At 62.0% G+C, this 56652-nt stretch carries 57 protein-coding genes and 1 tRNA gene (2 of these 58 only partly in view); 14 read left to right on the top strand and 44 right to left on the bottom strand.

The features are described 5' to 3' along the window. Both parS and WOB96_RS01115 read right to left on the bottom strand, forming a co-directional pair. Window positions 1-179, bottom strand: partial view of a type II RES/Xre toxin-antitoxin system antitoxin gene (parS, locus tag WOB96_RS01120; RefSeq protein ID WP_341369420.1) — the beginning only. 256 nt of this gene lie to the left of the window's left edge; only the first 179 of its 435 coding nucleotides appear in the window; it begins with the start codon at window positions 177-179; the stop codon falls past the left edge of the window. Between the two features lie 71 nt (window positions 180-250). Further along, on the bottom strand, window positions 251-1243 hold the full coding sequence (locus WOB96_RS01115; protein ID WP_341369419.1) for a zinc-dependent alcohol dehydrogenase family protein: 993 nt from the start codon (window positions 1241-1243) through the stop codon (window positions 251-253). Between the two features lie 98 nt (window positions 1244-1341). Here WOB96_RS01115 and WOB96_RS01110 point away from each other — a divergent pair, with 98 nt between their 5' ends. Continuing rightward, the gene (locus tag WOB96_RS01110) at window positions 1342-2193 is read left to right on the top strand and encodes a LysR family transcriptional regulator (RefSeq protein WP_341369418.1); all 852 of its coding nucleotides are present in this window, start codon (window positions 1342-1344) and stop codon (window positions 2191-2193) included. Between the two features lie 61 nt (window positions 2194-2254). Here the strand turns inward: WOB96_RS01110 and WOB96_RS01105 are convergent, their stop codons facing one another. Beyond that, window positions 2255-2488, bottom strand: coding sequence for a BrnA antitoxin family protein (locus tag WOB96_RS01105; RefSeq protein ID WP_341369417.1), 234 nt, complete (start codon window positions 2486-2488; stop codon window positions 2255-2257). Here WOB96_RS01105 and WOB96_RS01100 point away from each other — a divergent pair. Next, window positions 2487-3573 (top strand): IS3 family transposase gene (locus WOB96_RS01100; protein ID WP_341369416.1). Its coding sequence is split into 2 segments (ribosomal slippage): window positions 2487-2743 and window positions 2742-3573, totalling 1089 coding nucleotides; the frame shifts between segments, so codons are not numbered across the junction. The two genes, WOB96_RS01105 and WOB96_RS01100, sit on opposite strands and share 2 nt — an antisense overlap. 57 nt (window positions 3574-3630) lie before the next feature. Here WOB96_RS01100 and WOB96_RS01095 read toward each other — a convergent pair. From WOB96_RS01095 to mtnA, 18 genes are all read right to left on the bottom strand, one after another. After that, complete coding sequence (locus WOB96_RS01095) at window positions 3631-4635, bottom strand: tyrosine-type recombinase/integrase (protein WP_341369415.1); 1005 nt, start codon at window positions 4633-4635, stop codon at window positions 3631-3633. Between the two features lie 152 nt (window positions 4636-4787). Next, a tRNA-Asn gene (locus tag WOB96_RS01090) sits at window positions 4788-4863 on the bottom strand. Window positions 4864-4917: 54 nt separating this feature from the next. Continuing rightward, window positions 4918-5505: an orotate phosphoribosyltransferase gene (gene pyrE, locus WOB96_RS01085; protein ID WP_341369414.1), complete on the bottom strand. Its 588-nt coding sequence runs from the start codon at window positions 5503-5505 to the stop codon at window positions 4918-4920. Window positions 5506-5526: 21 nt separating this feature from the next. Beyond that, window positions 5527-6222 carry an orotidine-5'-phosphate decarboxylase gene (gene pyrF / locus WOB96_RS01080; RefSeq protein WP_341369413.1) on the bottom strand — a complete coding sequence of 232 codons (696 nt, stop codon included), beginning with the start codon at window positions 6220-6222 and terminating at the stop codon, window positions 5527-5529. After that, window positions 6215-7324, bottom strand: a complete 1110-nt coding sequence (locus WOB96_RS01075; RefSeq protein ID WP_341369412.1) for a tetratricopeptide repeat protein — start codon at window positions 7322-7324, stop codon at window positions 6215-6217. The genes pyrF and WOB96_RS01075 overlap by 8 nt, the downstream gene beginning before the upstream one ends. Window positions 7325-7411: 87 nt before the next feature. Next, window positions 7412-7759, bottom strand: a complete 348-nt coding sequence (locus WOB96_RS01070) for an integration host factor subunit beta (RefSeq protein WP_341369411.1) — start codon at window positions 7757-7759, stop codon at window positions 7412-7414. 24 nt (window positions 7760-7783) lie between these two features. After that, window positions 7784-8653 (bottom strand): signal peptide peptidase SppA, encoded by an 870-nt coding sequence (gene sppA, locus WOB96_RS01065; protein ID WP_341369410.1) that lies wholly within the window; start codon window positions 8651-8653, stop codon window positions 7784-7786. An 87-nt stretch (window positions 8654-8740) separates the two neighbouring features. After that, window positions 8741-10450 (bottom strand): 30S ribosomal protein S1, encoded by a 1710-nt coding sequence (gene rpsA / locus WOB96_RS01060; RefSeq protein WP_341369409.1) that lies wholly within the window; start codon window positions 10448-10450, stop codon window positions 8741-8743. Between the two features lie 64 nt (window positions 10451-10514). Then, on the bottom strand, window positions 10515-11210 hold the full coding sequence (cmk, locus tag WOB96_RS01055; RefSeq protein WP_341369408.1) for a (d)CMP kinase: 696 nt from the start codon (window positions 11208-11210) through the stop codon (window positions 10515-10517). Between the two features lie 28 nt (window positions 11211-11238). Beyond that, complete coding sequence (gene aroA / locus WOB96_RS01050; protein WP_341369407.1) at window positions 11239-12561, bottom strand: 3-phosphoshikimate 1-carboxyvinyltransferase; 1323 nt, start codon at window positions 12559-12561, stop codon at window positions 11239-11241. Then, the gene (locus WOB96_RS01045; RefSeq protein WP_341369406.1) at window positions 12554-13471 is read right to left on the bottom strand and encodes a prephenate dehydrogenase; all 918 of its coding nucleotides are present in this window, start codon (window positions 13469-13471) and stop codon (window positions 12554-12556) included. The genes aroA and WOB96_RS01045 overlap by 8 nt, the downstream gene beginning before the upstream one ends. Further along, complete coding sequence (aroF, locus tag WOB96_RS01040) at window positions 13472-14488, bottom strand: 3-deoxy-7-phosphoheptulonate synthase (RefSeq protein ID WP_341369405.1); 1017 nt, start codon at window positions 14486-14488, stop codon at window positions 13472-13474. It abuts the gene before it with no gap. Further along, window positions 14485-15633, bottom strand: coding sequence for a histidinol-phosphate transaminase (gene hisC, locus WOB96_RS01035; RefSeq protein WP_341369404.1), 1149 nt, complete (start codon window positions 15631-15633; stop codon window positions 14485-14487). Before hisC ends, aroF begins: the two co-directional genes overlap by 4 nt. Further along, complete coding sequence (pheA, locus tag WOB96_RS01030; protein WP_341369403.1) at window positions 15634-16725, bottom strand: prephenate dehydratase; 1092 nt, start codon at window positions 16723-16725, stop codon at window positions 15634-15636. 78 nt (window positions 16726-16803) lie between these two features. Next, window positions 16804-18384: a phosphoglycerate dehydrogenase gene (serA, locus tag WOB96_RS01025; protein WP_341369402.1), complete on the bottom strand. Its 1581-nt coding sequence runs from the start codon at window positions 18382-18384 to the stop codon at window positions 16804-16806. A gap of 72 nt (window positions 18385-18456) precedes the next feature. Continuing rightward, window positions 18457-19539, bottom strand: a complete 1083-nt coding sequence (gene serC, locus WOB96_RS01020; protein WP_341369401.1) for a 3-phosphoserine/phosphohydroxythreonine transaminase — start codon at window positions 19537-19539, stop codon at window positions 18457-18459. Between the two features lie 18 nt (window positions 19540-19557). Then, the gene (gyrA, locus tag WOB96_RS01015) at window positions 19558-22122 is read right to left on the bottom strand and encodes a DNA gyrase subunit A (RefSeq protein WP_341369400.1); all 2565 of its coding nucleotides are present in this window, start codon (window positions 22120-22122) and stop codon (window positions 19558-19560) included. A 63-nt stretch (window positions 22123-22185) separates the two neighbouring features. Beyond that, a complete protein-coding gene (mtnA, locus tag WOB96_RS01010) occupies window positions 22186-23226 on the bottom strand; it encodes an S-methyl-5-thioribose-1-phosphate isomerase (protein ID WP_341369399.1) in 1041 nt (346 codons plus the stop codon). Window positions 23227-23320: 94 nt separating this feature from the next. Between mtnA and WOB96_RS01005 the strand changes: the two genes are divergently transcribed. From WOB96_RS01005 to WOB96_RS00990, 4 genes are all read left to right on the top strand, one after another. Beyond that, a complete protein-coding gene (locus WOB96_RS01005) occupies window positions 23321-24640 on the top strand; it encodes a TRZ/ATZ family hydrolase (protein WP_341369398.1) in 1320 nt (439 codons plus the stop codon). Between the two features lie 40 nt (window positions 24641-24680). Next, window positions 24681-25382 (top strand): bifunctional 2-polyprenyl-6-hydroxyphenol methylase/3-demethylubiquinol 3-O-methyltransferase UbiG, encoded by a 702-nt coding sequence (gene ubiG / locus WOB96_RS01000; RefSeq protein ID WP_341369397.1) that lies wholly within the window; start codon window positions 24681-24683, stop codon window positions 25380-25382. Between the two features lie 24 nt (window positions 25383-25406). Further along, window positions 25407-26084, top strand: coding sequence for an HAD-IA family hydrolase (locus WOB96_RS00995; protein WP_341369396.1), 678 nt, complete (start codon window positions 25407-25409; stop codon window positions 26082-26084). Window positions 26085-26155: 71 nt separating this feature from the next. Next, window positions 26156-27541 carry an amino acid permease gene (locus tag WOB96_RS00990; RefSeq protein ID WP_341369395.1) on the top strand — a complete coding sequence of 462 codons (1386 nt, stop codon included), beginning with the start codon at window positions 26156-26158 and terminating at the stop codon, window positions 27539-27541. Window positions 27542-27550: 9 nt separating this feature from the next. On the opposite strand, the gene WOB96_RS00985 is transcribed toward WOB96_RS00990, so the two are convergent. Beyond that, window positions 27551-28450, bottom strand: coding sequence for a DMT family transporter (locus tag WOB96_RS00985; protein WP_341369394.1), 900 nt, complete (start codon window positions 28448-28450; stop codon window positions 27551-27553). Window positions 28451-28570: 120 nt separating this feature from the next. Between WOB96_RS00985 and dapC the strand changes: the two genes are divergently transcribed. The 7 genes from dapC (at window position 28571) to WOB96_RS00950 (ending at window position 34763) form a co-directional block, all read left to right on the top strand. Beyond that, window positions 28571-29770 carry a succinyldiaminopimelate transaminase gene (gene dapC, locus WOB96_RS00980; RefSeq protein WP_341369393.1) on the top strand — a complete coding sequence of 400 codons (1200 nt, stop codon included), beginning with the start codon at window positions 28571-28573 and terminating at the stop codon, window positions 29768-29770. 4 nt (window positions 29771-29774) lie between these two features. Continuing rightward, complete coding sequence (gene dapD, locus WOB96_RS00975; protein ID WP_341369392.1) at window positions 29775-30596, top strand: 2,3,4,5-tetrahydropyridine-2,6-dicarboxylate N-succinyltransferase; 822 nt, start codon at window positions 29775-29777, stop codon at window positions 30594-30596. A 14-nt stretch (window positions 30597-30610) separates the two neighbouring features. Next, window positions 30611-30994 carry an arsenate reductase gene (locus tag WOB96_RS00970; RefSeq protein WP_341369391.1) on the top strand — a complete coding sequence of 128 codons (384 nt, stop codon included), beginning with the start codon at window positions 30611-30613 and terminating at the stop codon, window positions 30992-30994. Window positions 30995-31048: 54 nt separating this feature from the next. Then, entirely contained in the window at window positions 31049-32194 is a 1146-nt protein-coding gene (gene dapE, locus WOB96_RS00965) for a succinyl-diaminopimelate desuccinylase (protein ID WP_341369390.1), read from the top strand. Between the two features lie 59 nt (window positions 32195-32253). Beyond that, window positions 32254-33015: a septal ring lytic transglycosylase RlpA family protein gene (locus tag WOB96_RS00960; RefSeq protein ID WP_341369389.1), complete on the top strand. Its 762-nt coding sequence runs from the start codon at window positions 32254-32256 to the stop codon at window positions 33013-33015. A 288-nt stretch (window positions 33016-33303) separates the two neighbouring features. Then, window positions 33304-33906, top strand: a complete 603-nt coding sequence (locus WOB96_RS00955) for a hypothetical protein (protein ID WP_341369388.1) — start codon at window positions 33304-33306, stop codon at window positions 33904-33906. Next, complete coding sequence (locus WOB96_RS00950) at window positions 33903-34763, top strand: YqaJ viral recombinase family nuclease (protein WP_341369387.1); 861 nt, start codon at window positions 33903-33905, stop codon at window positions 34761-34763. Before WOB96_RS00955 ends, WOB96_RS00950 begins: the two co-directional genes overlap by 4 nt. A gap of 71 nt (window positions 34764-34834) precedes the next feature. Here WOB96_RS00950 and WOB96_RS00945 read toward each other — a convergent pair whose 3' ends face one another. The 13 genes from WOB96_RS00945 to WOB96_RS00885 all read right to left on the bottom strand — a co-directional run bounded on the left by WOB96_RS00945 (window position 34835) and on the right by WOB96_RS00885 (window position 46927). After that, window positions 34835-35224, bottom strand: a complete 390-nt coding sequence (locus WOB96_RS00945) for a DUF1622 domain-containing protein (RefSeq protein WP_341369386.1) — start codon at window positions 35222-35224, stop codon at window positions 34835-34837. Continuing rightward, window positions 35214-35759, bottom strand: coding sequence for an HPP family protein (locus WOB96_RS00940; RefSeq protein WP_341369385.1), 546 nt, complete (start codon window positions 35757-35759; stop codon window positions 35214-35216). The genes WOB96_RS00945 and WOB96_RS00940 overlap by 11 nt, the downstream gene beginning before the upstream one ends. 108 nt (window positions 35760-35867) lie before the next feature. Beyond that, complete coding sequence (locus WOB96_RS00935; protein WP_341369384.1) at window positions 35868-37712, bottom strand: M61 family metallopeptidase; 1845 nt, start codon at window positions 37710-37712, stop codon at window positions 35868-35870. Between the two features lie 17 nt (window positions 37713-37729). Then, window positions 37730-39502 carry a gamma-glutamyltransferase gene (gene ggt / locus WOB96_RS00930; RefSeq protein ID WP_341369383.1) on the bottom strand — a complete coding sequence of 591 codons (1773 nt, stop codon included), beginning with the start codon at window positions 39500-39502 and terminating at the stop codon, window positions 37730-37732. A 25-nt stretch (window positions 39503-39527) separates the two neighbouring features. Next, window positions 39528-40229, bottom strand: a complete 702-nt coding sequence (nfi, locus tag WOB96_RS00925) for a deoxyribonuclease V (RefSeq protein WP_341369382.1) — start codon at window positions 40227-40229, stop codon at window positions 39528-39530. Continuing rightward, window positions 40207-40881, bottom strand: coding sequence for an endonuclease III domain-containing protein (locus WOB96_RS00920; RefSeq protein WP_341369381.1), 675 nt, complete (start codon window positions 40879-40881; stop codon window positions 40207-40209). The genes nfi and WOB96_RS00920 overlap by 23 nt, the downstream gene beginning before the upstream one ends. Next, a complete protein-coding gene (gene rluB, locus WOB96_RS00915) occupies window positions 40878-41924 on the bottom strand; it encodes a 23S rRNA pseudouridine(2605) synthase RluB (RefSeq protein ID WP_341369380.1) in 1047 nt (348 codons plus the stop codon). Before rluB ends, WOB96_RS00920 begins: the two co-directional genes overlap by 4 nt. A 35-nt stretch (window positions 41925-41959) precedes the next feature. After that, complete coding sequence (gene scpB / locus WOB96_RS00910) at window positions 41960-42511, bottom strand: SMC-Scp complex subunit ScpB (protein WP_341369379.1); 552 nt, start codon at window positions 42509-42511, stop codon at window positions 41960-41962. Next, window positions 42508-43347, bottom strand: coding sequence for a segregation and condensation protein A (locus WOB96_RS00905; protein WP_341369378.1), 840 nt, complete (start codon window positions 43345-43347; stop codon window positions 42508-42510). The genes scpB and WOB96_RS00905 overlap by 4 nt, the downstream gene beginning before the upstream one ends. Before the next feature lie 2 nt (window positions 43348-43349). Further along, window positions 43350-44570, bottom strand: a complete 1221-nt coding sequence (locus WOB96_RS00900; protein ID WP_341369377.1) for a tryptophan--tRNA ligase — start codon at window positions 44568-44570, stop codon at window positions 43350-43352. Next, entirely contained in the window at window positions 44567-45235 is a 669-nt protein-coding gene (locus WOB96_RS00895; RefSeq protein ID WP_341369376.1) for a site-2 protease family protein, read from the bottom strand. The genes WOB96_RS00900 and WOB96_RS00895 overlap by 4 nt, the downstream gene beginning before the upstream one ends. Before the next feature lie 133 nt (window positions 45236-45368). Further along, window positions 45369-46004 carry an L-threonylcarbamoyladenylate synthase gene (locus tag WOB96_RS00890; protein ID WP_341369375.1) on the bottom strand — a complete coding sequence of 212 codons (636 nt, stop codon included), beginning with the start codon at window positions 46002-46004 and terminating at the stop codon, window positions 45369-45371. Between the two features lie 41 nt (window positions 46005-46045). Beyond that, window positions 46046-46927 carry a PHP domain-containing protein gene (locus tag WOB96_RS00885; RefSeq protein ID WP_341369374.1) on the bottom strand — a complete coding sequence of 294 codons (882 nt, stop codon included), beginning with the start codon at window positions 46925-46927 and terminating at the stop codon, window positions 46046-46048. Between the two features lie 93 nt (window positions 46928-47020). On the opposite strand from WOB96_RS00885, the gene WOB96_RS00880 reads away from it, so the two are divergent. Then, a complete protein-coding gene (locus WOB96_RS00880; RefSeq protein ID WP_341369373.1) occupies window positions 47021-47761 on the top strand; it encodes a hypothetical protein in 741 nt (246 codons plus the stop codon). A gap of 61 nt (window positions 47762-47822) precedes the next feature. Here the strand turns inward: WOB96_RS00880 and WOB96_RS00875 are convergent, their stop codons facing one another. From WOB96_RS00875 to trpB, 9 genes are all read right to left on the bottom strand, one after another. Continuing rightward, complete coding sequence (locus WOB96_RS00875) at window positions 47823-48419, bottom strand: CBS domain-containing protein (RefSeq protein WP_341369372.1); 597 nt, start codon at window positions 48417-48419, stop codon at window positions 47823-47825. A gap of 92 nt (window positions 48420-48511) precedes the next feature. Then, on the bottom strand, window positions 48512-49711 hold the full coding sequence (locus tag WOB96_RS00870; RefSeq protein WP_341369371.1) for an O-succinylhomoserine sulfhydrylase: 1200 nt from the start codon (window positions 49709-49711) through the stop codon (window positions 48512-48514). Beyond that, window positions 49712-51169, bottom strand: a complete 1458-nt coding sequence (gene purF / locus WOB96_RS00865) for an amidophosphoribosyltransferase (protein WP_341369370.1) — start codon at window positions 51167-51169, stop codon at window positions 49712-49714. Next, window positions 51166-51675, bottom strand: coding sequence for a CvpA family protein (locus WOB96_RS00860; protein WP_341369369.1), 510 nt, complete (start codon window positions 51673-51675; stop codon window positions 51166-51168). The genes purF and WOB96_RS00860 overlap by 4 nt, the downstream gene beginning before the upstream one ends. Before the next feature lie 26 nt (window positions 51676-51701). Further along, window positions 51702-52667 (bottom strand): SPOR domain-containing protein, encoded by a 966-nt coding sequence (locus WOB96_RS00855; protein ID WP_341369368.1) that lies wholly within the window; start codon window positions 52665-52667, stop codon window positions 51702-51704. Further along, entirely contained in the window at window positions 52657-53937 is a 1281-nt protein-coding gene (gene folC / locus WOB96_RS00850; RefSeq protein WP_341369367.1) for a bifunctional tetrahydrofolate synthase/dihydrofolate synthase, read from the bottom strand. The genes WOB96_RS00855 and folC overlap by 11 nt, the downstream gene beginning before the upstream one ends. Before the next feature lie 28 nt (window positions 53938-53965). Then, a complete protein-coding gene (gene accD / locus WOB96_RS00845; protein WP_341369366.1) occupies window positions 53966-54847 on the bottom strand; it encodes an acetyl-CoA carboxylase, carboxyltransferase subunit beta in 882 nt (293 codons plus the stop codon). Beyond that, complete coding sequence (gene trpA, locus WOB96_RS00840; RefSeq protein ID WP_341369365.1) at window positions 54844-55671, bottom strand: tryptophan synthase subunit alpha; 828 nt, start codon at window positions 55669-55671, stop codon at window positions 54844-54846. Before trpA ends, accD begins: the two co-directional genes overlap by 4 nt. Further along, window positions 55668-56652 carry the 3' portion of a tryptophan synthase subunit beta gene (gene trpB / locus WOB96_RS00835; protein ID WP_341369364.1) on the bottom strand. The gene runs 218 nt beyond the window's last position, so 985 of the gene's 1203 nt are visible here — the last part of the coding sequence; the start codon falls outside the window, past its right edge; the stop codon is at window positions 55668-55670. Before trpB ends, trpA begins: the two co-directional genes overlap by 4 nt.

Raw genomic sequence — 56652 nt, 5'->3', positions numbered from 1 at the left:
ATCCCTACGTGCCGGGATATTTCTTCCTTGCTCATGTCCAGGCGCAGGCGTACCGCCTCGACAGCTTCGACCGGCAACCCCAAACGCAACATTTCGATCGCATCCGCTGAAGCTTTGGGACTGTCATGCAGCACCTTGTAACCTCCCAGAATCTCGTGAATGGCCTGAAGCTCAGACATGGGGACCTCCTTGTCTCATCCGATGACCATGTTTCCACATGGCACATCATGCAGTGCCAGATGGCACCCCGTCAATCCCAGGCCAGCACGATCTTCCCGAGCGCCCCGCCCGACTCCAGCAGTGCATGGGCGGCGGCCACCTCGCTCATGTGGAATGCATGCGAATCGAGCACGGGCCGGAGCTTGCCCGTGTCCACCAGTTCAGCGAGCTGTCGCAGAATAACGCCATAGCGCGCCCGGTTCACCCCATGCAGCAGGGGAATGAGCATAAAGATCACTTCCAGCGAAAGGCCCTTGAGATGCACCGGCGAGAGATCAAAGCTCCCCAGAGCCAGCGTGGTCACCACCCTGCCATTGAGCCGCGCCGCCGCGAAGCTCCGAACCAGATTGCCGCCACCAACGGTATCAAACACCACGTCGAAACCCTGCCCGCCGGTCAAGCGCGCCACATAGCTTTCAACTGCTTCATCGCGATAAGCGATCACGCCATCCGCGCCGAGTTCCCGCACAAGCGCCTGCTTTTGCGGTGTGGATGCCGTGGCGTACACCCTCGCCCCCGCCACCCTGGCCAATTGCACGGCCATAAGCCCTACCCCACCTGCCCCGCCCTGCACCAGAATGCTGTCTCCGTCACCGACCCGTGCCCGCTCGAAGATGCCTTCCCAGGCGGTGATGCCCACCAGCGGCAGGGCCGCAGCCTCGCGCATGGACAAGGTCTTGGGCTTGGGCGCGAGTAGCGCGGCATCGGCCAGCATGTATTCCGCCAGTGCCCCGCCCGGTGTGCCCCGCACCCCGCCGGCGCAGCCATAGACCGCATCACCCACGGAAAACTCGCGCACATCCGGCGCCACGGCTTTGACGATCCCGGCCACATCTCCATGCAACACGGCCGGCAGCTCGGGTGCGAATTCAGGCCCCATGCCCCGGAGCAGGCAGTCCACCGGATTGACGCTGGTGGCCTTTACTTCGATCAGCACATGGCCGGGCTGCAGCACCGGCATGGGCAGTTCGGAGAGCTGGAACAAATCTGGATCGCCAAACGCATTGATGGTCATGGCCTGCATACATCCTCCAGGGTGAAGTGTGATCGATACCGGAGGATAGCGAGCCGTCCATTTATATGTAAAATATGGAATGCATATACAGTCTATAGGATCATGATATGGATACGCGCGCACTGCGCTATTTCGTTGCCATCCATGAGGCCGGGAGCATCTCGGCGGCATCCAGGCGTCTTTTCGTGGCGCAGCCCGCCCTCTCCAGTATGCTGGCGCAACTGGAGGACCAGCTTGGCACAATCCTCTTCGTACGGCACCGCAAGGGTGTCACTGTCACCGAAGACGGCCAGAAACTCTATGCACACGCACGCCGGATTCTAGGAGAACTCGGAGCGCTCGAGAACCTGTTCCAGACACCAGCCGAGACCGCGCCCTTGCACCTGGCCCTCATGCCGGCACTGAGCGCGGCGCGTGTGGGAGAATTCCTGAAGCAGCTTCTGGTGAACCAGCCGCAGCTCAAACTTCGGCTGGCGGAACTGGGGGAAGAGGCCGAGGCGCGGCTTGTGGCCGAGCGGTTGCGGCGCACGGACGAGAACTTCGTGCCGCTATGGGAGGAGCGCTATGTGCTGGCTCTGCCCCATGGTCATGCGCTGACGCTGAAACCGGCTATCAGACTGCAGGACCTGCATGGTCTGCCGCTGATCGAGCGTTGCCAATGTGAGCTGCACGACGAGGTTGCCAGCGCCCTAGCCCGTTATCGGGTAGAGCCCGAGATCGTCGCCCGCGCCCAGCATGAGGAATGGGCCCTGGCCCTGGTGGCGGCCGGGGTTGGCGTGGCCTTGCTGCCCGAGGGCAGTGTGCAGCATCACCCGGACATCACGACACGGCCGCTCGAAGGCTTGCGCCTGAGCCGCCGGGTAGGACTGGCCTATGATCCGGGCACGCCACCATCCTTTGGGTTACAGGCGGCGCTGGATACGTGCCGTAATCACGCCAAGATGCAGGCTGCAGGCTAGGACGCCTTGCAATCGTGGATCAGAACGCGACTCACCAATCCCGAGAGCATAGCAGTGGGTCTCATCCCTGGCTCTGGGGTGGATGCGTCCGCATCCACTCGCGCAAGGCTTCATCCATCCGGGTCTGCCAGCCAGGACCACTGGCGCGGAAATAACTCAATACTTCCGGAGACAGACGGATGGTAATCCGCTCCTTGGTCACTTCAGCCCGTGGCCTGCGGTAATCCCCCCGGAGATAGGCGGTTTTCGTAAGTAGAATTTTCTCATAGACTGAAGACCTGAGGAGATTCTGCATGAAGAAGTCCCGCTACACCGACAGCCAGATACTGGCCATTTTGAAGCAGGCGGAGGCTGGCACCCCGGTTCCGACCCTATGCCGTGAGCACGGCATGAGCAGTGCCACCTTTTACAAGTGGCGCGCCCGGTACGGCGGCATGGATGCATCGCTGATGGCGCGGCTCAAGGAACTGGAGGACGAGAACCGACGACTGAAGAAGATGTATGCCGAAGAACGATTGAAGGCCGAGATCGTCACCGAGGCCCTGGCAAAAAATGGTAAGGCCCTCTCAACGCCGTGAGGGGGCCGTCCAGGCAGTCCAGAGCAAGGGCATCAGCGTGCGGTTGGCCTGCCAGGCCTTTCGCATCAGCGAGACCTGCTATCGCTATCAGCCCAAGCTGTCACACGAGAACGCCGAGATTGCCGATTGGCTGATCCGGCTGACCCACAACCAGCGTAACTGGGGCTTTGGCTTGTGCTTTCTGTACCTGCGCAACGTGAAGGGATTTGGCTGGAACCATAAGCGGGTATACCGCATTTATCGGGAGCTCGCGCTGAACCTGCGGATCAAGCCCAGGCAGCGCTTGCAGCGGGAGAAGCCCGAGCCCTTGGCAGTGCCCAAGTCCATCAATCAAGTCTGGTCGATGGACTTCATGCACGATCAGCTGGCGGATGGCCGCGCGTTCCGGCTGTTCAATGTCCTGGATGACTATAACCGCGAAGGGCTGACGATCGAAGTCGACTTCTCGCTGCCCTCGGCACGCGTCATCCGGGCCCTCGATCAACTGATTGCCTGGCGTGGAAAGCCCCTGGTGATCCGCTGTGACAATGGTCCCGAATACATCAGCCAGCTGCTGACCGATTGGGCCAAGGCTCAGGGTATTGCCATTACCCATATCCAGCCCGGCAAGCCGCAACAGAACGCCTATGTCGAGCGCTACAACCGCACCGTGCGCCATGACTGGTTGAACCAGCATCTGTTCGATACCATTGCACAAGTCCAGGACTTCGCCACTCGATGGCTCTGGACCTACAACCACGAACGCCCAAACATGGCCCTCGGCGGCATCACCCCGAAACAGAAGTTGGCCTTCGTGGCATAACCTCTACTTGCGCGGACCCCTAAAAAGGGGAGGATTACCTGAGCAGTTGTGGGATTCCTACGCAGCAACCCGAGGGCGGCCGGCCAACCTCTCTACCAGCCGATCAGCGCGCAAATGCGTGTAGCGGGCCAGCATTTGTAGCGTGCGATGGCCCGTAATCAGCCTGATTTCCATTACATCGAGGTCCGTATCCTCGAACAGTCTGCTCGCCCCTTCGTGTCTGAGGTCGTGAAACGTCAGCCCTTGCACCCCGGATCGAGCGCAAGCCCGCCGCCACGCAATGGTGATGGCATTCGAACTCATACCAAATACCAGACCATCCCTTTCTTGGCTAGCACTAGGCAATAAGCTGAGCGCCTCGGCAGCGATTGGGCTCAATGGCACCGTGCGCCCATCACCATTCTTAGTCTTTGTCAGCCGAGCCGTGCAGCGACGCAAATCCACATCCGCCCACCTCAGACCAGCTATCTCCCCCCGCCTCATGGCGGTGGCAACCGCAAAGACAGCCATGCAGGAAAGCGTCATATCTGCCACAGCCATGATGGCACCCAGCTCGCCGGGCCGGACCCGCCTCTCTCGGCCCGCAGGGACGCGGGGCTTTCTGATACTCGCCACAGGATTCGGCAAACCTTCCATTCCCCACTCGCGGGATGCCGTCACGTAGACATTGGAGATCAACGCCAGATCCAGCCTGATCGTGTTCGGGCCTGCGCCACCACTGGCCCGCCAGTCGCGGAAAGCGGCCATGTCCGCGCCCCTGATGGCCCCGAGAGCCTTTCTGGCTATGGGGAACGTCTGTAGCTGGCGCACCCGGTTCAGCTCGCGTTGGCGCTGCCCCTTGGCCGGCACCACCTCACGCCCATATCTTTCCAGAGCCTCGGCGAGCGTGATGATCTGGGCTTCACGCAAATCCACATAGATACCCCGGTCCATCGATCGTTCGATTTCCCGAGACCATGCTTCTGCGTCACGCTTTGTGTCAAAGGTGGCGGACTGCGAAGGAAACCCGGCCCTGCGCACCTGCGCACGCCAGCCGGTTCCACGTTTCTGTATGCTGGCCATATAATTCCCTTTCCGTTAGGACCCGCAGCGCGATTTAGGCGCAACAGATGAAAACGGCAGAGAGATCCTGCTCAGCGTTGTTTGTAGTGTGCCAATTTGTGCCAGACAACAAAAAACGGCTTAGCCGAAATGCGCTAAACCGTTGTTTTATATGGCTCCCCGGGACGGGCTCGAACCGCCGACCTAGTGATTAACAGTCACCCGCTCTACCGACTGAGCTACCGGGGAAAGTAGGCGTATTCTACTTGGATGACCCTTGACGGTCAAGGCAATGGCACCCTCTTATTTCAGGCCGCGGCTCCCGGGTTTCACCGGCGTGCTGCCTTTGGCACACAAGGGGCAAGCATCCGCCTCCCAGGTCTGGACCGAGAGACGAATCAGAGGATGAAATGGGATCTCAGCAAAATCGGCTGCACCGCCACTGCGGTCCACCAGTGAAGCCACTGCAATCACATGGCCTCCGGCTGCCTCGATACCGCGAATACACTCCCGCGTCGAGCCTCCGGTGGTAATGACGTCCTCCACGACCAGTACCTTTTCCCCGGGACGCAGCGTAAATCCGCGGCGCAGCACCATCTGTCCTTCCTGCCGTTCGGTGAACAGGCTGCGGACGCCCAGAGCCCGCGCGCTTTCGTAGGAGACGAGCACGGCGCCCATGGCAGGTCCCACCACGACGTCGATGGCTTGACGGAGATCATCCGGCAGCCGCTCCACCATCGCCCTGCACAGGGTGGCAGCATGCTCGGGATGCTGCAACAAAAGTGCTGTTTGCAGGTAGCGATCGCTGTGCAGCCCGGATGACAGCAGAAAGTGCCCCTCCAGCAGGGCACCCTGCTGGCGGTACAAGTCAAGATAGATATTCTGGTTCAAAGTTTGGTCCTGTACTTGAAACTACGTTGTGCCAATCTCAGCAAGAATCGACTCCACCGCCCGCTGTGGATCGGCAGCACGGGTGATTGGCCGGCCGATGACAAGATAGTTCGCTCCACGCCTGATGGCATCGGCAGGCGTACTGATACGTTGCTGATCATCAGTGGCGGCGCCGGCAGGGCGAATCCCGGGCGTCACCAGTTTAAAATCTTTGGGCAATTCCGCACGCAGCGCAAGAAGCTCCTGTGGGGATGCCACTACACCATCCAGTCCTGCCTGCTGCACCAGCTTTGCCAGGCGCAGCACTTGCATCTGGGGACTGTCCATCACACCGGTTGCGGTCAGCTGTTCCCGATCCATGCTGGTCAGCACGGTGACCCCGATGAGCAAGGGCCGATGCTGAGCCTGCTCGAGCTTCGCGCGCACCACCTCCAGCATCAGCGGCCCGCCGCTGGCATGGACGTTGACCATCCAGACACCAAGCCGGGCAGCGGCGAGACAGGCCTGCGCCGTAGTGTTGGGAATGTCATGGAACTTGAGGTCGAGAAAAACCTCGAAGCCCAGTTTCTGCAAGGCTTCGACGATGCCAGGCCCACTCGCGGTAAAAAGCTCCTTGCCTACCTTGACCCGGCATTTCGTGGCATCCAGCTTCCTGACCAGCACCAGCGCATCTTCCGGGCCCGAAAAATCCAGGGCGACGATCAGCGGGCTAAGCATGGATCAATTCTCCCTGAGAGCGCATGGTATCCCAGTGGCGGCAACCCGGACATTTCCAGTAATGGGTGGGGCTGCGATAACCACATTGACAGCACTGATAAACGACACCCTGCTCGGGCAGGAGATCCACAAAGTCCTCGATGTCCTGGCAACCACCGTGCGCACCGCCCGCCTGTGCCCGTGATTGCCGATATATCCTGAGTACCGACTTGAGATCCTCTGCTGAAGCTCCAGTGTGTTGAGCCTGCTGATACAGGTAGTTGATGGCCTGCTCAAGTCCGACCTGACGGGCGATCCACTCCGCGATTCGCGGGCTGAGATGCCGAGGCAGTTGGCTACAAATCAGTTGCAAGCGAATTTCCCGCTGCAGCTCAGGGTTGTCCAGACGATCCACGGCCATCAGGAAATCATCAAGAACGAGGCCAAACGATTCAGGGCGTGATTCCAGCAGGGCACGCCAGATCGCAAGGGCCTGTTCGGTATGGCCGGCCGAAAACGCCAGTCTGCCCGCCAGCAGGGTTCCCCTGCTGCTGTCAGGGTCACTGTCATACGCCAACCGCAAAGCACGGCTGGCATCCTGCAAATTCTGTTGCTGCAGATATGACTCGGCCAGCTCACAATATAGAATGGCAATCACTGATTTTTCTTCGGCAAGGCCAAGATCAACCAGTCTCTGGCGGATTTGAATGGCTTTCACCCAGTCCTGCTGCAGTTCGAACAACTCGGCAAGGGCATGCAAGGCGGTCAGTTCATCGGGCTTGTTCTGCAAGACGGCTTGAAATGCTTGCTCAGCCCGATCGAGCAGACCTGCCTTGAGATAGTCCTGCGCCAGTTCCAGCAAGGCCTGTTGTTTCTGAGGGGCGTCTCCTGCATGCCTGAGCAGGTTCTCGTGCACCCTGATGGCATGCTCGAACTCCCCGCGCTTGCGAAAGACGCGTCCAAGCGAAAGATGCGTTTCCGCCATCTCGGGATGGGTTTCCAGCAAGGGCAGCAAGGCTTCAACAGCATCATTGCCCCGCTCGTTGAGCAGGAGATTGACCCCTTCGAGATAGGCCATGGAAAAATCCGCAGGATCACCCGGCCCTGCGGAGATGGATTTCATGAGTGTCCAGCGATGGCCGAGATAAAAACCGAGGCCGCTGGCGAAAAGGATCAGGATCCAGAAGGATATTTCCACGAGGAAGCTGGCCTAACCCTTGCCCGTACCAGCCTTAAGTGGGCTGCTGTCGGGCATTTCCATCAGGGTGCAACTTGATCCGGTAAAGTCCACCTGCTCCCGAAGTTCCTTCCCGGCCTTGAAGTGCGGCACATGTTTCTGCGCCACCTGTACGGCCATCCCGGTTTTTGGGTTGCGACCCTGTTTTGGTGGCCGGGTATGTACCGCAAAGCTGCCAAAGCCACGAATCTCGATCCGCTCTCCCCGGCTCAGTGCTTCGCACATATGATCCAGGATCAGCTTCACCGCAATCTCGACATCTTTTTGACTCAGATGGTTGAGTGTCTGCGTAATTCGATCAATCAATTCAGATTTCGTCATAGGGCAATTCATTACTGCTGCAAGTTAATAAAGATATGCGCGCGGACCAGCCGCGGCAATCATGCCAACAAACAGCCGCTCCTGTGCTTCGCCAAACACCTTGAAAAGACGTGTACCCGGGCTTTCCATTTCCCGGAACTCCATATCCTCGGGCAATTTCAGGCGCGCTCTCAGCCATTCCCGCGCCGCACGCTCATCCCCTATTTCATCCACCAGCCCCAGCGACTTGGCCTCACGCCCGGTAAATACACGCCCATCTGCAAGCGCAGAAACTTTCTCGAAGGGCATTCCACGCGATTGCGCCACGAGCGAGACGAACTGATTGCGAAGATCCATGACAATCCTGTTGAGGTATTGACGGTCCTGTTCCGTCATGGGCCGGAAAGGGGAGCCGGCATCCTTATAGCTCCCTGACTTGATCACTTGCGGGATGACACCAATCTTGTCCAGCAGGGGGGAGACATTCGCCGACTGCATGATGACGCCAATGGAACCGGTCAGCGTGGAATCATGCGCAAAGATGCGGTTTGCAGCGCATGCCACCATATATCCACCGGAAGCCCCGATGGTTTCCATGGAGACAACCACGGGTTTCTTCGCACGGATGCGGGTCAGGGCATGGTGAATGGATTCGGAAGGAACTACCGCCCCTCCCGGAGAATCCACGATCACCAGCAATCCTTTTGCGGAGTCGTCTTCCTCTACCGTCTTCAACTGCTCCAACACACTGTCTGCATCAAGGATCGGGCCTGTCACCTTTACCTTGGCCACATAGGGGGCAAACCCCATGCCACCGGAAGTGACCGACTGCCAGACGCCAATCAGTCCCGAGAACAATAAAAAGAAAAGCACACCGAGTGCGCTGATTTTTAACCAGTTGCGTCTTTTTGACACAAATGTCCCCGAGCATGAAATGTTGTTAGGAAGCAAGGCACATCAAGAAAGGAACCCCCGGCCACCGCGGTGGCCGGGGTTGCAGGTTTATTTTTCTTCCTGCTTCTTCTTCATCTGTTCCTTGAGCAGCTCGCCAAGGTTGGTCGTTCCAGCGGAAGCATTGCGGCTGTACTGCGCCACGGCTTCCTTTTCCTCCTGGGCCGACATGGCCTTGATCGACAGATGTATGGCGCGACTCTTGCGGTCGATGTTGCTGACCATGGCCTGCACCTTGTCGCCAACCTTGAACTGGTTGCGGGCATCCTCGACGCGGTCGCGCGACATTTCGCGAGCCGGCAGGTAGGCTTCGATGCCGTCGGCCAGGCGGACTTCGGCGCCCTTGGCATCGACAGCGGTCACTTCACCTTCCACGACACTGCCACGATCATTCACGCCGACGAACTGACCGAAGGGATCGCCTTCGAGCTGCTTGATGCCCAGGCTGATGCGCTCGCGTTCGGGGTCGACGGCCAGCAGGACGGCCTGGACGGTATCACCCTTCTTGTAGTCGCGGACCGCTTCCTCACCGGGTTTGTCCCAGGACAGATCGGACAGATGGATCAGGCCGTCAATGCCGCCATCCAGGCCAATGAACACGCCGAAATCGGTGATGCTCTTGATCTGGCCCTCGATCTTGTCGCCCTTCTGATGATTGCCAGCAAATTCTTCCCAGGGATTGGGCAGGCACTGCTTCATGCCCAGCGAGATGCGGCGGCGTTCCTGGTCGATGTCGAGCACCATGACCTCGACTTCCTGGCCGACGTGCACCAGCTTGCTCGGATGCACGTTCTTGTTGGTCCAGTCGATCTCGGAGACGTGCACGAGGCCTTCAACCCCATCCTCGATCTCGACAAAGGCGCCGTAATCGGTGATGTTGGTGACCTTGCCAAACAGACGGGTACCTTCGGGATAGCGGCGGGCCAGATCCTTCCAGGGATCATCGGCCAGTTGCTTGAGACCCAGCGAGATGCGGCCGCGCTCCTTGTCGAACTTGAGCACCTTGACGCGGATCTCGTCACCGACATTGACCACTTCGGTGGGATGCTTGACGCGCTTCCAGGCCATGTCGGTGATGTGCAGCAGGCCGTCGATGCCGCCAAGGTCGATGAAGGCGCCATAATCGGTCAGGTTCTTGACGGTACCGACAACGATCTGGCCTTCCTCGATGCTCGCCATCAGGGCATTGCGCTCGGCACTGGCTTCCTTCTCGACGATGGCACGGCGGGAAACGACCACGTTGTTGCGCTTGCGATCAAGCTTGATGACCTTGAATTCCAGGTCCTTGCCTTCCAGATGCGTGGTATCGCGCAGCGGGCGCACATCCACCAGGGAGCCGGGCAGGAAGGCGCGGATGCTTTCAATCGAAACGGTAAAGCCACCCTTGACCTTGCCGCTGATGACGCCGTGAACGATGGCATCGGCCTCGAAGGCCTTCTCCAGTTCGACCCAGGACTTGGCGCGGCGAGCCTTCTCGCGGGAGAGCTTGGTTTCACCCGTGCCATCCTCGACGCTTTCCAGGCAGACTTCCACCATGTCGCCCACCTTGACTTCGAGGACGCCCTCGGCATTTCTGAACTGCTCTGCAGGAATCGCGCCTTCGGATTTCAGCCCTGTGTCGACGATCACCACGTCATTATCCACATGAACCACTTCGCCGATGATCAGTTCACCCGGCTTGAGTGCCTGGGTTGTCTGGCTTTGCTCGAACAGCTCGGCAAAGCTGGGTTCATGCTGGACTACGGCGGTCGCGTTGGTCATAAGAGTACTTACCTCAAGGTTGATAAATGGCTCCCGGACGAATCCGGAAACTGTTGCAGGAACACTAGGTGCTCCCGGTGGTTGAACGAAAAATGGCTGCTTCCACCATGGGCCACAGCCGGGCAAAGCTTTCGTCGATGCCCTGGCCCGTGGTATCCACGATGATTGCATCGGCAGCCGGCTTGAGCGGGGCTACCGTCCGAGAACTGTCACGCAGGTCCCGCGCTTCGATATCCCGCTGAATCTGTTCAAGATTAACACTTACGTTTTGGGCTCTCAACTGGTTTGCGCGCCTTTTCGCGCGTTCCTCGGCCGTAGCGGTCAAAAAGATCTTCAGTGTGGCCTCGGGAAAGACCACGGTGCCCATGTCCCGGCCATCCGCGACCAGTCCAGGCGCTTGGCGAAACTGTCGCTGGCGTTCAAGCAGGGCATCGCGCACCGGTGCCAGCACGGCAATCCGCGAGGCAAAGGCGCCAATGGCATCCGCCCGGATGGCCTGGGTCACCGGCTCTCCATTCAGAAAGATCTCCACATCCCCCCTGGGACATTCCTCAAAGCGGATGTCGAGCTCTGCCGCGAGCTTCAACAGGGCTGTCTCGTCCTCAGGCGAAATGCCCTGCCTTTCGGCCGCCAGGGCCAGGAGGCGATAGATGGCGCCGCTATCCAGAAAATGCCAGCCAAGCGCCGCCGCCAGTTTGCGCGTCAGCGTGCCCTTGCCGACACCGCTGGGTCCATCCAGGGTAATGACTGGCACATTCATGACAGACCCTGTCTGGCGGGACTCTGCATCAGGCACCCTCCTCCAGTCGCAAGCCAAGACCAGCGGCACGCGCCAAGTCCGGAAAGCCCGGGAATGAGGTCGCGACATTGCGGCAGTCGCGAATATGAATCGGCCCCTTCGCCACCAGGCCCGCCATGGCAAAGGACATGGCAATGCGATGGTCGCCGTGGCTGTCCACGCTTCCGCCCTGGATCAGGCCGCCATCGATGATCATGCCGTCTTCCGTGGCCTCCGCCGCAACGCCCAGTGCCTGCAGCCCGGTCGCCATGACGGCAATGCGATCACTTTCCTTGACGCGCAGTTCATGCGCCCCGGTGAGCACGGTCCTGCCCGTCGCGCAGGCCGCGGCGACGAAGATGGCCGGAAACTCGTCAATCGCCAGCGGCACGAGCTTCTCGGGAATGCAGATGCCGGTCAGACGGGAGCTGCGGATGTGGATATCCGCCACCGGCTCGCCACCGACTTCACGCAGATTCAAGAGATCGATGCGACCGCCCATGCGGGTGAGGATCTCGATGACACCGGTGCGGGTGGGATTGACGCCAACGTCCTCCAGCACCAGATCGGCATCCGGGCTGATCAGGGCGCCCACCATGAAAAAGGCCGCCGAGGAGATGTCCGAAGGGACCTGCACCCGTGTGCCATGGAGATTACCGCCGCCGCGCAGGGTGATGGTCGTCTCTTCGCGCCGCACGGCATAGCCAAAGCCCTGCAGCATGCGCTCGGTATGATCCCGGGTTGGAGCGGGCTCGGTGACACTGGTCTCGCCTTCGGCAAAGAGGCCCGCGAGCAGGACAGCGGACTTGACCTGGGCACTGGCGACAGGGAGCTCGTAATGTATGCCCTGAAGCCGAGGATTTCCCTGGATGTGCAAGGGCGGCCGACCACCCTCGGCAGATTCGATCCGCGCCCCCATCTGCTCCAGCGGGCGGATGACCCGGCCCATGGGGCGACGGTGCAGACTGGCATCTCCCTGCAGAATGCTCGAGAATGGCTGGCCGGCGAGGATGCCCGCCAGTAGCCGCATGGAAGTACCAGAATTGCCGCAATCGATGGCGACTTCCGGCGCCCGCATGCCGCGCAGGCCCAGCCCGCGAATCTGCAGCGCGCCGTTTACCGGGCCTTCGGCCTGCACGCCCATGGCGCGGAAAGCACCCAGCGTGGCCAGCACGTCCTCGCCTTCCAGGAGACCACTGACCTGCGTCTCCCCGTCCGCCAGGGCGCCGAGCATGACGGCCCGGTGCGAGATCGATTTGTCACCCGGCACGCGGAAACGGCCCTTGATCGAGCCGCCAGCTTCCACGATGTAGTCCAGTCTGCTCTCAGTCATTCTGCTTCAAACCTTCAGGATGTGGGCCAAAGAGCGCATCACGCGCCATCTTTCCCCGGGAAAAACGTTTTTGTAGCGCCTCACCGTCTTCGATTGCCAGGGCGGTGGCCAGCGAGTCGAGCTGTTGCCTGTAATCCGCGAGTATCTCCAGCAGGGCCTGACGATTCTGGAGGCTGATGTCGGCCCAGAGCACCGGATCGCTACTGGCAATCCTGGAAAAGTCACGAAACCCACCGCCCAGCAACGCCGCGATCTGTTGCTGCTGTGGATGCCCCGCCACCAGATCCAGCAGGACATAGGCCAGCAGATGCGGTAGATGACTGGTCAGCGCCAGCATCTGATCGTGCAGGCCAGCATCCATTTCATGCACCTCACTGCCCACGGCCTGCCACAAGGCGCGCACGATGCGCAGGGCGCGCTGCTCGGTGCCCTGACTCGGCGTCAGCACGCAGGAACGATCCGCAAACAGGGCCGGCAAGGCAGCCTCGATGCCATGCTGCTCGCGTCCGGCAATGGGATGCGCGCCCACGAATCGGCCACCGAACAGCGCCTCCCCGGCTTTCACAATGCCGGCCTTGACGCTGCCGACATCGGAAATGACCGCGTGCCCGGGACAGACCGGCGCGATCTGCGCCATGACTGAAGGCATCACACCTGGGCCCATGCACAAAATGACGAGATCGGCCGTCTCAACGGCTGCCTGCATGCTGGTCGCTGAGGCATCCACGGCGCCCCTGGCCCGCGCCAGGTCGGCCTCGCTCTCACGGCGATTGAAGCCGATGATGCGTCCCGCAAACCCGGCGGCCTTGAGCGCAAGCCCCAGCGAACCACCGATCAGGCCAACCCCCAGGATGGCGATGGTACCGACCTCAGCCAGCGCTTCAGCGCCGGATGCGGCTTTGGCATTCATCTAGAGATCGCGACCCAGTATATGGGCAATCCCTGCCAGATCCTGCATGAGATCCTTCAGTTGCTGCGGATTGAGTGCCTGATCGGCATCGCACCAGGCTTCCGAGGGGCAGGGATGGGTCTCGATCAGCAGGCCGTCCGCACCCACGGCAACCGCCGCCCGGCTCAGGGCCGGCACCAGCCAGGCCTTGCCGCCGGCATGGCTCGGATCGATGATCACCGGCAGGTGCGTTTCCTTCTTCAGTACCGGAATCGCGGTCACGTCGAGCACATTGCGGTACTGGGTCTCGAAGGTGCGAATGCCACGTTCGGCAAAGATGATTCGCTGATTGCCCTGAGCAGCAATATATTCGGCGGCCATCAGCCAGTCCTTGATGGTGGCGCTCATGCCGCGCTTGAGGATCACCGGCACGTCCAGCCGACCCACTTCTTTCAGAAGATCGAAGTTCTGCATGTTGCGGGTGCCGATCTGGATGACGTCAACGCCCTTTTCCAGAAAGAGGTCGATCTTGCGTACATCCATCAGCTCGGTGACGACCGGGAGATTGTACTTGCTGGCCGCGTTCTTGAAGTAATCCAGGCCGATGTCGCCAAGCCCCTGGAAGGCATAGGGACTGGTGCGCGGCTTGAAGGCACCACCGCGCATCAGGCGGCAACCGGCCTCATGCACGGCCTTGGCCGACAGGTCCATCTGCTCCTGGGATTCCACCGAGCAGGGCCCGGAAATGATCTGCACCGTCTTGCCGCCCAGCGGCACGCCAGCGATGTCGATGACGGTATCGGTGGACTTGAACTCGCGGCTGACCAGCTTGTAGGGCTTGAGGATGGGTAACACCTGCTCCACACCCGTCATGGACTCGAATGCCCCTTCGGCCAGTTTGCGTTCATCACCGATGGCGCCGATGACCACACGCTCCGCGCCACGGGTCAGGTTGGGCGTCAGACCCAGGGATTCGATCCGGTCGAGAACCTGTTGCACTTCCGATTCACTGGCCTGGGGTTTCAGTACGATAATCATGCGTTTACACCTTGAAGTTCATGCGGGTTGTGATGGCTCAGGACCTGCTCCAGGGCCCGAAGGAAGCGTGCGTTTTCGTCCGGCAGACCAATGGTGACACGCAGAAAATCCGGCATGCCGTAGTTGGCAACCGGTCGGACGATGACACCTTGGCGGAGCAGGCCCTCGTAAATCGGTGCCGCGGTCTGGCCAAGATCGATGGCCAGAAAATTCCCGGCCGAAGGCAGCGCGGATAGGTTCAGCTTCCGGATGCCATCGAGGATCTGCGCCATGCCCTGGGTATTGAGCTCCCGGCTACGCTGCAGATGGGTGTCATCCTCCAGCGCGGCTTCGGCGGCGGACAGGGCCGCGGCATTGACATTGAAAGGCTGACGCACGCGCTCGAGCAGGCTGATCAGCTGTGGGTTACCCATGGCGTAGCCCACCCGCAGACCCGCCAGTCCGTAGATCTTGGAGAAGGTCCGCGCCACCAGCAGGTTCGGAAAACGGGCCAGCCAGCGCGTGCCGTCCGGGTGGTCAGCAGCCGTGACATACTCGAAATAGGCCTCGTCCAGCACCACCAGCACATGGGCGGGCACGCCTTCCAGGAAATTTTCCAGACTGGCGGCATCGAGTAGCGTACCCGTGGGATTGTTCGGGTTGGCGACGAAAACCAGCCGGGTCCTGTCATTGACCAGCGCCGCCATGGCATCCAGGTCATGGCCATATTCGAGTGCCCTGGCCACCCGCGCCCGGGAGCCCACTGCCTGAGTCATGATGGCATAGACCGCAAAGGCATGTTCGGAAAAGATGACCTCGTTTTCCGGCGTCACGAAGGCACGGGTGACCAGCTCCAGGATCTCGTTGGAGCCATTGCCGATGATGAACTGCTCCGGCGTCAGATCCAGATGGCGAGCCAATGCCGTTTTCAAGGAAAAGGCGGCGCCATCGGGATAGCGGGCCAGATCAGCGCGAACTCGCGCCAGGGCTTCGAGCGCCCGGGGGCTTGGACCCAGGGGATTCTCGTTCGAAGCCAGCTTGATGGCATTGCTGACCCCGTACTCGCGCTCCAGGGTTTCGATGGGCTTGCCCGGCTGATAAGGCGTAAGCCCGGCCACGCCAGGCGCGGTCAGAGAAAGAAAGATATTGTCTGAAGATGTCGCCATTTAGAACACTGCCTGAGGATATGATCCCAACAATTTGAAATAGGTAGCCTTTTTTTCCAGTTCCGCAAGCACGGGCTGCAGTTCGGGTGTTTCTGCGTGGCCTTCCAGATCCAGAAAAAAGACGTATTGCCACAATCCATGCCGGGCCGGGCGGGACTCGATGCGGGTCATGCTGATGCCGGCAGCCGCTATGGGCTGGATGAGTTCCTGCAGGCTGCCGGGGCGATTGGGCGCGGACAGCACCAGCGAGGTCTTGTCCCGTCCCATGGGTGCGACATCCTGCTGGCCAATGACCAGAAACCGGGTGGTGTTTTCCGAATCGTCCTCGATGCCCGCAGCAAGGATCTCGAGCCCATAGATCTCGGCAGCCACGGTGGTGGAAATGGCGCCGGCCCCCTCCTCATCCCGGGCGCGCCGGGCCGCCTCGGCATTGCTGGACACCTCGATCAGGGTGAGATGCGGCGCGTGCTCGGCCAGCCAGCGCCGGCATTGCGCGCGCGTCTGGTAATGCACGTACAGACGCTGCATATCCTTGATCGCCGTCCCGCGAGAGACGAGATTGTGCACGATCCGCAATTGCACTTCGCCCGCGATCCTCAGGGGAAACTCCAGCAGGTGATCCAGGGTGAGATTGACCGAACCTTCGGTGGAATTCTCCACCGGGACCACGCCGAAATCAGCCTGGGAAGCCTGGACCTGCCTGAACACCTCGCCAATGCTCGAAACCGGCTGCAGGTTCGCGGCCTGGCCAAAGTGCTTGCGCGCCGCCAACTGGGTAAAGGTGCCCTCCGGGCCGAGATAGGCCACGGTGACCGGTTTTTCCAGTGCCAGGCAAGCGGACATCACTTCCCGGAAGAGTCGCCCGACTGCTTCGTCAGTCAGCGGGCCCTGATTGGCGGACATCAGGCGCTGCAGAACGGCCGCTTCCCGCTCCGGCCGCCAGAACTGTGCATCACCGGTCTGCTGCTTGAGCTCCCCGACCTGTCTGGCGAGCCCCGCCCGCCGGTTCAGAAGACTCAATATCTGATCGTCGAGCGCATCGATCTCGGTGCGCAAGTCCGCTAATGTCGCAAGTCTGGTATTGTCAGCCATAGACCCATGATCGAAAGATCGCCAAAAACAAGCGCGCCCCCGAAACCGAGGGCGCGACGTCCTCAAAACCGGGCTAGTTTACAACGTCAGCATACGCGCTTCTAGCACATTCGGCAGTTTTTGCAGTTTTTGCAGCAGATCCTTATCAATCGAGGCGTCTACAGCGACAAAGGAAACGGCGCGTCCGCCGGGACATTCGCGCCCCAGATGGAAGCTCGCGATATTGATGCCCTGCTCGGCCAGGAAGGTGCCAAGATGGCCGATAAGGCCGGGCTGGTCCTGGTTGGCGATATAAAGCACCTTGCCAGACAGCCCCATTTCCAGGTCCATGTTGTTGATGGATACAAGGCGGGGCTGATGGCCATGCACCAGGGTGCCGGCCACCTCCAGACTGCCCTGATCCATGACCAGCGTCACCCGAATGCGGGAACGCAGCTCCTGCGCCTGCTCGCGGCTGCTTTGATCGATCTCGATCCCGCGTTCACGGGCCAGGAAAGGCGCATTAACCAGATTGATGGTTTCCGGCAGCATGCATTGCAGCACGCCCTTGACGATGCTGGTGGTGATGGGCTTGGTATTGAGCCGCGATACCTCGCCGGCATATTCGATCTCGATGCGGCGCAGACCGGAACTGGCCAGTTGGCCCAGCACCATGCCCAATTTTTCGCCCAGATTGATGTAGGGCTGCAGTACCGGCAGCTCGGTTTCGGCCACGGCCGGGATGTTGACGGCATTCTGGACCACGCTACGCAGCAGGAAGGCGCTGATCTGCTCGGCCACCTGGATGGCGACATTGATCTGGGCTTCTTCGGTGGAGGCGCCCAGATGCGGGGTGCAGATGAAGTTGTCCAGATCGAGCAGCGGATTGTCCTTGGGCGGCTCGGTCTCAAAGACATCCAGGGCGGCGGCGCGCAGCTTGCCGGACTTCAGGGCCTCATGGAGATCCGCTTCATTGACGATGCCGCCACGCGCGGCATTGATGACGATCGCGCCCTGCTTCATCTTGCTGAGATTGGCCGCATTGATGAGATTGCGGGTACTGTCGGTCAAGGGCGTATGGATGGTGATGAAGTCCGCCCGGGCAAACAGATTATCGAGATCAACCAGCTCCACCCCGAGATCATCCGCCCTGGCCTTCGAGATGTAAGGATCATAGGCAATGACGTGCATGCCGAGCCCCTGGGCGCGCTGTACCACCAGCGAACCAATATTGCCGGTGCCGATCACACCCAGGGTCTTTTGATAGAGCTCGACGCCCTCAAAGCGGTTTTTTTCCCATTTGCCCGCCCTGAGGCTGGCGGTGGCCTGCGGGATCATGCGCGCCGTCGACATCATCAGCGCGATGGTATGCTCGGCCGTGGTGACAGTGTTGCCAAAGGGCGTGTTCATGACGATCACGCCCTGCTTGCTGGCCGCCGGGATGTCGACATTGTCCACGCCAATACCGGCCCGGCCGATCACCTTCAGTTTCCCGGCGGCCGCCAGGATGTCGGCAGTCACCTTGGTGGCCGAACGGATCGCCAGACCATCATAATCGCCGATGATGGCCTTCAGATCGTCCGGGGAGAGCCCGGTTCTCACATCCACCTCAAGCCCCTGCTCCCGAAAGATCTGCTCGGCACGGGGGGACATCTTGTCGCTGATCAGGACCTTTGGCATGCGTTGCTCCTTTCTTGAATCAAGCCCGCCATCAGACCAGCCAGACCGCAAGGGCCGGCAGGGTTGCAGACTTCAGCCGTGTTGTGCTGCAAATTCCCGCATGAATGCAACCAGGGCATCCACTCCTTCCTCGGGCATGGCATTATAGATCGAGGCCCGCATGCCACCGACCGAGCGATGGCCCTTGAGCTGCACCAGGCCACGGGCCTTGGCTTCCTTGAGGAAGCCCTCGTCCAGGGCCGGATCACGCAGGGTGAACGGCACATTCATGCGCGAGCGGTTGTTTTTGGCCACGGGTGAAGCATAGAAATCATTGCTGTCGATGAGACCGTAGAGCTTCTGCGCCTTGCGGATGTTGATCTGCTCCATGCCCGCCAGGCCGCCCTGCCTTTTGAGCCACTGAAACACCAGACCGGCCACGTAGACGGCGAAGGTGGGTGGCGTGTTGTACATGGACTCGTTGTCCGCCTGGATCCTGTAGTCCAGCATGGTCGGGGTGATCGGCAGGGCATGGCCCAGCAGATCCTCGCGCACGATGACCAGGGTCAGACCGGCAGGCCCGATATTCTTCTGGGCCCCGGCATAGATCAGGCCGTAGCGGCTGACATCGATGGGCTTTGACAGGATGTGCGAGGAGGCATCGGCCACCAGCGGCACCTCACCCGTATCGGGGGTGAAGTCGAACTCCACCCCGCCAATGGTCTCGTTGGTGGTGACATGCACATAGGCGGCCTCGGGATCGAGGCGCCAGTCGGACTGCGGCGGAACGTAGCTGAAGTTGCGGTCCTCGCTGCTGGCGACGACGTTGACCTGGCAGTATTTCTTCGCCTCGCTGATGGCCTTTTTCGACCATTGTCCGGTATTGACGTAATCCGCCTTCTGCCGACCGCGCAGCAGGTTCAGCGGCACCATGGCAAACTGCAGGCTGGCACCGCCCTGCAGGAAGAGCACCTTGTAAGTATCGGGAATCTGCATCAGCTCGCGCAGGTCGGCCTCGGCCTGAGCGGCGATGCCCATGAACTCCTTGCCGCGGTGGCTCATTTCCATAACGGACAAACCCGCGCCCTGCCAGTCCACGAGATCCCGCTGCGCCTGTTCGAGCACCTCGACCGGCAAGGCTGCCGGTCCCGCGCTGAAATTATAGATTCTGGTCATTGTTTCGCCGTCCTATGCTCATTCCGCTGGATTGATTTCAGTATCGCAGGGCGCTTCTTCGTCCCCTTGGTCGGTTTCCGCGACCCGTGCCATGCCGATCAGCTTTTCACCTTCTCCGGACTTGATCAGGCGCACGCCCTGGGTGTTGCGCCCGACCTGGGAGATACCCGCGGCTGGCGTGCGCACCAGGGTTCCACCATTGGTGATGAGCATGATTTCATCGCGGGGGCTCACCACCAGGGCGCCGACCACCTTGCCATTGCGGGCGGATGTCTGGATCGAGATCACCCCCTGCCCACCCCGGCTCTGGGACCGGTACTCGGATTCCGGCGTACGCTTGCCATAACCTTCCTCGGTGGCGGTGAGCACATCGCACCCGGGTTCGATGGGCTGCCCGGAAATGACCCGGTCGCCCTTGGCGAGACTGATGCCGCGCACGCCGCGGGCATTGCGGCCCATGGGACGGACCTCGGCCTCATTGAAGCGGATCGCCTTGCCTTCATGGCTGAACAGGATGATTTCCCGCTGGCCGTCCGTCAGGCAGACGCTCACCAACCGATCGCCATCGTCGAGACTCAGGGCAATGATGCCATTGGTGCGCGGCCGGGAGTAATCCATCAGAGGGGTCTTTTTCACCACTCCCTGCTCCGTTACCATGCAGATGTATTCGCCCTCGGTAAACTGCTTGACCGGCAGCACGGCGGTGATCGCCTCTCCATGCCCCAGGGGCAGCAGGTTGACAATGGGCTTGCCCTTTGCCGTGCGGCTGGCATTGGGCAATTGATAGACCTTCTGCCAGTAGACCTTGCCGAAGTTGGAGAAAAACAGCACGTACTGCAGGGCGGAGGCGCAGAACATGCGCTCGACGAAATCCTCCTCGCGCATGGCGGTCGCGGCCTTGCCCCGGCCACCCCGCCGCTGGGCGGTGTATAGCGCCGCCGGCTGCGCCTTCACATAGCCTGCATGGGTGAAGGTGACGATCATCTCCTCATCGGGGATGAGATCCTCGATATCGATATCCGCCGCGGCATCGATGATCTCGGTGCGCCGCTCATCACCGTACTGGGCCATGATGGCTTCCAGTTCGCCACGCACCACCTCCATCAGGCGCTCATCCCGGGCCAGGATCTCCATCAGATGATCGATCTGGTTCAGGATGTTCTTGTATTCCTCGAAGATCTTTTCCTGCTCAAGACCGGTCAGACGGTGCAGACGCAGCTCAAGTATGGCCTGGGCCTGGGCCTCGGACAGATGATAGCCGTCGGGCTGCAGCCCCTGATCCAGCAGGCCGCTGTCGGCGCTGGCGCGGGCCACCATCTCCGCCACGATACCGGCTTCCCAGATGCGGGAAACCATGGCCAGCTTGGCCTCGGCGGGGCTCGGCGCGGCCTTGATCAGGGCAATCAGGGGATCGATATTGGTCAGGGCGACGGCGAGACCTTCCAGGATATGGGCGCGCTCGCGGGCCTTGCGCAACTCAAAGATGGTTCGACGCGTGACCACTTCGCGGCGATGCTGGATGAAGGCGTCCAGCAGCTCGCGCAGGTTCATGGTGCGCGGCTGGCCATCGAGCAGGGCCACCATGTTGATGCCGAACACGGTCTGCATCTGGGTATAGAGATACAGGTTGTTGAGCACCACTTCGTGCATGGCGTCGCGCTTGAGCTCGATCACCATGCGCATGCCGGACTTGTCCGACTCGTCGCGCAGGTCGGAGATGCCCTCGACCTTCTTTTCCTTGACGAGCTCTGCAATCTTTTCCAGCAGCCGTGCCTTGTTCACCTGGTAAGGCAGTTCGGTGACGATGATGGTCTCCCGCCCGCTCTTGCGGTCGGTTTCCAGCTCGGTGCGGGCGCGGATGACCACCCGGCCCCGACCGGTGCGGTAGGCCTCGCGAATGCCGCTGCGGCCATTGATGATGGCGGCGGTGGGGAAATCCGGGCCCGGCACGATCTCGAGCAATTCCTCGGTGCTGATGGCGGGATTGCCGATCACGGCCAGGCAGGCGGAAACGATTTCGCGCAGGTTGTGCGGCGGGATATTGGTGGCCATGCCCACCGCAATGCCGGCCGAGCCGTTGACCAGCAGGTTCGGGACGCGGGTAGGCAGGACCAGCGGTTCGCGCTCGGACTCGTCATAGTTGAGTCCGAAATTGACGGTTTCCTTGTCGATATCAGCCAGCAATTCGTGAGCCAGGCGCGCCATGCGCACCTCGGTGTAACGCATGGCGGCGGGATTGTCACCGTCCACGGAACCGAAGTTGCCCTGGCCATCGATCAGCGGATAGCGCAGCGAGAAGGTCTGGGCCATGCGCACGATGGTGTCATATACCGCGGTATCGCCATGCGGATGGTACTTACCGATCACGTCACCAACTACGCGGGCCGATTTCTTGTAGGCCTTGTTCCAGTCATTGCCCATTTCGTGCATGGCATAGAGCACGCGCCGATGCACGGGCTTGAGTCCATCCCGGGCATCCGGCAACGCGCGGCCGACGATCACGCTCATGGCGTAATCGAGATAGCTCTGGCGCATTTCCTCTTCGAGACTGACCGGAATGGTTTCCTTGGCAAAATCCGTCATTGTCTGGCTGTTTCCTGTAAAAACATTTATAAAATAGAATTATACCTCAAAATCCCTTTTGTTTCACGTCTCTATCAATTGCTGCATGCGTGCCGCAGTCGGCGACTCCACCACGCCCCTTTCGGTGACGATGGCAGTAATGAGCTCTGCCGGCGTGACGTCAAAGGCCGGGTTGACCGCCTGGGTGCCGAGAGGTGCCAGCTGCACGCCACGGACCTGGGTGATTTCCTCGGCGGGACGCTCTTCGATATGGATATCGGCCCCGGTGGGCGTTGCAAAGTCGATGGTGGAAGTGGGTGCGGCGACGATGAAGGGAATGCCGTGATAACGGGCCAGCACGGCGAGACCATAGGTGCCGATCTTGTTGGCCGTATCGCCATTGGCCGCGATGCGGTCGGCGCCCACCACCACGGACTGAATCCTGCCGGCCGCCATCAGGCTGGCGGCGGCGCTATCGACCACCAGATTCACGGGAATGCCGTCCTGCTGCAGTTCCCAGGCGGTCAGGCGCGCGCCCTGCCACCAGGGACGGGTTTCATCGGCATAGACCTGGACCTTGCGCCCCTGCTCCACCGCCGCGCGAATGATGCCAAGTGCCGTGCCGTAACCGCCGGTGGCAAGACTGCCGGTATTGCAGTGGGTCAGTACGCCCGAGTCCGCCGGAATGAAGCGCGCCCCGGCCTGGCCCATGCGCCGGTTGGCCTCCACATCCTCGCTGGCGATGCGCTGCGCCTCGGCCAGCAAGGCGGCAAAGCTCTGCTCGCCATTCTCTATCGCATCCAGAATGCGGTTCTGGCGGGCAATGGCCCAGGCCAGGTTGACGGCCGTGGGTCGCGCGGCATTGAGCACATCAGCCGCCGCCTGTACTCGCTCCCGCCAGTCCACATGCTGGCCGAATTCGCGGGCCGCCAGGGCCATGCCGTATGCGGCGGTGATGCCAATGGCCGGCGCGCCACGCACCACCATGTCGCGGATGGCATCAGCGGTGGCCCGAAAATCCTGCAGTACCAGATAGGATACTTCATGCGGCAGCACGCGCTGGTCGAGCAGATGAAGCGCATCATCCTGCCAACGCACGGCGCGGACCGTATCGATTTCATGCATAAGCTGGTCGCCCGGAATAAAAACACTAGTATAATCCCTGACAGCCGATTTGCCACGGGAGGCCGCCAGATGCGGCCCGGAACAGGAACAACATATGCCCCAACGCGCCGACACCCTGATTGAAGCCCGCTGGATCGTGCCGATGACGGCTCGCGACCTGGTACTTGAACAACATGCCCTGGTGATCCAGGGCGGCCTGATCGCAGCGATTTGCCCCATCGAGGAAGCCCGGCGCGAATGGGACTGCGCCGAAACCATCAAGCTGCCCGAGCATGTCCTGCTGCCGGGATTCGTCAATGCCCATACCCATGTCGCCATGACGCTGTTTCGCGGCATGGCCGATGATCTGCCACTGATGGACTGGCTGCAGAATCATATCTGGCCGGCCGAACAGCGTCTGGTGGACAGGGATTTCGTACGCGCCGGCACCCGGCTGGCCTGCGCCGAGATGATCCGCAATGGCACCACCTGCTTCAACGATATGTACTTCTTCCCGCGTGAAACGGCCGAGACCGCCAGCGACATGGGCCTGCGCGCCAGCATCGGGCACGTCATCATCGACGTACCGACGCGCTATGCGGCCAATGCCGGGGAATATCTGGCCAAGGCCGAGGAGATGCAGGCGACCTTTCAGGCCCTGCCACGCATTTCCAGCATGCTCGCGCCACATGCGCCCTATACAGTCAGCGACGACACCCTGAAACAAGTACTGGCACTTGCCGAGCGGCTGGACCTGCCCCTGCACATGCACATCCATGAAACCGCAGCGGAAGTGGCGCAGTCGGTAGAAAAATACGGCATGCGACCCCTGGCCCGGCTGGACCAGCTAGGAATCCTGTCACCGCGCCTGCTGGCGATCCACATGACGCAACTGACGGATGAGGAAATTGCGCTGTGTGCGGCGCGCGGCGTCAGCATCGGCCATTGCCCCCAGTCCAATCATAAGCTAGCTTCAGGAGCTGCACCGATTGCCGCACTGCAGGGCGCCGGTGTCGGCCTGGCGCTGGGGACTGATGGTGCGGCCAGCAACAATGATCTGGACATGCTCGCCGAGATGCAGAGCGCCGCCCTGCTGGCCAAGGGTGCGAGTGCGGATGCCTCGGTCCTGCCTGCCTGGGATGCCCTGGCAATGGCCACGCTGGGTGGGGCGCAGGCAATTGGCATCGGGGATCGCGCGGGTAGCCTGGCCGTGGGCAAGATGGCGGACTGCATCGCTATCAATCTCGATCATCCCGCCACTCAGCCGGTATTCAATGTGGTGTCGCAGATCGTCTATGCCGCAGGACGCGATCAGGTAACAGACGTCTGGGTCGAGGGCGAGCGCTTGCTGGCATCCAGCAGCTTCACCCGTATCGACTGGCCGGCCCTGCGTCAGGAAGTGCAGGACTGGCGCGACAGGATTCGCGGCAAGTAAGCACATTCAGGAATTTGACAAAATCACGGAAGGAACGCCGATGCTGAACATGGATGTCCAGGAAATCCAGAAGTTCGAGAATCTCGCCCACCGCTGGTGGGACCCGACCGGCGAATTTCGCCCGCTGCACGATATGAATCCCCTGCGGGTGTCCTTCATTGCCGAGTGTGCCGGGGGCCTGGCGGGCAAGCGGGTGCTGGATCTGGGTACCGGCGGCGGCATCCTCGCCGAGAGCATGGCGCGTATGGGCGCCGAGGTGCTGGGCATCGATCTGGGGCAGGCGCCACTGGCGGTGGCCGAACTGCATGCCCGCGAGCATGGCGTGCCGGTGACCTACCGGCTGGTTTCCGCCGAGGAACTCGCCGAGGAGCAGCCGGCGAGCTTCGATGTGGTGGCCTGCATGGAGGTAATCGAGCACGTGCCGGATCCCGCCTCGACCATCGCCGCCTGCGCCCGATTGGTCAAACCTGGGGGGCACGTCTTTTTCGCCACCATCAACCGCAACCCGAAGAGCTATCTCTACGCCATTCTCGGCGCGGAATACCTGTTGCGCATGCTGCCGCGCGGCACCCATGACTACGACAAGCTGATCCGTCCCTCGGAAATGCTGCGCTGGGCCGAAGCCGCGGGCCTGCGCGCCAAATCCTTCGAGGGCGTGACCTACAACCCGCTGACCCGGCGCTTTCGGCTGACGTCCGACGTCAGCGTGAACTACATGGGCCATTTCCAGCGCCCCGCCTGACCCTCAGCTTTACTGGAGCTCTCGATGCCGACTCCCCGCCGGGCAGTCCTTTTTGATCTCGATGGCACCCTGGCCGATACCGCGCCGGACCTTGCCCATGCCCTGAACGTCACCCTCATCCAGCATGATCGCCCGCCCTTGCCGCTGGATCAGATCCGCCCGGTGGCATCCCAGGGTGCGCGAGGGCTTCTGAAACTGGGTCTTGGGCTGGAGCCGGGCATGTCCGGCTTTGCCGAGGCCCGCCAGATGCTGCTGGATACCTATGCCGCCAACATTGCGCGGGAAACCGCCCTTTTCCCTGGCATGAACGAGATCCTTGCAGGACTGGAATCCAGCGGCACACCCTGGGGCGTGGTCACCAACAAGCCGGATTATCTCACCCGTGCCCTGCTCGAAGGGCTTGGCCTGTTGCAGCGCGCCGCAGTGGTGGTCAGCGGTGATACCTTGCCGGTCAGCAAACCCGACCCGGCACCGATCCTGCATGCAGCAAGCTTGCTGGATCTGCCCGCCGCGTCTACGCTCATGATTGGCGATGATCGCCGCGACATACAAAGCGCCCATGGCGCGGGAGCCGGGGCCTGGGCGGCATTGTGGGGCTATATTGCAGAGCAGGATCAACCGATGTTCTGGGAAGCGGATCGACTGCTGGCCGACGTAAAAACCCTCCATGACGCACTGAGGGAAAGCGGCTATATGGATTAGGAACCCGCCCCTTGCGCGCAAGCATCAACACAAAAAGCCAGGGCCACCGGCATTGGTTCTAGGGAGATCGCATGAGCCTGTTTCGCACCAAATCGATTGAAAGTGCCCTGGAACAGGGCAAGAGTGGTCTGCATCGGGCACTCGGAGGGATGGATCTCGTGCTGCTGGGGATCGGGGCGGTCATTGGCACCGGCATCTTCGTGCTGACCGGTATAGCCGCGGCCAACAATGCCGGACCCGCGATCACCTTGTCCTTCGTGGTTTCCGGCCTTGCAGCCATCCTTGCAGCCCTGGTCTATGCCGAACTGGCGTCATCAGTCCCCATTGCCGGCAGCGCCTACACCTATTCCTATGTGTCTCTCGGTGAGTTTCTGGCCTGGCTGATCGGCTGGGATCTCATGCTCGAATACGGCGTGGCCTCATCCGTGGTGGCCATCGGCTGGTCGGGATATTTCAATCACATTCTCGAAGCCCTGGGGATTTCACTTCCGGTAGCACTGACCAAGGCGCCGCACGAAGGCGGCATCATGAACCTGAGCGCCTTCATCATCATTCTGCTGGTGAGCGCGGTGCTTGCCATCGGCGTCAAGCAAAGCAGCCGCTTCAACAACGTGGTGGTGATGATCAAGCTTGCCGTCATTGCGCTGTTCATAATCGTGGCCGCAAAACACGTCGATGTGAAACTCTGGCAGCCTTACATGCCCTTCGGCTGGCAGGGTGTGATGAGCGGGGCGGCGCTGATCTTCTTTGCCTATATCGGCTTTGATGCCGTATCCACGGCTGCCGAGGAGGCGCGCAACCCGCAGCGCGATCTACCCATCGGCCTGCTCGGTTCTCTGCTGGTCTGCACCCTGATCTACCTCGTGGTCTCGGCCGAGCTGACTGGCCTGCTGCCCTATCATCAGCTCGATGTCTCCTATCCGGTCGCTTACGCCCTGGCTCGGGTTGGCGAGCACCTTGCCTCCAGCCTGATTGCCGTGGGCGCCATCGCCGGTCTGACCTCGGTATTGCTGGTGCTGCTCTATGCCCAGAGCCGGATATTTTTCTCGATGTCGCGCGACGGCTTGCTGCCACCGGTGTTCTGCGCCGTGCACCCGCGCTTCAGGACACCGACGCGCATCATTCTGCTCACGGGGGTCATGGCTGCCATGGTTGCCGGTTTCCTGCCCATCCATGAGGTGGCGGGCCTGGTGAATGCCGGCACGCTCACAGCCTTCGTGCTGGTCTCCTTCAGCGTACTGGTGCTGCGGCGCACACGCCCGGATCTGCCCCGCCCCTTCAAAACGCCTTTCATGCCCTGGACGCCGATCCTGGCCATCATCTTCTGTACCTATCTGATCGCGAGCCTGTCCGCCTTCACCCTCAAGAGCTTTGCGATCTGGACTGCCATTGGCCTGATCGTATATTTCTTCTATGCCCGCAGCCACAGCCATCTGGCAACCAGGCCCAATGGTTGAAGAAATCCTTCAGGGCTGCGTTGCCGGGTGGCCCTGGTCCGTATCCCTGGCCTCCAGCCAGGCGGCACTGACGATGAACAGCGCCCCGACCCACTCCAGCAGGGCAATCGTTTCCCCGGCAAGCAAGGCTGCGGAGACAGCACCGACGATGATCTCGAACAGCATGATCACTGACGAGCGCCCAACTTCCATATGCACTACCCCAAACTGGATCAGCAAGGTTGCCAGCATCAGCCAGCCAAGGGTAAAGAGCGCTATCTGAAGGAAAAGTACGCCAGAGACTGAGGGCGTGCCGCCGGATTCCAGCAGAACGGCAATCAGGGCGAACAGGGCGACCCCGATCCAGACAGCACCAGCCCGATTGGCATTGGACATGCCCGGCGAGAATCGCAGGGTGATGTTGGTGGCAGCAAAGGCGATGCCAGCGCTCAGGGCCAGCCAGTCGGCGCGGATCAGGGGTGTCTCTGCCAGCTTGCGCGGATCACCATGAACCAGCACCAGCAGCGCCCCTGTCAGAGCGATCAGCATGGCCAGCAGGCGATACGCGCTCAGCCGCTCGCCAAGGAAGATCCTGCCCCCCAGAATGCTCCAGACCGGGGCCAGATAGAAAAGCAGCAGGACGCGCACTACCTGCCCCTCGAGTACTGCAAACGAAAAGGCGACATTGGTCCAACCGCCGAAGATGACGAGCAACAGCAGCACGCCCGGCGCCTGCCGCCAGTCTCTGCGGCTGCGCCACATCCAGGGCAGGGCAACCAGGGCGGCAAGCCCGTAGCTGGCGAACAGCATCCAGCCGCCGCTAAGTCCGGCTGTCTCGAAGTGACGCAGGGGCCACCACATGGTCCCCCAGAGGGTGGCACCAAGCAGGAGCGCGGCAATTGGCTGCCAGTCTGATTTCTTTTCAGTCATGCTGTTTCCTGGAATCCGGAATGGATGAAACATGAACGAGGCTGGCCCTGCGCGCCCCGGAACTTTGCAGATGGCACCTGATTGTTCCTATAATGGCGCTTTTCTCCGGGAAGCCGCACATTGAACCCACGTCTTGCAGGCCTGCAGGCCTATCCCTTCGAACGGCTCGCCGCACTCAAGCGCGGTCTGACGCCCCCCGCCTCGTTCCACGCCATCGATCTGTCCATCGGCGAACCGAAACATGCGGCGGCGCATCAGGTGACCGAGAGCATCATCGAGCACCTGCACGGGATTTCCCAGTACCCCAAGACTGCCGGTCTGCCCGCCTTGCGCGAGGCCATTACGCGCTGGCTGGCCCAGCGATTTCAACTGCCGGCGGATTTTATCAGGGCTGACACGCATGTGCTGCCGGTCAATGGTACCCGCGAAGCGCTGTTTTCGATCGCCCAGGCGCTGCTGGACCCCTGCGCGTCTCCGCGCGAACAGGTCCTGATGCCGAACCCCTTTTACCAGATCTATGAAGGCGCGGCGATACTCGCGGGCGGCGAGCCGGTCTATCTCAATGCGGGCACGGATGGCCAGCCGGATTACCGGGCAGTGGATGAGGCGACCTGGCAGCGCACGCGTCTGCTCTACATCTGCTCGCCCAACAACCCGACTGGCGCGGTCCTGGCTCAGGATACCCTGGCCTATCTCATCGACAAGGCCCAGCAGCATGATTTCGTCATCGCCTCGGACGAGTGCTACAGCGAGATCTACCTCGATGAAGCAAACCCGCCGGTGGGCATCCTGCAGGCGGCTGCCAGCATGGGGCATCACAGCCTGAAAAGCTGCCTGGCCTTTCACAGCCTCTCCAAGCGTTCCAACATGCCGGGCGCGCGCTCGGGCTTCGTGGCGGGTGATCCGCAGATTCTCAAGGACTATCTGCTTTATCGCACCTATCTTGGGAATGCCACGCCGCCCTTCATTCAGTCCGGCGCGATTGCCGCCTGGCAGGATGAGGCGCATGTGTGCGCCAACCGCGCGGCCTATCGCGAGAAATTCACGGCAGTGCTGGATATTCTCGGCGGCAGCCTCGATGTCAGCGCGCCGGAAGCGGGCTTCTATCTCTGGCCCAAAGTGGGCGATGGCGAGGCCTTTGCCCGCGATCTGTTTGCTACTAAAAACGTCACAGTGTTGCCGGGCGCCTATCTGTCGCGCCAGAGCCAGGGACAGAATCCGGGCAAGGACCGCGTCCGCATCGCCCTGGTCGCCCCTTTGGAGGAATGCGTGGAAGCGGCCAGGCGCATCAGGGATTTCGTTGATTCAAATAAAGGATAAAGACATGGAAGCACTGCAGAAAATCATTGAAGAGGCTTTCGAGGCACGCGCCGAGATCACCCCGCGCAACGCCCAGCCGGAACTGCGCGAGGCCGTGCAGCACGTGATCGAGAGCCTGGACAAGGGCGTGCTGCGGGTGGCCGAGAAAAAGGACGGCCAGTGGATGACACACCAGTGGATCAAGAAGGCCGTGCTCCTGTCCTTCCGGCTGGAGGACAATGTCCGCATGAATGGCGGCGAGACCCAGTACTACGACAAGGTGCAGCCTAAGTTCGCCGACTACAACAGCAATGATTTTCGCACCGGCGGCTTTCGCGTGGTACCCGGCACCTCGGTGCGCAAGGGCTCCTTCATCGGCCGCAATGTGGTACTCATGCCCTCTTTTGTGAACATCGGCGCCTATGTCGATGAAGGCACCATGGTCGATACCTGGGCCACCGTGGGCTCCTGCGCCCAGATCGGCAAGAATGTACACCTCTCCGGTGGCGTGGGAATCGGCGGGGTGCTCGAACCGCTGCAGGCCAACCCCACCATCATCGAGGACAACTGCTTCATCGGCGCGCGCTCGGAAGTGGTCGAAGGCGTGATCGTCGAGGAGGGTTCGGTGATCTCCATGGGCGTGTATATCGGCCAGAGCACCAAGATCTTCAACCGCGAGACCGGCGAGGTCAGCTACGGGCGCATTCCGGCGGGCTCCGTGGTGGTATCCGGCAACCTGCCCTCCAAGGATGGCAGCTATAGTCTCTACTGCGCCGTGATCGTCAAGCAGGTGGACGCCAAGACCCGCTCCAAGGTCGGCATCAACGAATTGCTGCGCGATATCTGAGCAGGAGCGCCGGCGTGGTGCCTGCCGCGCCGGCGGATCAGATGCAATCCGCACAGACCACCCTTTACGGCATCAATACCTGCGATAGCTGCCGCAAGGCGCGACGCTGGCTCGATGAGCACGGCGTCAGTTATCGCTTCCATGATCTGCGTGTGGGCGACCTGAATGCCCCCCTGCTCGAAAGCTGGGCGGGGGCACTTGGCTGGGACGCGCTCCTGAATCGCCAGTCGACCACCTGGCGGCAACTGCCAGCAGAAGAAAAAGACGATCTGGAACCATCCCGGATTTGCCGGCTGCTGCTGGCATATCCCACCCTGATCAAGCGGCCCGTGCTGGCCCACGGTGGCATTCTGCAGCAGGGATTCCGGCCGGAGATTTACGCGAATCTGTTTGCCTGATGTCCATACTTCCATGTCCCAGACCAATGATTTTCAATGACCCAAGAGGATGACATGCCTAAGGAGCCCGTGCTCGAACTGACCGAGGCGCTCATCGCCCAGCCTTCCGTTACTCCTGCTGACAGGAACTGCCAGCAAATGATGATGAACAGGCTGGAGAAGGTCGGTTTCACCTGCACCCCCCTGCCCTTTGGCGAGGTCCAGAACTTCTGGGCGGAGCGTGGCGAGACAGGTCCGCTCTTCGTGTTTGCCGGACATACCGACGTGGTGCCGACCGGCCCCCTGGAGGCCTGGGAGAGCGACCCCTTCACGCCCAGCGTGCGTGATGGCGTGCTCTATGGCCGCGGAGCCGCGGACATGAAAGGGAGTCTCGCGGCCATGATCGTGGCCGTCGAGCGTTTCGTCGCCCTGCATCCGCAGCACACCGGGCGCATCGGCTTTCTGATCACCTCCGATGAGGAAGGGCCTGCCGTCAACGGTACGGTCAAGGTGGTGGAATGGCTGCGCCAGCAGGGTCGTCAGATCGATTACTGCCTGGTCGGCGAACCCTCCTCCTCGGAAAGCCTGGGAGATACCATCAAGAATGGCCGGCGTGGCTCCCTGAATGGAACCCTGCGGGTCAAGGGCGTGCAGGGCCACATCGCCTACCCGCACCTCGCGGATAACCCGATTCACCGGGCACTGCCGGCGCTGACCGAACTGAGCCAGATTCGCTGGGATGAGGGCAGCGAATATTTCGAGCCGACCTCATTGCAGATTTCCAATATTCATGCTGGTACGGGTGCGACCAACGTCATCCCAGGTGTCTGTGAGGTGGTTTTCAATTTCCGCTTTTCACCAATGGTCACCGATGCGGAACTGCGCGCGGGTGTGGAACATGTGCTGAAAGGCCATCAGCTCGACTATGATCTGACCTGGAACCTCTCCGGGCAGCCCTTCCTGACCCCGGTTGGCGAACTGGTGAGCGCCACGCAGGCGGCCATCCGCCAGGTCACTGGCGTGGATGCGCAGCTTTCGACCGGGGGTGGCACCTCGGACGGGCGCTTCATCGCGCCCACGGGCGCCCAGGTCATCGAGCTCGGGCCGCTCAATGCCAGCATCCACAAGCTCAACGAGCATGTCCGGGTTGCGGATCTCGCGCTCCTGGCCGAGATCTACCGGGAGATTCTGGAAAGGCTGCTGGCCGCAGCAGATCATTGAACGCTGACGCCTCGGCCGATACCACCGTTCCCGACTCAAACACCTGACGGAAGTGCTGCATGAAACACCCTTTCTCCGGATGCGCCAGCCTCATCCCGCGCGCGCCCGCCCTGCTCCTTCTGCTCCTCACACTGGCCGCCTGCAGCACCACCCCGCAGCGGCCGGACATCGGTTCACCCAACCTGCGTGCCGCCTACAACCGACCGTATACCATTCGCGGGCAGACCTATTACCCGATGGCCAGCAGTATCGGCTACCGGGAACGGGGGCTGGCGTCCTGGTATGGACATGAATCCGGCAACACCACCAGCATGGGTATGCGCTTTGATCCCGACGGCCTGAGCGCCGCGCACAAGACCCTGCCCCTGCCCACCTGGGCACGGGTGACCAATCTGGACAATGGCCGCTCGATCGAGCTGCTCGTCAATGACCGCGGGCCCTTCGTTCCTGGCCGCATCATGGATCTTTCCGCGGGCAGCGCCAGGGCACTGGGCATCACCGGCCTTGGGCGGGTCGAGATCGAGGCCCTGTCGGTTGCGCCGTCAACACCATCGCTGGCGCAAGGCCCGAGTGCTGCGCCTGATGCAAACACAGCCGGGTCAGCCGTTTATCTACAGGCCGGAGCGTTTTCCCGCGCTGAGAATGCCGAGCGCCGACGCCAGCAGTTGCAGGCAGCGGGTTTTGACAATGTTGATGTCGAGCGCAGAGGGCCTTATTTCCTGGTGCTGGTCGGCCCCTTTGCCAGCCCGGAGGCGCGTCAGGCAGCCAGCCTGCGACTCAGTGAAGCCGGCATCCATCACCTGCGCGAAGCGCGGCGCTGAGCAAATATCTGCGGATTCATTGCTGGACAATTCCTTTTCTCATCAGCGCTTAACCAGTGATATGATGTCACTTTGCAGCACTTTCCTGAATTCCAGTTTGATAAGTGGGTAATCACGAACTTTTCCTGCCAGGCGTGGTCTTAGTATAGCTTGGGGGATACTCCGGAAAGCCAGCCTGTGGTGCTCTCCAAAGCCTTTGTTTTCATCAACTTTGCTGGCTATCCGGGCAGTTTTGCCCGGCCTTTCCAAATCCAGTGGATCGGGACCCAATTGAAGGATGGAGCAAACATGGAAGAGCTGAACAAACTGCTGAAATCCGCCATGCAGCGGGTAGCCGAACTCAACGAGAAAGGCATTCTACTGGGCAGGAAGCGCTATACCACCGTTGCCCAGCGAAATGAGGTGTTTCGCGAGATCTTTGGGCTGCGCGGGCGCATCCTGACCGAGATCGTGGAAGCCAACGATGACCATGTCGTCGTGCTGGCACGGATCGAGTTCCTGCAGGATGGCCAGTGGATGCTGCTTGGCAACGGATATGCCGAGGAAAGGCGCAACTCCAGCCAGGTGAATCGCACCAGCGCCATCGAGAACTGCGAGACCAGTGCGGTAGGTCGGGCACTCGCCAATGTCGGCCTGCATGGTGGCGAATACGCTTCCGCCAACGAGGTTGAAAACGCCATCCACCAGCAGTTGCAGCCGCAGCCAGAAGTGCGGGCTGACACCATCACGGTCGAGCAGCAGGCGAACCTGCGCAAGCTCGCGGAAGATGCCGGTGCGGACGTGGACAAGATGCTGTCCTTCTTCCATGTCGGTGCTTTCGAGGAACTGCCGGCACGCGACTACAGCCGGGCGCTGAAGCTGCTTGAGAAGAAGCGGCGGAACGCGGCATGAAGCAGCAGAGCGCTGAATGGCTCAACTGGCGCAAGGGGGGCATCGGCGCGTCCGAGGCCCCCATCATCACTGGGGACTCGCCCTGGCTGACGCCGTTGCAGCTGTGGGAGCAGAAGCTCGGGCTGAGTCAGCCCAGGCCCAAAAATCCTGTCATGCTGCGCGGGCTGATGCTCGAACCCCTGGCCCGCGAGGCCTATGAGGCCTATACCGGCAACATTATGGAGCCGCATTGCCGGATTCATCCTGGTCATGACTTCATGCTGGCAAGCCTCGATGGCATTTCGCTGGAGGGCGATCTCATTCTGGAGATCAAGTGCCCTGGCGCGGGAGATCACCAGGCGGCGCTGGCGGGACGCATTCCCCAGAAATACCAGGCCCAGATCCAGCACCAGCTCAGCGTGACGGGCGCTCAGGCCTGCCATTACTGGTCCTTTGACGGCCGTGATGGCGTGCTGGTGGAAGTGACGCCTGACGGCAGCTATATCCGCGATCTGATCGAGGTCGAGCAGGAGTTCTGGCAGCAGGTCGTCAATCGGGAACCGCCGCAGCCAGGTGGTCACGATCGCCATCTGCGCAGTGATGAGGCCTGGCAAGCCTCGGCGCAGGCCTGGCAGGCGGCCCGTGAGGCGCTGGACCAGGCCCGGGCCCTGGAAGCCGAGGCGCGCGCAAGGCTGGAGGCGCTGGCGGAGCCAGGCATCACGGTGGGCGGCGGCGTGCGGCTGGCCAAGATCTACCGCAAGGGCTCAGTGGACTACTCGCGCATCCCGGCGCTGGCCGGGGTGGATCTCGATGCCTATCGCAAGCCAGGCAATCTGGTGTGCAGCATCAGCCTCAGCGGATCCGGTCAGAACAGCTAAAAGCCAGAAACAACCCAGGGGCTCTCATTGAGCCCCTTTTCTATTCAGGTACTGCACAGCCCCGAGGAGATTCAGCCCGCCTTGTCAGACCTGACTGTCTTTTCGTTTTCCTCTGCCTTGCGCTCTTCCGCCATTTCCCTGGAAAGAAAATAATTCAGCGCCGTCCGGATGATGGCAATGGCTCCCAACTTGCCAATCTGGTCCCAGCTTGGTGCGATGGCGGTCGACAGGATGTCTGCGCCAAGCTGAAACTCCAGGGCCAGGGCGAGATAGCGCGCCAGCGTCAGCCGTATGGCGTTATAGGAAGCTTCGCGGCGCTTGATCGCGGCCATGGCCAGCTGAAAGATGACCTGGATCACGCCAGCGCCAACAATGGCGGCGCCAGTCGTTTCGATGAAAAGTCTCAGCCATTGCAGGACATGAATGATGGTTTCTTCAGTCACGCCAAAGTCAGGGAGCATTCTTGTTGTTCTCCGGGTCAGAGTGCCTGAAGGATAGATGTGCCAAGAGACGTAAGGTGAGTTGCTCCAGTATGACCAGGACGAGGATCATGCCCAGGGCCATGCCAAAGAGCACGAGGTTGTTGCCGTCCCCGCTACGAAAGGCGAAGCTCAAGGTGGTGGAGACAGCGGGCGGATGCACGACGTTCAGTGGCACCATCAGCATGATCACAACGATCATGGCCACCGCCGCTGCTGCATAGCCCGGTCCGATCAGGCTCAGGCTGAGCACACCGACCACGGCAGCCAGACTCTGAGCCCAGAACAATGTGCCCACCTGGTTGGTCTCATGCTGCGGGTCGAGGTAGATCAGAAAGGCGCTTGAGGCGAGTGAGGCAAACAGAAGGCGTTGCTGGCTGAAGCTTTCGACGAGAAAGAACACTAACAGTACCGCGATGGTGGGAAGCAAGGCCAGGATCAGTTCTGATTTCAGGCTCAGACGTTTGCGCCCGGCGCGCTCGGCCCCGGGAACAGGCCGCAGGCTCTTCTTTTCCATCCCTTTCTCCTCTTCCGTGAAAGGGTATCCCTGTCAGGCCAGGCGCAAGCATCCGACGGATCGGGCAAGACTCAGGGCGAGGCCCTGCCAGACGCACAGACAGAATGCTCAGAGAGGCTCGAGCCAGGCCTCCCTCGCCTTTACCTGCTCGGGACTGGCCTCGGCATCCAGTGTGAGAACACAGGTATCCAGCGATGCTCCCGCCAGGGTCAGATCAAAAACCATCAGCTCATCGCGCCGGAAGGCGTGCACCTGCACCCGACTGCCTGGCACATGGCCGGCGATCACATCAGTAAGATTCCTGCCACTCACGCGCAGGCCATCCACGGCAATCACCACGTCGTCTGCCGCCAGCCCTGCCTGCTGGGCAGGCCCCTCATCAAAGACCTGGATCAGCCGCGCCTCCTCGCCACTGGCGATGCGAGCGCCAAGCACGCTGCGACTGCGCCCGGATTTGTCTTTGGCGGGCTTGCCGCCACTGTCTTTGTCGGACTCTGCCTGGCGCAGCTGGAATTGGATGCCAAAGGGCGCCAGCAGCTCCGCGAACGGCAGCTCCTCGGTCCCGTAGACCGCTTGCGCGAAGAAATCCCGAAGATCCAGGCCACTCAGCTCCTCGGCCGCAGCCTCGATGCCCCCTTCCGGAATCCCGGTAGCAGCCTGGCCATAACGCTGCCACAAGAGCCGCATGAGATCATCCAGCGAATGCTTGCCGCCGGTTCGGGAGCGCAGCAGCAAATCAAGCGCCAGCGCCACCAGGCTGCCCTTGGCGTAATAGCTGACTACGGCATTGGGGGCATTTTCATCCTGGCGGTAGAACTTGGTCCAGGCGTCGAAACTGGATTCGGCCACTGACTGCTTGAGCCGCCCGCTGCCACGCCAGACCCGCGTGGCGGTCTCCCCGAGCATTTCAAGATAGGTTTCCGGGCTGATGAGACCGCTGCGCCGCAGCACCAGATCATCGTAGTAGGACGTGATGCCTTCGAAGGCCCAGAGCTGGGTGGTGTAGGCCTCGCGTGCGAGATCATAGGGCGTGAAGGCGGCCGGCTTGATGCGCTTGACGTTCCAGGTATGGAAATACTCATGGCTGCAGAGCCCGAGAAAGCTGCGATAGCCCTCGTTGCTATTAGGATCATTGGGGTCCTGATCAAGTCCTGCCGGTACCATTTGCGGTAAATTGTCGCGCTTGCAGATCAGGCTGGTCGATGCACGATGCTCCAGGCCACCGTAACCATCGCCCACGGCGAGCACCAGAAAGACATAGCGGTCCATCGGTGCGGGCTCGCCAAAGAGCCGGATCTGGTATTCGCAGATGGTCTTGAGATCGCGGCAAAGCCGGTCCAGATCGGCGCGATGCCGGCCAGTGATGATGATGTCGTGCGGCACGCCGCAGGCTGTAAACTGCGCCAGGGTGAATGGCGCCATCTCCACGGGATGATCAATCAGTTCATCGTAGTTGGCAGCCCGGTAGCGGCCAAAGCCATAGGCCGGGGCGCCATCGCGCGCCATGGACGTGCCGACGCGCCAGTCCTGGAAGGCCGTCCCGGCCGGGGGGCAGATCTCCAGCGCGCAGACCCGATCCTCCAGACCATGCGGTCGCAAAAAGACGCTGCTGCCATTGAAGTAGCCGCGGGTGTTGTCGAGATAGGCAGCACGCACTGACAAATCAAAGGCATAGACTTCATAGGTTAAAGTGATGGATGCGGATGTCGGTTCGCAGCACCAGGTATCCTTGTCGATCTTGCGCACCCCAAGCGGCCTGCCATCGGCGCTGGCCTTGAGGCGGACGATGTGGCGAGCGAACTCGCGGATGAGATAGCTGCCGGGCACCCAGGCGGGCAGGCTGAAACACTGCCCGGCCGGATTCGGGTCCGCGACGGTGCAGCTTACCTCGAAAAGATGCGCGCCCAGGTTTTTGGGCACGATTTGATATGCAATGGGGGAAGCCTGACTCATGTCATATCACTCTATATTTATTCTATAAATCCCTGATCAGCATAGTCATCGACTTCATCAAGCATCCTTCCCGCAGCAGGAATGGCTGATGTTGTCTCCCGTATGCTCTGCACCCGGCCAAGCCCTTCGCCGCGCGGATCACTGGCGGCGAGCATGTGCCCGTCACGCCCCTGAAACACCACCTGCATGTTGCCCCAGCGGCGCGACACCACCTCGACTTCATGCCCCATCAGTTCGAGCGCCTGCAGGGTATTTGTGCTGAAGCTGGCCGGCTCCACCTGCACGCGATCCGGCAGAAACTGGTGGTGATAACGCGGCCGGGCCACGATCAGCAGCGGATCGGGCCTGGGCTGATCCAGATATTCCAGAATGCCGAGTAGCACCATGCTGATGATGCGCGAACCACCCGGCGTGCCGAGCACGAGCACCCCGCGTGAGTCCTCGACAAAGGTCGGTGACATGCTCGACAGGGGTCGCTTGCCCGGCGCGATACTGTTGGCCTCGGCGCCCACCAGGCCATAGACATTGGGCACGCCGGGCTTGCTGGCAAAGTCATCCATTTCATCATTGAGCAGCACACCGGTGCTGCCCGCCACGAATCCCGAGCCGAACATCATGTTCAGACTCAAAGTGCCGGCAACCCGGTTGCCCTCGTCGTCCACCACACTGAAGTGGGTGGTCTGCGGGCCCTGAGTCGGCATGGCCGCGCCATCACTAAGCTTGGCACTGGGTGTGGCGCTTTCGGGATCGATGCCACGCGCGCGTTCGGCAGCATAGTTTGGGCTGAGCAGGCGCTGCATGGGCATGGCAACGAAATCGGAATCACCGAGAAAACGTGCCCGGTCCTGATAGGCGCGACGCATGGCCTCGATGGTGTAGTGCATGCGCTGCACCCGATCCGCCTGTTTCATGGGAAGCCTGTCGAGTATCTGCAGGGCTTCCGCCAGCACCACACCGCCCGAGGATGGGGGTGGTGCTGCGGTGATCTTCGCGCCCCGGTAGGTAAACTGGATCGGCCTGCGCTCGATCACGCGATAACTCTGCAGGTCCTTCGCAGTCCAGATTCCCCCGGCCTCGCGTACGCTCCTGACCAGTTCCTGGGCCACAGGGCCGGCGTAAAAGCCGGCATGGCCCTGCTGGGCAATGCGGCGCAGGGTCTGGGCAAGTTGCGGCTGCAGCAGGCGAAATCCCGGTTTTGGAACACCTCCACCCTGCAGAAAAACCCTGGCGGCCGGATCAGCGGACAGGGCGGCGAGCCGCTCCGAGGCCATGCGCCGATAGGCTGGACCCGCCGGAAAGCCTCTTTCGGCATAACGGAGGGCCGGCGCCAGGTCAGCAGCCAGGGTCAGGCGGCCATAGCGCTCGGCCAGATGCACCAGTGCTGCCGGCACGCCCGGGATGCCGGCAGCCAGCGGACCATCGAGAGAGGCACGCGGCCGAACATCCCCGTTCTTATCGAGATACATGTCGCGGGTAGCAGCCAGTGGGGCGCGCTCGCGGCCATCGACGAAGACATCTCGCCCGTCCGCGGTATGCAGCAACCAGAAACCACCACCGCCCAGGCCTGATCCGAATGGCTCCACCACGCCAAGTGCCGCACTCACGGCCACTGCGGCATCAAAGGCATTGCCGCCGGCGGCAAGCACTTCGAACCCGGCCTGGGTGGCCAGGGGATGGGCGCTGGCGATGCCGGCCCGAAAGGTGCGTGTTTCGGCGGCCTGGCTGGCTGACATGGAAAACAACAGAATGAGAGCTGAGAGCAGAGAGAACGTATTATTTTTCAGAGTCATGCATCCCTCTCCTCATGTAAGGATTTTAAAGCAGCTGCCGAGCACTGTGCGCTTCTCCTTGCTCCTTGAGCAGGCGCTTGTGCTCGGCGGCCAGACGATCCGCCAGACGCGTGGGCTCGGGCAGGCGGTATCCACGACCACAGGCCAGTACCCAGTCAGCGGCGCCCGCGATGGTACAGCGGTGTCCTGGAGACACATAGAGTGGCCGTACCCCGTCCCGGGTGCGCAGGATGCTGCCGATGGTTTTACCATGATGTTGCAGGGGCGCGCGGTCGCCCCGCAAGGGACCCGGCATCAGTTCCTCACCAATCAGGCGTGACTTGGCCACGCCGATGGCCGGCAGATCCAACAATACCCCAAGATGCGCGGCAATGCCCAGGCCACGCGGGTGGGCAATGCCGGCGCCATCCACCAGCAGGAGATCCGGACGCTGCGGCAGGGCCTCCAGCGCCGCCAGCACCGCAGGCCCTTCCCGAAAGGATAGCAGACCCGGCACATAGGGCATGGTCAGCGGCTGCCGGCAGACCTCAAGGTGCAGCAAATGCAGGCCGGGATAGTCCAGCAGCACCGCCACCCCAAGCACCTCGCGGCCATCGGGGCTCAGGGCCGCATCGCAGCCCGCCACCAGGCTGACCTGACTCGGGCAGGCCTCCAGCCTGACCTCGCGGGCCAGTTTGCGTTGCAGGGCAAAGGCTGCTTTCGCGTCAGTCGGAAACTCGATCGGCATGGCCGCAAGTCTCTCTCAAGGGACAAAGGGTGCAGCGGGGGCCTGGGCGGCAGATGGACTTGCCCAGCATCACGATCAGGGCATGGTATTCATTGTAGCAGGCGAGATCTTCCGGCATTTGGTCCCGGAAACGGGCCTGAATGGCCGCATAGCTTTCATTTCCGGTAAAAACCCCAAGCCGGGTGAAAATCCGGCGGGTATAGGCATCCACCACAAAACTGGGCAGATCGAGGGCATAGAGGAGAATCGAATCCGCGGTTTCCTCGCCGATGCCATGAACGGCAAGCAACTGCTGCCTGAGCGTCGGAATGTCCGCTGCCGTCCTGAGCCGATACGGATCACTCAGCGCGCCCTGCTCCGCCAGGAAGGCACAAAGGGCATGCAGACGGCGGGCCTTCACATTGTAATATCCCGCCGGGCGGATACTCTCGGCCAGGATCTCGATGGGGGCGGCAAGCATGGCGGACGCATCCAGCAAACCGCGCTCGCGCAAGCGCAAGATGGCCTTTTCGACATTGGTCCAGGCGGTATTCTGGGTCAGCACCGCGCCGACCATCACCTCGAAGGGCGTGTCTCCGGGCCACCAGTGCTGCGAGCCGAAGTGGGCCAGCAGGCGTTCATAGATTTGTGGGAGGGCCGGACCGCCGTTCACGAACGTCCGCGTCGTCCCGGGCCGGCGTTGCCCCGACCTCCTGGCTGACGCGGCCTGCCGGCATCCGGGCGCCGGGCCTGGTTATTGCCTGATCCCCGCTCGTCCCGCCGGGCTGGCTGACTGGCCTTGGCATCAGCGCGCAGGCTCAGGACCGGGCGCTCTCGCTCCGATCCTGTCCGCGCATTGGCACCGCGCTGTCCTTCTCCCCGCCCCTGGGCAGCAGCGGCATTGCGATGGCGTCGAAACAGTACGCCTCTGCCCGGCCGAGGCGCGGGTTTGGGTTCCGGTTGCGCTTCCACCTCAGGGGGCAAGCCCGCAGCTTCCAGCAGCAGCGCCAGCTCCTCGGGTTCCAGGTCCTCCCAGCGGCCCGGCCGCAGGCTGCGAGGCAGTCCGATCGGGCCATAACGCACCCGGATCAGCCGACTCACCGTCAGTCCCACGGATTCCCACATGCGCCGCACTTCGCGGTTGCGTCCCTCCTTCAGCACCACGCGATACCAACTGTTCGCGCCCTCGCCACCTTCGAACTCGATGCTGTCGAAGTGGGCCATGCCATCTTCGAGCATCACGCCCTCGCGCAACTGCTGCAGATTCTCATCCGTGGGCTGACCCAGCACGCGCACCGCGTACTCGCGCTCGATCTGCTGGCGCGGATGCATCAGCGCATTGGCCAGTTCCCCGTCGGTGGTGAGCAACAACAGCCCCATGGTGTTGATGTCGAGCCTGCCGACCGCAATCCAGCGGCCCTGGCGCAGGCGCGGCAGCTTGTCGAAGACGGTGGCCCGGCCTTCCGGATCCTTGCGCGTGGTCAACTCGGCCACGGGTTTGTGATAGCGGATGACCCGGCGGCGTGGGCCTTGGCGGCGCCACTCGGGAATCGGTTCGCCATCGATACTGATATCATCGAAGGGCCCGATCCGGTCGCCCAGCTTGGCGACTTCGTTATTGACCTGCACCCGCCCGGCGCTGATCCAGGTTTCCATCTCGCGACGCGAACCCACACCAATCCGGGCCAGCACCTTCTGCAGTTTTTCGTTTTCCATGGGATGCTCTTTGTATGAATGCCAGTCCTACTGATTTAGGACAGGCTGGCCGCGATTTGTTCCAGATCGCGCAACTCGTCCAGGGGTGGTAGCTGGGCCAGGCTATCCAGGCCGAAATGCGACAGGAAGGCTGTGGTGGTGCCCAGTAGCGCCGGGCGCCCTGGCGTATCCCGATGGCCAAGCACGCGTACCCAGTCATAGCCCTGCAGGGTCTTGAGGATACCCGGACTGACCGCCACGCCGCGAATCTCCTCGATTTCAGCACGGGTGATGGGCTGGCGATAGGCGATGATCGCCAATGTTTCCATCAATGCCTTTGACGGCTTCGGCGTCTGCACCGCATGCAGCCGCGCCAGCCAGGGCTGCACCCTTTCACTGGCCTGAAATCGGTAGCCGCCAGCCACCCGGACCAGCACCACCGGCGCGTCCCGATATTCATCCCGCAACTCATCCAGCAACTTGCGCAGGGTCTCACGGCTTGGCGCCTGTTCCGGCTCGAACAGCCGCAGCAATCCATGGAGATTCAGCGGTTCGCCGGCCGTCAGCAGCGCCGCGGCCAGAATATCCCTGACCTCTTTCGGGCTCATGCGGCGCGCACATGGATCGGCGCGAAGGGCTGCTCCTGCTGGAACTGCAGATCCTGCGCCCGCCCCAGTTCCAGCATGGCCATCAGGGTGACCACCAGTCCAAGCGCACCTTCCGCCGGACGCAGCAACTGCGCAAAAGGCCAGAAACGCCCGGCCCGCGCCGGTTCATTGAGCCAGTCCAGCAGGTCGACCATGCGCGCGCGCACGGAAAGCAGTTCGGTGCGCACCTGATGTTCGGCGTAGAGCTCAGCGCGATGCCGCAAACCGCCCAGCGCTGCGAGCAGGTCCTGCAGGGTGGCGGCAGGCGGGCGCAGCAGCATTGGCCGGTCTTCGGGCGGCAACACGGCGGGCCAGAAATCCCTTCCGGCCTGGGGCAGTTCGTCGAGCCTTGCAGCCGCCGCCTGGAACTGGGCATACACCTGCAGCCGCCGCACCAATTCCGCGCGCGGATCCTCGGGTTCAGCACTTTCCGGATTGACCGGCCGTGGCAGCAGCATGCGCGACTTGATCTCGGCCAGATGGGCCGCCATCAGCAGATATTCGGCCGCCAGCTCCAGACGCGTTGCCCGCATCAGGTCCACGTAAGCCATGTACTGGCGGGTCACCTCGGCAATGGGGATGTCGAGGATGTCCATCTCGCTGCGCTTGATCAGATACAGCAACAGGTCCAGGGGACCGGCAAAGGACTCCAGAAATACTTCAAGCGCATCCGGCGGGATGTAGAGATCCTTGGGCAGGACATTCAGGGGCGCGCCACGGACAAAGGCCAGCGCCGCCTGCTCCGGACCCGCCACGCCAGGCGCGGCAAGCGCCAGGGCACCTGATTCCTGCGACATGCTCAAACGAAACGTAGACCCATGACCTGGCGAACCTCTTTCAGGGTTGCCTGAGCCACTTCGCGGGCCTTCTGCTGACCTGCCTGCACAATCTTGTGCAGGCGCTGCGGCTCTGCTTCCAGGGCTCGGGCGCGTTCCTGGATGGGCTCTAGCTCCGCCAGCACGCCGTCGATTACCGGCTGCTTGCAGTCCAGGCAACCAATGCCGGCACTACAGCAGCCCTGATGCGCCCAGGTGCGGGTCGATTCATCGGAATAGACCTGATGAAGCGCCCAGACCGGACACTTTTCGGGTGTACCCGGATCCGTGCGCCGCACCCGCGCCGGATCGGTGGGCATGGTGCGAATCTTTTTCGTCACCTCCGCGGGATCTTCGCGCAGCGCAATGGTATTGCCATAGGACTTGCTCATCTTGCGCCCGTCCAAGCCCGGCATCTTCGAGGCTGGCGTGAGCAGGGCCTGAGGTTCGGGCAGGATCTCCCGGCCACGGCCTTCCAGATAAAAGAGCAGCCGGTCCTTTTCCTCAGCCTTCAGGTTGGCCTGTTCGGCCAGCAGATTGCGCGTTGCCTCCAGCGCAGTCGCGTCACCCTGTTCCTGATAGCGGGCAAAGAGCTCGCGATATTCGCGAGCGGCCTTCTTGCCCATGCGCTTGATGCTCTCCTCGGCTCTTTGCGCCTGATCCGGCTCGCGCCCATAGATGTGGTTGAAGCGCCGCGCGACCTCGCGGGTGATCTCGACGTGCGCCACTTGATCGGCGCCCACCGGCACGTGGCCCGCCCGATAGATCAGGATATCCGCGCTCTGCAACAAGGGATAACCGAGAAATCCATAGGTCGAGAGATCCTTTTCCTTGAGATTCTCGATCTGGTCCTTGTAAGTCGGTACCCGTTCCAGCCAGGACAAGGGCGTCATCATCGACAGCAGCAGGTGCAGTTCGGCATGTTCGGGCATCTGCGATTGTACAAAGAGTGTCGCCTGCTCCGGATCCACCCCGGCGGCCAGCCAGTCGATGAGCATCTCCCGCGTGCCATCATGGATCACCCGCGGGTCTTCGTAATGGGTGGTCAGGGCGTGCCAGTCCGCCACGAAGAAAAAGCAGTCATATTCCGCCTGCAGGCGGATCCAGTTCTTGAGCACGCCGTGATAATGCCCCAGATGCAGGCGGCCGGTCGGCCGCATGCCGGAGAGCACCCGCCGGTTGGCGTTTGCAGGAATATCACTCATAGCATTGGCGCCCCTCCGAGGGCGAAGAAGAGCTGACGCAGCGACGACACGATCGGTCCCATGAAGGTGCCCAGCACCCCGGTAAAGAGCAGCACGATCAGGATGATGAAGCCATAGGGTTCGAGCTTGCTGAATTGGTATGAAAGCGGCCCTGGCAACAGCCCCGCCGCCACCCGCCCGCCATCCAGGGGCGGAATCGGGATGAGATTGAGCACCATCAGCACCAGGTTGATGGTTATGCCGGCCATGCCCATCAGTTGCATGGGCTCGGCAAAATAGGCGGCACCTGCAGGCAGATGTCCACCCAGCCAGATCACCAGGACCCAGAACAAGGCCATGCCCAGATTGGCGCCGGGTCCAGCCAGGGACACCCAGATCGAGTCACGTTTCGGATTCTTGAGGCCATCGAAATTGACCGGCACGGGCTTAGCCCAGCCAAATACGAAGGGCGAGCCGATGGCCACCAGACCGGCCGGCAAAAGAATGGTGCCGATCGGATCGATGTGGCGGATGGGATTGAGGCTCAGGCGTCCCATCAGCATGGCCGTTGGATCGCCCAGGCGCCAGGCCATCCAGCCGTGTGCCACCTCGTGGAGGGTGATGGCAAAGAGTACTGGCAAGGCCCAGATGGAAATGATTTGGATGATTTGTACCGGATCGTTCATACCGGCAGTATATCAGCCTTTGTCGCGAACGCATTGCAAAAATGCGTATCTGCGATCGTCCGCGGGTATTCCGACCAGGCGCCGGAACACCCCCAAAACCGGTGTGCTACTGCACTCATCTTCAGAAAGACTTTCAGTCCTGCGTTTCGATGCCGATACTGTGCGGATCGCCACATCCCTGGCGCATGACCTGAGGCGGCCAGACAGTCAGATCCAGTACGGTGGACGGCTCCAGGCCGCCAGCACCGCCGTCCAGGATCAGATCGACCTGACGCTTGAGCCGGTCGCGGATGTCAGCGGGATCGGTCATCACCCGGTCATCTCCGGGCAGGGTCAGGGTACTGCTCAGAAAGGGTTCACCGAAGGCAGCCAGCAGCGCATGACTGACCGGATGCGCGGGAATGCGAATGCCGATGGTCTTCTTGCGCGGGTCGGCCAGCTTGCGCGGCAGGTCCCGGCTGGCCGGCAGGATGAAAGTGAAAGGGCCGGGTGTCGCTTGCTTCAACAGACGAAACGCGGCATTGTCTACCTTGGCGTATTCAGTGACCCGGGAAATATCCGGAAACAACAGACTCAGGTCATGGCGCAGATCCAGTTGCCGGATCTGGCGCAGGCGCTCTTGGGCGGTCGTGGCGTGCAGGGCGCAACCAAGCGCATAAGTGCTGTCCGTTGGATAAACCAGCAGGCCACCCTCACGCAAAAGATCGGCAGCTTGCTGTATCAGCCGCGGTTGCGGATTTTGCGGATGCACCTCAAAGTACTGGGTCATACCAGATTCCCTGAAAACGATATGCCGAAAGTGCTACCCGCTCAGGCCGCCAGTTCAAGTTCCGGCCAGTCCTGCCAGATGGCCGGCACGCCCTCGGGCAGCAGGGGCAGGCGGCCCAGCGCGAGATAGGTCTGCTCCGGCCCGTGATAATCGGAGCCGGCGGAGCCCTTCAGGCCGAAATATCTGGCAAGCTTTGCAAAATGGGGTGCGTCACTGAAGGCCTGGCTCCCGGAAAGGACCTCGATGCCCTCCCCGCCTGCCTGGCGAAAGGCGTCCAGGAATTCGGCCATCTTGCTGGCGCTGAGCTTGTAGCGTCCCGGATGGGCAACGACGGCCTGGCCGCCGGCGGCCCGTATCCAGCCAACGGCATCCTGCAGGCTTGCCCACTGCCCGGGCACGTGCCCGGGCTTGCCGCGCACGAGGTACCGCTCGAATACGCGCCGGGTGTCCGGGGCAAAGCCTTCCTGCACCAGCCAGCGAGCAAAGTGGGTGCGCCCGACGATTTCACCCTTGGCGAAACTGCGCGCGCCATCCAGGGCACCTTCTATGCCCCTCTCGGCAAGGCGGCGCCCGATCTCCTCGGCGCGCCAGACCCGGAACTCCCGCAGACCCGCCAGGCCCTGCTGCAGGACGGTATTGTCCGGATCGATCCGCAGCCCGACAATATGGGTGACCTGACTGTTCCAGGTCACCGATACCTCGACGCCGGGCACCAGCAGCAAACCACGGCCTTCGGCCGCAGCACGGGCCTCGCTGATCCCTGCGGTATTGTCATGATCGGTCAGGGCCAGCACCCTCAGTCCGGCCGCCACCGCCGATTCGACCAGGGCCGCGGGCGTCAGCGAACCATCGGACGCGGTGGAGTGGCTATGCAGGTCGATGCGAAGGCGCTCTGCAATGGATACTGCGGAATTTGCTGACATCTAAGCCTCGGGGAACATCGTCTTATGGTTAAAACTGAAACGTGCACTGTAGAATAGGTGCGAATTTTTTACATCCCATGAAAGGAGGACGACTTGGCTAGCAGCGACCCATTGAACATCAGCCTGGACGGCACCCAGTCGCGCTTCGAACAGGCGGCGCAAAGCGTCCTGACCGCCTTTGCCCAGTCAGACATCAAAACCGGCGAGCAGGTCACGCCCCCGATGCTGGTGGATGCCGTGCGACAGATGCTGGCGGTGATGCAGAAGCTCGACAAAACCGAAGTCTGGGATCCGGACCTGCCGGAGGACGATCAGGAGCAGATTGCTGATTACGCCATTGGATTCCTGCAGGATCTCGCCACCTGGGCCGACCGCCTGAACGAAAAGACGGCCCGCCAGGCCATGGATGTCACCGCGCTGGGAGTGGCCGCCTGGGTAATTCGCCACAAGGGCAATATCCGCACCCTGGAACCTGTCGTCAATGCCCTCGCCGGCCTGGCCAACGTCAACCAGGATCCTCAACATCTGCTCCGCATCGCCCAGTTGATGGAACAGGTCATCCTGGCCACGGATGCCCCGATTCGCGCCGACCTGGAAAAGGATCCTAGCCGACCCTGGCGCATCCTCTTGATGAACCATGCCATCACCGCCACCCGCGCCCAGGATACCGAGCAGATGGAACATGCCTTCGAACTGCTGCTGAAATATCTCCCCGAAGATGCACCAGCATTTTTTCAGGAAGGCCTGCAGCAGGTGAGCCAGCCCGGCTTTGCGCCAGCCGTGAAGGATCTGATGAAAAGCTATCAGCAGAAATCGGTTGGGGCGATGCACTAGCCGGCTTCAAGCCCAGCCCCAGGACCGCGAAGGCCCCTTTTGCCGGGGCTTTCATGCGATGTCAGTGGTTGAGCGCCGCTTCGAGTTCGGAGAAACTCTGTTTGGCGCCGCTTGGCTCGATCTCGATGCCAAGCTGCCGCCCGATTTGCGTGGTCGAAAAAATTCCCCGGATGATCTGGTTCTTGCCTGGCCCATCCGGCTCCACCACCAGGGCATGCTGCCGGCCAGCCTCTCGCAGGGTCTGGATGACATCACCCACCCTGGCGTGTAGCACGTCTTCCATTTGCAAGACCTGAATCTCGTCCTGAGGCGTCATGATGTGCTCGACCAGGATCTGATCCCTGGGCAGACGCTCACTGGATGAAAAATGCACTGGCTTTTCGCCCAGGATGTCACGGGCGGTAATCACCCCCACCACCTCCAGATGCCAGTCCGCCACCAGCAACATGCGGACTTCGGCATGGATCATCTTCTGCAGCGCCTGATCGATGGCGGTATCGGGTGTCACGGTAACCGCCGTGACACGCTTGAGATCGGTCATGACATCCACAGCAGGACTGTCGGCTGTGACCTTTTTCGGCAAATCCAGCGAATAGCGGTAAAAACTGATGCCCTTGTCCAGTTGCCCGGCCTGGAGAACCCTGTAATTTCCCGGCATGATCCGCTCCTCCTTGGTTAAGGATGCAATGGTCGCCTACCCTTAGTAATAGACCATAAAAGGGCGAATGTTTGCCGCAAGGGTAATCCGGGTCAGAACGCCCCGGCTGCCGCAAGCCCGCGGGCAATATCCGCCTGCAGATCCCGGACATCCTCCAGCCCGACGCTGATGCGTACCAGGCCATCGGTGATTCCCGCCGCCGCGCGCGCCTCCGGGCTCACCCGGCTGTGGGTGGTGGTCGCGGCATGGGTGACGATGGTCTTGGCATCCCCCAGATTGGCGCTGATCGAGCAGATCCGCAGGGCATCCATGAAGACCCAGGCTGCCGGCTGACCGCCTTTGACATCAAAGGACAGGATGCCACCAGCGGCTTTCTGCTGACGCCTGGCGAGCGCATGCTGCGGATGGCTGGCAAGTCCTGGATAGAATACCCGAGTGACCTGCGGCTGCGCCTCCAGCCACTCGGCCAGGGTTTGGGCCGAGGCGCAATGACGCTCCATGCGCAGGGACAGGGTTTCCAGACCCTTCAGAAAGACCCAGGCGTTGAAGGGGCTGAGGCTGGGGCCTGCGGTGCGCAGGAATCCACGAACCGGTTCCATCAGTTCCCGGCGTCCGAGTGCCGCGCCACCCAGGCAGCGGCCCTGACCATCGATGTACTTGGTCGCCGCCTGCACCACCACATCCGCGCCCCATTCCAGCGGGCGCTGCAGCGCCGGGGTGCAGAAGGTATTGTCCACCACCAGCAGGGCGCCGGCTCCATGGGCGATTTCCGCCAGCGCCTGCAGATCCCCGATCTCGGTCATGGGGTTGCTGGGCGTTTCCAGAAACAGCATGCGGGTATTGGGACGGATGGCCGCGCGCCAGGCCGCCGGATCGGTGAGATCCACGAAAGTGGTTTCCAACCCGAAGCGGCCCAGAATGTTGCTCAGCATCTGTACCGTGGTGCCGAAGATGGCGCGCGATGCGACCACATGATCGCCCGCCTTCAAATGCCCCATGAAGACCGCGAGACAGGCAGCCATGCCCGAGCCGGTCGCGACACCGACCTCCGCCCCTTCCAGGGCGGCCAGTCGCTCCTCGAAGGCGCGCACGGTGGGATTGGTGTAACGGCTGTAGACATTGCCGGGTTCACCGGCAAAGCGCGCCGCGGCCTCCGCCGCGCTCTTGAAGCGGTAGGAGGAGGTCGGGTAGATCGGCTCGCTGTGTTCGCCTTCGGCCGTGGTATGCACCCCGGCGCGAACGGCCAGGGTATCGATGTGCCAGCCTGACTCCTGCAGGGATTCCTCGTCCACTCAGGCCTCCCGGATCAGGCGCAACTGCCGCGCACTCATGCCATGATCCTGGAAGATCGGATAATCCCCCGAGAAACAGGCGTCGCAATAGCCCGCCTCACGTCCACCCATGGCCTGGTAGAGGGCCTCGATGGAGATATAACCCAGGCTGTCGGCATTGATCAGCTTGCGCACCTCTTCCTCGGTATGCTGGGCGGCGATCAGCTGCGAGCGGTCCGGGGTGTTGATGCCATAATGGCAGGGCCCGGTGGTGGGCGGCGAGCTGACCAGGAAATGCACCTCGCGGGCCCCGGCATCCCGCACCAGATTGACGATCTTGGCGCTGGTGGTACCGCGCACGATGGAGTCATCCACCAGTACCACGCGTTTGCCCTTGAGCACGGAGGGCATGGGATTGAGCTTGACCTTGACACCGAAGTCGCGCACCGACTGGGCCGGCTGAATGAAGGTGCGACCCACGTAATGGTTGCGGATCAGACCCAGCTCGAAGGGGATGCCCGTAGCCTCGGCATAACCCATGGCCGCCGCCACGCCCGAGTCCGGCACCGGGACGACGACATCGGCGTCACGCGGGAACAGGCGCGCCAGCTCGCGCCCGATGCGCTTGCGCGCCTGATAGACATTGATGCCATCGAGCGTGCTGTCGGGGCGGGCGAAATAGATGTACTCAAAGACGCACATGCGCCGCTGTGTCGGCGCAAAGGGAAAGCGCGACTCGATGCCGCCCTCGGATATGATGACCATCTCACCGGCCGCGATGTCACGCACGAACTCCGCGCCGATCAGATCCAGGGCGCAGGTTTCCGAGGCCAGCACATAGCCACCGGAGTCCAGTCGCCCGAGCACCAGAGGCCGGAAACCCAGGGGATCACGCACGCCGATCAGACGGGTCTCGGTCAGGGCCACCAGCGAATAGGCGCCCTTGGTCCGCGTCAGGGCAGTCGCGAGGCGCTCGCCGGCATCCTTGCCCTCGGTACGCGCAACCAGGTGCAGGATGACCTCGGTATCCATGTCGGTGTGGAAAATGGAGCCGGCATGCTCCAGTTCTTCGCGCAGTTCTTTGGCGTTCACCAGATTGCCATTGTGGGCCAGGGCCAGCGAGCCGTGCCGATACTTGATGTGCAGGGGCTGGGTATTGCGCAGCACCGAGCCGCCCGTGGTGGAATAACGCACATGGCCGATGGCACGATTTCCCAGCAGCCTGACTATGTCATCGGCCTTGAAAACATCGGCCACCCGACCCATGCCACGATGATTATGGAATTTCTCTCCATCGCTGGAGACGATACCGGCGGCCTCCTGGCCGCGGTGCTGAAGCGCATAAAGGCCCAGATAAGCCAGGTTGGCGGCCTCGGGGTGTGCAAAAATGCCGACGACACCACATTCATCATGAAAATGATCATCATCGAGCAGCAGGGTACGGGGGGATGCAGCGTGGCAAGGCGAGGAAGCGTTCAAGGGGACTCCACCTCTGGTTTGGGTCGCAGGACCTTAGACAACGATTCAGGCAAATGATTATACAACGTATGCGCCACTGGCGTGAACCAGGGAATGGTCAGGGAATGGCGATACCAGTCGCTCCGGGTCAGCGAGCTTGCCTGGATCAGCAATACCAGCGCGCCGCTCACGAGAAGCGCCCGTAGCAGCCCGAAACCACCGCCCAGCCCCCGGTCCACGACCGACAGGCCGGCCTTGTTCAGGAGATGCTGCAGCAGCATGGCGAAAAGATTGCCGACAAACACCGTCAGCAGGAAGAGCAGCAGAAAGCCACCGACGACACGCAGAAAGGGCGAGCTGAAAAAGGGTGCGAGCAACTCTCCCGCGGGCGTCGCAAAGTGAAAGGCCACATACAGGCCGACGGCCCACAGGAGCAGCGAAAAGACCTCGCGGACGAATCCCCGGAGCAGCCCCACCAGCGTCGAAAGCAACAGGATGCCAAGCAGCAGATAATCAAACCAGACCATGTGTTGCTCCGCGCCGAATCAGTAGATCAGCGAACTGGCAGGATGATCGGCTGGATGTTGCCAGCCTGGCGCATGATCTGCTCTCTGGCCTGCCGGGCTTCGGTCGCCTCGGCATAAGGACCGCTTTGGACCTTGTACACGCCGCGCGCGGCGTCCTCCACCACATGCAGCTTCAGATTTCCGGTACTGCCCAGCGACTGCAGCAGCTTGTCGGCATTTTCACGCGCCTTGAAGGCGCCAAGCTGTACCAGGAATACACGGGCTTCCTTATCTGAAACGGCCGGCGTCGCAGCGGCCGGTTGCGCCGCCTGCGCACTTTCGCGGGCCAGGCGCGCCTGCAGGCCGGCCTCTCGCGGGTTTGCCTGGCCGGTGTCCGCAACTGGCTCGCCCGGTGTGACAGGAATGGCCTTGCCAGCGTCGTTCCGGTCCGCGGGGGCGGCCTTCGGCGCCACGGCTTCCGGCCGCGCCGCCGGGCGCGGGGCCATACCCAGTTCATAGGGAACAGGTGGACTTGCCGGTCTGGCGGCCTGTGCTGGTTGTGGCGCGTCTTGAGGCGCATCCCGACGAACGTCCATCGCCGACTGGCTGGTATTGGCAGATGCCAGTGAGCCGTCCGCCGTGATCGGGGCGCCACCGTCCTGGGCGCCGACAAAAGGCTCGCCATCTTCGGGAGCTGCCGCCAGTGGCGGTACCGGCTGCTGTCCGGAATTGCCGGTATCATCGGCCGCTACCGGGCTATCGAGCGGGATGACCAGTTCGGACTGCGCTCCATTCCGCGACTTCTCAGGCGGCTCCCGATCACTGAACATGAACACCATCAGCAGCACCACAAGCACGGCGGCAAAGCCGCCGAGCACGAACTGGCTCAAGCGCCTGGGGGCCGGCCCAGGGCGCCGATCGCGCGGTTCGTCATCCCAGAAATTATCAAAAGATTCGAATTCCTTGTCCTGGCCGGTTTCTTTCACGTCCTTCCCTCGTGCATCAAGCGACATCTAATTGCTCCAGTGCCGCGGCCGCGGCCACGGTCAGAAATGAACCGAAAACGAGCACGACATCCCGACCTTCGGCACCAGCTTCCGCAGCGCGGAGGGCCCTTGCCGCATCGCCCGGGGTCTCCACTCTGGAGGCGCCCAATCCGCGCAGGATCGATGCCAGGGTACCGGCATCCAGGGCACGCGGGCTGTCCGGGGTGATACAGAACCAGCGATCCACATGGGGGATCAAGGGCTCCAGGGTTGCCGCGTGATCCTTGTCCGCCAGCATGCCGACCATCGCCTGCACGCGACCGGGGCCAGGCAGGCTTGCGAGATTCGCCGCCAGGGCGCGGGCGGCATCGGGATTGTGCGCCACATCGAGAATGAGGACCGGCCTGCCAGCGCGCTGGACGCTTTGAAAACGCCCGGCAATGCGAGCCTTTGCAAGGCCGGCGCGCACGGCTTGCTCCGGGACTTCAAGTTGCGGCAGGGCGTGCAGCGCGCAGATGCAGGCAGCGGCATTGGCGAGTTGATGCTTGCCCGCCAAGGCCGGCAAGCGCAGTTCCAGCAGCTCGCCACCCGGCCCTGTCCAGTCCCAAGCATCAGTTCCTGCACGCTGCACCCGGAAATCCCGGCCAGCCTGATAGAGTGGTAGGCCAAGCCGTTCGGCGGCGACCGAGACCGCCAGTGGCGGCTGTGGATCGGCGCAGACGGCTGGCACACCGGCGCGAAAGATGCCGGTCTTCTCGCGCGCGATGCTTTCCCTGTCCGGCCCGAGCCAGTCACGGTGATCAAGGTCCAGACTCATCAGCAGGGATAGATCCGGCTCGAAGGCATTCACCGCGTCCAGCCGCCCGCCCAGCCCCACTTCCAGCAGAATGATCTCCACCTCGGCTTGCAGGAAGGCCTGCACCGCGGCCAGGGTCCCGAACTCGAAATAGGTGAGTGGCAGGTCGCCACGGCCAGCTTCCACGGCCTCAAAGGTGGCAACCAGCGCGTCGTCGTTGATGAACTGGTCGCCAATGGCTATGCGTTCGTTGTAGCGCAGCAGATGGGGGCTGGTGTAGGCGCCAACCCGGTATCCGGCAGCCGACAGCATGGCTTTGAGATAAGCCACCGCCGAGCCCTTGCCGTTGGTCCCCCCCACCAGCAGGGTCGGTACGGGCAAACGCGCAGGCAGGCCCATGCCTGCCATGGCCGCGCGCACGCGCTCCAGGCCCAGCTCGATACGTGCCGGCTGCATGGCCTCGAGGCGTCTCAACCAGGCATTGATTCCCGGGGCAATCACGACGACTGCGCTTCTGGAAAATCCAGCATCAGGCCTGGCGCAGGGGCTGCTGCGTCAGGGTGCTCAGCAGGCTGGCAATGGTGTCACGCATCGCGCGGCGATCGACGATCATGTCGATGGCGCCGTGCTCCAGCAGATATTCCGAACGCTGAAAGCCCTCCGGCAGGGTTTCGCGAATGGTCTGCTCGATCACCCGGGGTCCTGCGAAGCCGATCAAAGCCTTGGGTTCAGCGATCTGGATGTCGCCGAGCATGGCAAGGCTGGCGGACACGCCACCCATGGTCGGATCGGTCATCACCGAGATGTAGGGAATGCCGGCCTTGGCCAGCTTCTCCAGGGCGGCCGAAGTCTTGGCCATCTGCATCAGGGAGAGCAGGGCTTCCTGCATGCGCGCCCCGCCGGAAGCAGAAAAGCAGACCAGCGGAATGCGGTTTTGCAGGGCCGTTTCCGCCGCCTTGGCGAAACGCGCCCCGACCACGGAGCCCATGCTGCCACCCATGAAGCTGAATTCGAAGGCTGTGGCCACTACCGGCAGGCCCTTGAGCTGCCCCCGCATGGCCACCAGGGCATCGGTCTCACCGGTGGCCTGCTGGGCCGCGGCAATGCGATCCTTGTAACGCTTCTGGTCCTTGAAACGCAGCGGGTCGACCGGAATGTAGTGGGCGCCGAGTTCCAGGCGGGGCTCAGGATCGAGAAAGAGGTCCAGCCGCCGCCGTGCGCCAATGCGGTTGTGGTGCCCGCACTTGGGGCAGACGTCCTGGTTTTCCTCGATTTCCGCCTTGAAAAGCACGCTCTGGCAGGTCGGACACTTGGACCACAGCCCTTCAGGTACGGCGCGTTTGTTCTCTTCGGCCTTGGCGTTCTTGTCTTTCTTGATCTTCGGGGGCAGCAGCTTCTCGAACCAGCTCATGCAATCTCCTGTACAGCCTGACGCGCCTTGTGCACGGCCACGGCCATCTCCTTTACCAGCCTGCCGGCACGGGCAACTGCATCCGCTACGTCAGAGGCTGCTGCAATCTCGCGCACCACGGCACTGCCCACCACCACGGCATCGGCCATCCTGGCCATGGCGGCGGCCGTAGCGGCATCCTGAATGCCGAAGCCCACCCCAAGGGGCAGGCTGGTATGCTGGCGCACCCGCGCGATCCGGGCTGCCACCTCGGCCATATCGAGGCCACCGGCCCCGGTAACGCCGCGCATGGAGACATAATAGACGAAACCGCTCGCCACCGCCGCCACGCGCTGCATGCGGGTCTCGCTGCTGGTCGGCGCCAGCAGGAAGATCGGATCGATGGCCCGGGCGCGCAGCACGGATATCAGTGCCTCGGCCTCCTCGGGGGGCATGTCCACGGTGATCACGCCATCCACCCCGGCGAAGGCGGCCGCCTTCGCGAAGGCTTCATAACCCATGACCTCGACAGGGTTGAGATAGCCCATCAGCACCACGGGTGTGTGCTGGTTTTCCTTGCGGAATTCGGCCACGGCCGCCAGCACCTGCGTCAGATTCATACCATGACGCAGGGCGCGCTCGTTGGCCTGCTGAATGGTGGGTCCGTCCGCCATGGGATCGGAAAAAGGCACGCCAAGCTCGATGATATCGGCGCCAGCGGCAGCCAGAGCGTGGAGCATCGGCAGGGTGGCGGTAGGCTCGGGATCGCCTGCCGTGAAAAACGGGATCATGGCGGCCTGTCCGGCCTGCTGCAGACGGGCAAAGGTCGGGGCGAGACGGCTCATTCGGGGTGTTTCTCCATGTATTCGGCCACGCTGTGGATATCCTTGTCGCCCCGGCCGGACAGATTGATGATGATGCTCTGCTCCGGGCGCATTTCCGCGGCGAGTTTGAAGCCCTGGGCGATGGCATGCGAGCTTTCCAGCGCCGGCATGATGCCCTCGGTGCGGGTCAGGCGATGAAAGGCGGCAATGGCCTCAGAATCGGTGATCGCCACATACTCGGCGCGGCCGATATCCTTCAGATAAGCGTGTTCGGGGCCGACGCCCGGGTAATCGAGCCCGGCGGAAATCGAGTGGGTCTCGATGATCTGGCCATCGGCATCTTCCATGAGATAGGTGCGGTTGCCATGCAGCACGCCCGGCCGGCCGGCCGTGAGCGGGGCGGCGTGCCGGCCGGTCTCAAGCCCACTGCCACCGGCCTCGACGCCAACCAGGCGCACGCCGGCATCCTCGATGAAAGGATAAAACAGCCCGATGGCATTGCTGCCGCCACCCACGCAGGCCACGCAGGCATCCGGCAGGCGGCCGGTCTGGGCCAGATGCTGGGCCCGCGCCTCGTCGCCGATCACGCGATGGAAATCGCGCACCATCATCGGATAGGGATGCGGTCCGGCCACGGTGCCGATGATGTAGAAGGTATCTTCGACATGGGTGACCCAGTCGCGCATGGCCTCGTTCAGGGCATCCTTGAGCGTGCGCGAGCCGCTCGTCACCGGCCTCACTTCGGCACCCAGGAGCTTCATGCGAAACACGTTGATGGCCTGGCGGCGAACGTCCTCCTCGCCCATGTAGACGATGCATTCCATGCCATAACGCGCCGCGACGGTGGCAGTGGCAACCCCGTGCTGACCGGCGCCGGTCTCGGCGATCACCCGCTGCTTGCCCATGCGCCGGGCCAGCAAGGCCTGACCAACGGTGTTGTTGATCTTGTGCGCACCGGTATGGTTGAGATCCTCGCGCTTGAGATAGATCTGCGCGCCGCCG

Origin of the sequence: Thermithiobacillus plumbiphilus (assembly GCF_038070005.1) — a bacterium.
In the GTDB taxonomy this organism is placed as follows: Bacteria; Pseudomonadota; Gammaproteobacteria; order Acidithiobacillales; family Thermithiobacillaceae; genus JBBPCO01.
The sequence above is the reverse complement of the archived record's forward strand: the minus strand, read 5'-3'. Positions and strand labels throughout refer to the sequence as shown.

Bases quoted from the DNA above. Each gene is read 5' to 3' on its own strand.
- WOB96_RS01115 (WP_341369419.1), bottom strand. From the start codon at position 1,243: ATGCAGGCCATGACCATCAATGCGTTTGGCGATCCAGATTTGTTCCAG.
- WOB96_RS01110 (WP_341369418.1), top strand. From the start codon at position 1,342: ATGGATACGCGCGCACTGCGCTATTTCGTTGCCATCCATGAGGCCGGG.
- WOB96_RS01105 (WP_341369417.1), bottom strand. From the start codon at position 2,488: ATGCAGAATCTCCTCAGGTCTTCAGTCTATGAGAAAATTCTACTTACG.
- WOB96_RS01095 (WP_341369415.1), bottom strand. From the start codon at position 4,635: ATGGCCAGCATACAGAAACGTGGAACCGGCTGGCGTGCGCAGGTGCGC.
- pyrF (WP_341369413.1), bottom strand. From the start codon at position 6,222: ATGCTTAGCCCGCTGATCGTCGCCCTGGATTTTTCGGGCCCGGAAGAT.
- WOB96_RS01075 (WP_341369412.1), bottom strand. From the start codon at position 7,324: ATGAAATCCATCTCCGCAGGGCCGGGTGATCCTGCGGATTTTTCCATG.
- WOB96_RS01070 (WP_341369411.1), bottom strand. From the start codon at position 7,759: ATGACGAAATCTGAATTGATTGATCGAATTACGCAGACACTCAACCAT.
- rpsA (WP_341369409.1), bottom strand. From the start codon at position 10,450: ATGACCAACGCGACCGCCGTAGTCCAGCATGAACCCAGCTTTGCCGAG.
- cmk (WP_341369408.1), bottom strand. From the start codon at position 11,210: ATGAATGTGCCAGTCATTACCCTGGATGGACCCAGCGGTGTCGGCAAG.
- aroA (WP_341369407.1), bottom strand. From the start codon at position 12,561: ATGACTGAGAGCAGACTGGACTACATCGTGGAAGCTGGCGGCTCGATC.
- WOB96_RS01045 (WP_341369406.1), bottom strand. From the start codon at position 13,471: ATGAATGCCAAAGCCGCATCCGGCGCTGAAGCGCTGGCTGAGGTCGGT.
- aroF (WP_341369405.1), bottom strand. From the start codon at position 14,488: ATGATTATCGTACTGAAACCCCAGGCCAGTGAATCGGAAGTGCAACAG.
- hisC (WP_341369404.1), bottom strand. From the start codon at position 15,633: ATGGCGACATCTTCAGACAATATCTTTCTTTCTCTGACCGCGCCTGGC.
- pheA (WP_341369403.1), bottom strand. From the start codon at position 16,725: ATGGCTGACAATACCAGACTTGCGACATTAGCGGACTTGCGCACCGAG.
- serA (WP_341369402.1), bottom strand. From the start codon at position 18,384: ATGCCAAAGGTCCTGATCAGCGACAAGATGTCCCCCCGTGCCGAGCAG.
- serC (WP_341369401.1), bottom strand. From the start codon at position 19,539: ATGACCAGAATCTATAATTTCAGCGCGGGACCGGCAGCCTTGCCGGTC.
- gyrA (WP_341369400.1), bottom strand. From the start codon at position 22,122: ATGACGGATTTTGCCAAGGAAACCATTCCGGTCAGTCTCGAAGAGGAA.
- mtnA (WP_341369399.1), bottom strand. From the start codon at position 23,226: ATGCATGAAATCGATACGGTCCGCGCCGTGCGTTGGCAGGATGATGCG.
- WOB96_RS01005 (WP_341369398.1), top strand. From the start codon at position 23,321: ATGCCCCAACGCGCCGACACCCTGATTGAAGCCCGCTGGATCGTGCCG.
- ubiG (WP_341369397.1), top strand. From the start codon at position 24,681: ATGCTGAACATGGATGTCCAGGAAATCCAGAAGTTCGAGAATCTCGCC.
- WOB96_RS00995 (WP_341369396.1), top strand. From the start codon at position 25,407: ATGCCGACTCCCCGCCGGGCAGTCCTTTTTGATCTCGATGGCACCCTG.
- WOB96_RS00990 (WP_341369395.1), top strand. From the start codon at position 26,156: ATGAGCCTGTTTCGCACCAAATCGATTGAAAGTGCCCTGGAACAGGGC.
- WOB96_RS00985 (WP_341369394.1), bottom strand. From the start codon at position 28,450: ATGACTGAAAAGAAATCAGACTGGCAGCCAATTGCCGCGCTCCTGCTT.
- dapD (WP_341369392.1), top strand. From the start codon at position 29,775: ATGGAAGCACTGCAGAAAATCATTGAAGAGGCTTTCGAGGCACGCGCC.
- dapE (WP_341369390.1), top strand. From the start codon at position 31,049: ATGCCTAAGGAGCCCGTGCTCGAACTGACCGAGGCGCTCATCGCCCAG.
- WOB96_RS00960 (WP_341369389.1), top strand. From the start codon at position 32,254: ATGAAACACCCTTTCTCCGGATGCGCCAGCCTCATCCCGCGCGCGCCC.
- WOB96_RS00955 (WP_341369388.1), top strand. From the start codon at position 33,304: ATGGAAGAGCTGAACAAACTGCTGAAATCCGCCATGCAGCGGGTAGCC.
- WOB96_RS00950 (WP_341369387.1), top strand. From the start codon at position 33,903: ATGAAGCAGCAGAGCGCTGAATGGCTCAACTGGCGCAAGGGGGGCATC.
- WOB96_RS00945 (WP_341369386.1), bottom strand. From the start codon at position 35,224: ATGCTCCCTGACTTTGGCGTGACTGAAGAAACCATCATTCATGTCCTG.
- WOB96_RS00940 (WP_341369385.1), bottom strand. From the start codon at position 35,759: ATGGAAAAGAAGAGCCTGCGGCCTGTTCCCGGGGCCGAGCGCGCCGGG.
- WOB96_RS00935 (WP_341369384.1), bottom strand. From the start codon at position 37,712: ATGAGTCAGGCTTCCCCCATTGCATATCAAATCGTGCCCAAAAACCTG.
- ggt (WP_341369383.1), bottom strand. From the start codon at position 39,502: ATGACTCTGAAAAATAATACGTTCTCTCTGCTCTCAGCTCTCATTCTG.
- nfi (WP_341369382.1), bottom strand. From the start codon at position 40,229: ATGCCGATCGAGTTTCCGACTGACGCGAAAGCAGCCTTTGCCCTGCAA.
- rluB (WP_341369380.1), bottom strand. From the start codon at position 41,924: ATGGAAAACGAAAAACTGCAGAAGGTGCTGGCCCGGATTGGTGTGGGT.
- scpB (WP_341369379.1), bottom strand. From the start codon at position 42,511: ATGAGCCCGAAAGAGGTCAGGGATATTCTGGCCGCGGCGCTGCTGACG.
- WOB96_RS00905 (WP_341369378.1), bottom strand. From the start codon at position 43,347: ATGTCGCAGGAATCAGGTGCCCTGGCGCTTGCCGCGCCTGGCGTGGCG.
- WOB96_RS00900 (WP_341369377.1), bottom strand. From the start codon at position 44,570: ATGAGTGATATTCCTGCAAACGCCAACCGGCGGGTGCTCTCCGGCATG.
- WOB96_RS00895 (WP_341369376.1), bottom strand. From the start codon at position 45,235: ATGAACGATCCGGTACAAATCATCCAAATCATTTCCATCTGGGCCTTG.
- WOB96_RS00890 (WP_341369375.1), bottom strand. From the start codon at position 46,004: ATGACCCAGTACTTTGAGGTGCATCCGCAAAATCCGCAACCGCGGCTG.
- WOB96_RS00885 (WP_341369374.1), bottom strand. From the start codon at position 46,927: ATGTCAGCAAATTCCGCAGTATCCATTGCAGAGCGCCTTCGCATCGAC.
- WOB96_RS00875 (WP_341369372.1), bottom strand. From the start codon at position 48,419: ATGCCGGGAAATTACAGGGTTCTCCAGGCCGGGCAACTGGACAAGGGC.
- WOB96_RS00860 (WP_341369369.1), bottom strand. From the start codon at position 51,675: ATGGTCTGGTTTGATTATCTGCTGCTTGGCATCCTGTTGCTTTCGACG.
- WOB96_RS00855 (WP_341369368.1), bottom strand. From the start codon at position 52,667: ATGTCGCTTGATGCACGAGGGAAGGACGTGAAAGAAACCGGCCAGGAC.
- accD (WP_341369366.1), bottom strand. From the start codon at position 54,847: ATGAGCTGGTTCGAGAAGCTGCTGCCCCCGAAGATCAAGAAAGACAAG.
- trpA (WP_341369365.1), bottom strand. From the start codon at position 55,671: ATGAGCCGTCTCGCCCCGACCTTTGCCCGTCTGCAGCAGGCCGGACAG.